At 60.7% G+C, this 45,822-nt stretch carries 41 protein-coding genes and 2 tRNA genes; 12 read left to right on the top strand and 31 right to left on the bottom strand.

From position 1 onward, the window contains the following. Positions 1-83 precede the first annotated feature (83 nt). The gene (gene rodA / locus HV675_RS26965; protein ID WP_175114511.1) at positions 84-1,232 is read left to right on the top strand and encodes a rod shape-determining protein RodA; all 1,149 of its coding nucleotides are present in this window, start codon (positions 84-86) and stop codon (positions 1,230-1,232) included. Between the two features lie 300 nt (positions 1,233-1,532). Here the strand turns inward: rodA and HV675_RS26960 are convergent, their stop codons facing one another. The 14 genes from HV675_RS26960 to def form a co-directional block, all read right to left on the bottom strand. Further along, on the bottom strand, positions 1,533-2,270 hold the full coding sequence (locus HV675_RS26960) for a tetratricopeptide repeat protein (RefSeq protein ID WP_175114510.1): 738 nt from the start codon (positions 2,268-2,270) through the stop codon (positions 1,533-1,535). After that, positions 2,267-3,049 carry an HpcH/HpaI aldolase family protein gene (locus tag HV675_RS26955; protein ID WP_175114509.1) on the bottom strand — a complete coding sequence of 261 codons (783 nt, stop codon included), beginning with the start codon at positions 3,047-3,049 and terminating at the stop codon, positions 2,267-2,269. The genes HV675_RS26960 and HV675_RS26955 overlap by 4 nt, the downstream gene beginning before the upstream one ends. Before the next feature lie 203 nt (positions 3,050-3,252). Further along, positions 3,253-3,699 (bottom strand): 6-carboxytetrahydropterin synthase QueD, encoded by a 447-nt coding sequence (gene queD, locus HV675_RS26950; RefSeq protein ID WP_175114508.1) that lies wholly within the window; start codon positions 3,697-3,699, stop codon positions 3,253-3,255. A gap of 5 nt (positions 3,700-3,704) precedes the next feature. Then, the gene (gene queE / locus HV675_RS26945; RefSeq protein ID WP_175114507.1) at positions 3,705-4,337 is read right to left on the bottom strand and encodes a 7-carboxy-7-deazaguanine synthase; all 633 of its coding nucleotides are present in this window, start codon (positions 4,335-4,337) and stop codon (positions 3,705-3,707) included. A gap of 67 nt (positions 4,338-4,404) precedes the next feature. Then, positions 4,405-5,136 carry a 7-cyano-7-deazaguanine synthase QueC gene (gene queC / locus HV675_RS26940; protein ID WP_175114506.1) on the bottom strand — a complete coding sequence of 244 codons (732 nt, stop codon included), beginning with the start codon at positions 5,134-5,136 and terminating at the stop codon, positions 4,405-4,407. A gap of 565 nt (positions 5,137-5,701) precedes the next feature. Then, a tRNA-Phe gene (locus HV675_RS26935) sits at positions 5,702-5,777 on the bottom strand. Between the two features lie 98 nt (positions 5,778-5,875). Continuing rightward, positions 5,876-6,565 carry a response regulator transcription factor EsaR gene (gene esaR / locus HV675_RS26930; RefSeq protein ID WP_175114505.1) on the bottom strand — a complete coding sequence of 230 codons (690 nt, stop codon included), beginning with the start codon at positions 6,563-6,565 and terminating at the stop codon, positions 5,876-5,878. After that, positions 6,566-9,004 (bottom strand): sensor histidine kinase, encoded by a 2,439-nt coding sequence (locus HV675_RS26925; protein ID WP_175114504.1) that lies wholly within the window; start codon positions 9,002-9,004, stop codon positions 6,566-6,568. Further along, complete coding sequence (locus tag HV675_RS26920; protein ID WP_175114503.1) at positions 8,994-9,584, bottom strand: DUF4390 domain-containing protein; 591 nt, start codon at positions 9,582-9,584, stop codon at positions 8,994-8,996. The genes HV675_RS26925 and HV675_RS26920 overlap by 11 nt, the downstream gene beginning before the upstream one ends. Continuing rightward, positions 9,581-11,008, bottom strand: coding sequence for a 16S rRNA (cytosine(967)-C(5))-methyltransferase RsmB (gene rsmB / locus HV675_RS26915; RefSeq protein WP_175114502.1), 1,428 nt, complete (start codon positions 11,006-11,008; stop codon positions 9,581-9,583). Before rsmB ends, HV675_RS26920 begins: the two co-directional genes overlap by 4 nt. A gap of 329 nt (positions 11,009-11,337) precedes the next feature. Beyond that, complete coding sequence (gene htpX / locus HV675_RS26910; protein WP_175114501.1) at positions 11,338-12,195, bottom strand: zinc metalloprotease HtpX; 858 nt, start codon at positions 12,193-12,195, stop codon at positions 11,338-11,340. 104 nt (positions 12,196-12,299) lie between these two features. Further along, positions 12,300-12,947 (bottom strand): LysE family translocator, encoded by a 648-nt coding sequence (locus HV675_RS26905; protein WP_175114500.1) that lies wholly within the window; start codon positions 12,945-12,947, stop codon positions 12,300-12,302. 102 nt (positions 12,948-13,049) lie between these two features. Next, a complete protein-coding gene (gene fmt, locus HV675_RS26900; protein WP_175114499.1) occupies positions 13,050-14,036 on the bottom strand; it encodes a methionyl-tRNA formyltransferase in 987 nt (328 codons plus the stop codon). A gap of 55 nt (positions 14,037-14,091) precedes the next feature. Continuing rightward, positions 14,092-14,595 (bottom strand): peptide deformylase, encoded by a 504-nt coding sequence (gene def / locus HV675_RS26895; protein ID WP_175114498.1) that lies wholly within the window; start codon positions 14,593-14,595, stop codon positions 14,092-14,094. A 272-nt stretch (positions 14,596-14,867) separates the two neighbouring features. Between def and dprA the strand changes: the two genes are divergently transcribed. The 3 genes from dprA to HV675_RS26880 all read left to right on the top strand — a co-directional run bounded on the left by dprA (position 14,868) and on the right by HV675_RS26880 (position 19,460). Continuing rightward, on the top strand, positions 14,868-16,040 hold the full coding sequence (gene dprA / locus HV675_RS26890; protein ID WP_175114497.1) for a DNA-processing protein DprA: 1,173 nt from the start codon (positions 14,868-14,870) through the stop codon (positions 16,038-16,040). 58 nt (positions 16,041-16,098) lie between these two features. Next, positions 16,099-16,476 carry a thioredoxin family protein gene (locus tag HV675_RS26885; protein WP_175114496.1) on the top strand — a complete coding sequence of 126 codons (378 nt, stop codon included), beginning with the start codon at positions 16,099-16,101 and terminating at the stop codon, positions 16,474-16,476. Positions 16,477-16,769: 293 nt separating this feature from the next. After that, complete coding sequence (locus tag HV675_RS26880) at positions 16,770-19,460, top strand: DNA topoisomerase III (protein ID WP_175114495.1); 2,691 nt, start codon at positions 16,770-16,772, stop codon at positions 19,458-19,460. Positions 19,461-19,697: 237 nt separating this feature from the next. On the opposite strand, the gene HV675_RS26875 is transcribed toward HV675_RS26880, so the two are convergent. Next, a complete protein-coding gene (locus HV675_RS26875) occupies positions 19,698-20,804 on the bottom strand; it encodes a LysR family transcriptional regulator (protein ID WP_175114494.1) in 1,107 nt (368 codons plus the stop codon). A gap of 119 nt (positions 20,805-20,923) precedes the next feature. Here HV675_RS26875 and HV675_RS26870 point away from each other — a divergent pair, with 119 nt between their 5' ends. Next, positions 20,924-21,133: a hypothetical protein gene (locus tag HV675_RS26870; RefSeq protein ID WP_175114493.1), complete on the top strand. Its 210-nt coding sequence runs from the start codon at positions 20,924-20,926 to the stop codon at positions 21,131-21,133. A 29-nt stretch (positions 21,134-21,162) separates the two neighbouring features. Here HV675_RS26870 and HV675_RS26865 read toward each other — a convergent pair whose 3' ends face one another. After that, positions 21,163-23,031, bottom strand: a complete 1,869-nt coding sequence (locus HV675_RS26865; protein WP_175114492.1) for a phosphoenolpyruvate carboxykinase (GTP) — start codon at positions 23,029-23,031, stop codon at positions 21,163-21,165. Between the two features lie 461 nt (positions 23,032-23,492). Here HV675_RS26865 and HV675_RS26860 point away from each other — a divergent pair, with 461 nt between their 5' ends. Further along, positions 23,493-24,506: a D-2-hydroxyacid dehydrogenase family protein gene (locus HV675_RS26860; RefSeq protein WP_175114491.1), complete on the top strand. Its 1,014-nt coding sequence runs from the start codon at positions 23,493-23,495 to the stop codon at positions 24,504-24,506. Between the two features lie 110 nt (positions 24,507-24,616). Here the strand turns inward: HV675_RS26860 and HV675_RS26855 are convergent, their stop codons facing one another. After that, positions 24,617-25,483 carry a patatin-like phospholipase family protein gene (locus HV675_RS26855; protein ID WP_175114490.1) on the bottom strand — a complete coding sequence of 289 codons (867 nt, stop codon included), beginning with the start codon at positions 25,481-25,483 and terminating at the stop codon, positions 24,617-24,619. Positions 25,484-25,594: 111 nt separating this feature from the next. Next, on the bottom strand, positions 25,595-25,999 hold the full coding sequence (locus HV675_RS26850; protein WP_175114489.1) for a PaaI family thioesterase: 405 nt from the start codon (positions 25,997-25,999) through the stop codon (positions 25,595-25,597). Between the two features lie 212 nt (positions 26,000-26,211). Between HV675_RS26850 and HV675_RS26845 the strand changes: the two genes are divergently transcribed. The 5 genes from HV675_RS26845 (at position 26,212) to HV675_RS26825 (ending at position 31,119) form a co-directional block, all read left to right on the top strand. Next, positions 26,212-26,287, top strand: a tRNA-Lys gene (locus tag HV675_RS26845). A 110-nt stretch (positions 26,288-26,397) separates the two neighbouring features. Continuing rightward, positions 26,398-27,513, top strand: a complete 1,116-nt coding sequence (locus HV675_RS26840) for a transcriptional regulator domain-containing protein (RefSeq protein ID WP_175114488.1) — start codon at positions 26,398-26,400, stop codon at positions 27,511-27,513. A gap of 116 nt (positions 27,514-27,629) precedes the next feature. Continuing rightward, on the top strand, positions 27,630-27,881 hold the full coding sequence (locus tag HV675_RS26835; protein ID WP_217478275.1) for a helix-turn-helix domain-containing protein: 252 nt from the start codon (positions 27,630-27,632) through the stop codon (positions 27,879-27,881). Between the two features lie 6 nt (positions 27,882-27,887). Next, positions 27,888-29,786 carry a DUF927 domain-containing protein gene (locus HV675_RS26830; RefSeq protein ID WP_246270566.1) on the top strand — a complete coding sequence of 633 codons (1,899 nt, stop codon included), beginning with the start codon at positions 27,888-27,890 and terminating at the stop codon, positions 29,784-29,786. Positions 29,787-30,024: 238 nt separating this feature from the next. After that, positions 30,025-31,119, top strand: coding sequence for a phage/plasmid replication protein, II/X family (locus HV675_RS26825; protein ID WP_175114487.1), 1,095 nt, complete (start codon positions 30,025-30,027; stop codon positions 31,117-31,119). 297 nt (positions 31,120-31,416) lie between these two features. Here HV675_RS26825 and HV675_RS26820 read toward each other — a convergent pair whose 3' ends face one another. The 4 genes from HV675_RS26820 to HV675_RS26805 all read right to left on the bottom strand — a co-directional run bounded on the left by HV675_RS26820 (position 31,417) and on the right by HV675_RS26805 (position 34,743). Beyond that, positions 31,417-32,316, bottom strand: a complete 900-nt coding sequence (locus HV675_RS26820) for a hypothetical protein (protein WP_175114486.1) — start codon at positions 32,314-32,316, stop codon at positions 31,417-31,419. 73 nt (positions 32,317-32,389) lie between these two features. Continuing rightward, positions 32,390-33,010, bottom strand: a complete 621-nt coding sequence (locus HV675_RS26815) for an FkbM family methyltransferase (RefSeq protein ID WP_175114485.1) — start codon at positions 33,008-33,010, stop codon at positions 32,390-32,392. 207 nt (positions 33,011-33,217) lie between these two features. Then, positions 33,218-33,787: a hypothetical protein gene (locus HV675_RS26810; RefSeq protein ID WP_175114484.1), complete on the bottom strand. Its 570-nt coding sequence runs from the start codon at positions 33,785-33,787 to the stop codon at positions 33,218-33,220. 74 nt (positions 33,788-33,861) lie between these two features. Then, complete coding sequence (locus HV675_RS26805) at positions 33,862-34,743, bottom strand: FtsZ/tubulin family protein (RefSeq protein WP_175114483.1); 882 nt, start codon at positions 34,741-34,743, stop codon at positions 33,862-33,864. 152 nt (positions 34,744-34,895) lie between these two features. On the opposite strand from HV675_RS26805, the gene HV675_RS26800 reads away from it, so the two are divergent. Beyond that, positions 34,896-35,216: a helix-turn-helix domain-containing protein gene (locus HV675_RS26800; protein WP_175114482.1), complete on the top strand. Its 321-nt coding sequence runs from the start codon at positions 34,896-34,898 to the stop codon at positions 35,214-35,216. On the opposite strand, the gene HV675_RS26795 is transcribed toward HV675_RS26800, so the two are convergent. The 9 genes from HV675_RS26795 to HV675_RS26755 form a co-directional block, all read right to left on the bottom strand. Continuing rightward, positions 35,194-35,880 (bottom strand): hypothetical protein, encoded by a 687-nt coding sequence (locus HV675_RS26795; protein WP_246270565.1) that lies wholly within the window; start codon positions 35,878-35,880, stop codon positions 35,194-35,196. The two genes, HV675_RS26800 and HV675_RS26795, sit on opposite strands and share 23 nt — an antisense overlap. A 2-nt stretch (positions 35,881-35,882) precedes the next feature. Then, the gene (locus HV675_RS26790) at positions 35,883-36,179 is read right to left on the bottom strand and encodes a hypothetical protein (protein ID WP_175114481.1); all 297 of its coding nucleotides are present in this window, start codon (positions 36,177-36,179) and stop codon (positions 35,883-35,885) included. Positions 36,180-36,988: 809 nt separating this feature from the next. Beyond that, positions 36,989-37,963 (bottom strand): hypothetical protein, encoded by a 975-nt coding sequence (locus HV675_RS26785; protein WP_175114480.1) that lies wholly within the window; start codon positions 37,961-37,963, stop codon positions 36,989-36,991. 63 nt (positions 37,964-38,026) lie between these two features. Next, positions 38,027-39,586 (bottom strand): LA2681 family HEPN domain-containing protein, encoded by a 1,560-nt coding sequence (locus HV675_RS26780; protein ID WP_175114479.1) that lies wholly within the window; start codon positions 39,584-39,586, stop codon positions 38,027-38,029. Between the two features lie 78 nt (positions 39,587-39,664). Beyond that, entirely contained in the window at positions 39,665-41,179 is a 1,515-nt protein-coding gene (locus HV675_RS26775) for an SIR2 family NAD-dependent protein deacylase (protein WP_175114478.1), read from the bottom strand. Between the two features lie 618 nt (positions 41,180-41,797). Beyond that, complete coding sequence (locus HV675_RS26770) at positions 41,798-42,730, bottom strand: hypothetical protein (RefSeq protein WP_175114477.1); 933 nt, start codon at positions 42,728-42,730, stop codon at positions 41,798-41,800. A gap of 792 nt (positions 42,731-43,522) precedes the next feature. Beyond that, the gene (locus tag HV675_RS26765; RefSeq protein ID WP_175114476.1) at positions 43,523-44,038 is read right to left on the bottom strand and encodes a hypothetical protein; all 516 of its coding nucleotides are present in this window, start codon (positions 44,036-44,038) and stop codon (positions 43,523-43,525) included. Positions 44,039-44,090: 52 nt separating this feature from the next. After that, positions 44,091-45,301, bottom strand: a protein-coding gene (locus HV675_RS26760; RefSeq protein ID WP_175114513.1) for an IS3 family transposase whose coding sequence is annotated in 2 segments (ribosomal slippage) — positions 44,091-44,983 and positions 44,983-45,301 — 1,212 coding nt in all. Because the reading frame shifts where the segments join, the coding sequence is not laid out codon by codon here. A 78-nt stretch (positions 45,302-45,379) separates the two neighbouring features. Continuing rightward, complete coding sequence (locus HV675_RS26755) at positions 45,380-45,676, bottom strand: AAA family ATPase (protein ID WP_246270564.1); 297 nt, start codon at positions 45,674-45,676, stop codon at positions 45,380-45,382. Positions 45,677-45,822: the final 146 nt, after the last annotated feature.

Here is a 45,822-nt window from a genome sequence, read left to right as displayed (position 1 = left end):
GCCGTCGCGCGACGACGGCGAGCCGCAACCCGCGCCGCCTGCCGCGCCGGCCGCCGGCGGCATCGACGAATAAGGAGAGAGGCATGCAATTCGACAAGCGCGCCTGGCTCGACCGCATCAAGCAGATGTTCGCGGGCTTCGACAAGCCGCTCGCACTGATCGTGTTTCTGCTGCTGTGCGTGGGCATCGTCACGCTTTACAGCGCGAGCCTCGACGTGCCGGGGCGCGTCGAGGACCAGTTGCGCAACATCATGCTGACCTTCGTGCTGATGTGGATTCTCGCGAATGTGCCGCCGAACACGCTGATGCGCTTCGCGGTTCCCGCTTATACATTCGGCGTCGCGCTGCTGGTTGCGGTCGCGCTATTCGGGCTCACGCGCAAGGGCGCGAAGCGCTGGATCAACGTCGGGGTGGTGATCCAGCCGTCCGAAATTCTGAAGATCGCCACGCCGTTGATGCTCGCGTGGTACTACCAGCGGCGCGAAGGCGTGATGCGCTGGTACGACTACCTCGTCGGCCTCGTGATCCTGCTGATCCCGGTCGGGCTGATCGCCAAGCAGCCGGACCTCGGCACCGCGGTGCTGGTGTTCGCGTCAGGGCTCTTCGTGATCTACTTCGCCGGCTTGAGCTTCAGGCTGATCGTGCCGGTGCTGATCGCCGCGGTGATCGCGGTCGCGTCGATCGCGACGTTCCAGAACAAGATCTGCCAGCCCGAAGTGCAATGGCCGCTGATGCACGACTATCAGAAGCACCGCATCTGCACGCTGCTCGACCCGACCTCCGACCCGCTCGGCAAGGGCTTCCACACCATTCAGGCGGTGATCGCGATCGGCTCCGGCGGCCCGCTCGGCAAAGGCTGGCTCAAGGGCACGCAGGCGCACCTCGAGTTCATTCCGGAGAAGCACACCGACTTTATCTTCGCGGTGTTCGCCGAGGAATTCGGTCTCGCCGGCGGACTCGTGCTGCTTACGCTCTACATGGCGCTGATCGCGCGCGGCCTCTATATCGCGGCAAACGGCGCGACGCTGTTCGCGCGCCTGCTTGCCGGCTCGCTGACCATGGCCTTCTTCACGTACGCGTTCGTGAACATCGGCATGGTGAGCGGGATCTTGCCGGTGGTCGGCGTGCCGCTGCCGTTCATGAGCTACGGCGGCACCGCGCTGACGACGCTCGGCGTCGCGATCGGACTGATCATGAGCGTGTCGCGGCAGAAGCGGTTGATGCAAAGCTAGCCGGGTGCCATCGCGCGATGGACGGCGATACAGCCGGCCGGGAAATGCAAAAGAGAGACGCTTGCGTCTCTCTTTTGCTTGATGGGCTGCCGTGCGCCTCCGACAGTACGCCTCACGCTGTGCTTGGGCTGCCGCGCGCCGCGACAGTGCACCTCACGCTTGCTTGACGGGCCGCCGTACGCCGGCGGTGCGGCCCGCACACGAGGTGTCTGCCGCGCCCAGCGGCCGCGTGAACAGCGGGCTACTGTGCGTTGGCCACAACCCATCGGCCGCACCCGTGGCCCTGACCCGACCGCGCGTCTATTGCGGCTTCGCCTCATGCGACTCGCGCAACTGCGTGCTCAACTGCTGGTACTTGAGCCGCGCCGCCGGATCGCCCTGTGCCGCCGCGGCCGCATAGTACGCGCGCGCGACGTTCAGATTCTGCGTGACGCCGTCGCCGCCGCGCTCATAGAACGAGCCGGTCACGTATTGCGCGGTCATATCGCCGCCTTCGGCGGCCTTCTTGTACCAGAGGAACGCCTGCTGGTTGTCGCGCGTGGTGCCGCGACCGTCGAGAAACTGATTCGCGAGCGCGAGTTCCGCCTGAACATGCCCTTGCTTCGCGGCCTTCAGAAACCACTGATGCGCTTCCACCGGATCGCGGCCGACGAACTCGCCGTCGTCGTACATCTTGCCGTACACGTACTGCGCATGCGACATGTTCGCGTCCGCGGCCTTGCGCAGCCACTTCTTCCCTTCATCGACATTCGCCGGGCCGCCCTCGCCGTTCAACAGCATCATCGCGTAGTTGAATTCGGCGAGGCGGTTGCCGCGCTGCGCGGCCTTGCGAAACTCGGCGAGCGCGGACGTCAGATTGCCCGCGTTGTAATCGGCGACCGCGGTCTGCGTCTCCGCATCCGCGGGCTTCGGGTTGAACGCCTGCACCCCGGTGGCCCGCGCATCGGCTGCCAGCATGCCCGCCGCCATCAGCGATGCCGATAGCGTCAGTGCAAGCACCGCGCTCGCGCGCGCCCGCCGCAGCGAACTCTTCTTCATGACCTGACCTCCTGCAACGACTGACGTGTCACGCGCAGCAGCCACATGACGTCGGCAGCGAGCGAGATAAAACGAAAACCCGCATCGCGGTACTGCCGGGCGTTCGGCACATCCGTTGCAAAGATGCCGGCGGCAATATGCGCGTTCTTTGCGACTTGCACGATATGTGCCATTGCCTGCTGCACTTCCGGATGCTTCGAATCGCCGAGATGGCCGAGGCTGGCCGCGAGATCCGCCGGCCCGACAAACAGGCAATCGATACCCGGTGTCGCCGCTATCTGCTCGACCTGCGCGAGCGCGCGTGCCGATTCGATCTGGACGATCGTCGCGATCTGCGCATTCGCATTCTGCAGATAATCGCGGCGCATGCCGTACGCGGCCGCGCGCACCGCGCCGGCGACGCCGCGCAATCCGTCGGACGCGTCCGCGCTCGGGTATTGCGTGAGGCGCACCGCATACGCGGCTTCATCGGCGGATTCGATATTCGGGAACATCAGCGTGCGCGCGCCGGCGTCGAGCACGCGCTTCACGATCCACGGCTCGGCGGCCGGCAAGCGCACGACGGGCTCGCTCGGCAGATGCGCGGCGGCAATCGCGCGCAGTTGATCCGTCACGTCGACGCTGTCGTTCGGCGCGTGTTCCATGTCGATCAGCAGCCAGTCGAAACCGGCATGCGCGAGCGCCTCGGCGGCGCTCGCGCTGGAGAGCGACAGCCATAGTCCGTACAGCGGATCAGGATCTTTCAGACGCAGCTTCAGCGGATTCGTGAACGTGCTCATCGCCGCGCCTCCGCACGATACGTTGCGCCGCAAGATGGCCGGGAAAGCGCGCCGTGCTGGCACGCGTGGTGCGCGGCGCATGAATTCTGCTGCGCCTGAATGGAAGTGACGGGCGTGGTGAAGGCCGGCATGGTCTCGCTCCGGGTGGTTATCGGAACGATCATACCGTGACAATAACGGCGCGACCGGCTATCCGGCACATGTTACTCGCGCACGAAATCGGCCCAGCAATTCGGCGTTTCGTACAGGCGCACGCGCTGCAGCCGCAGGTTCACGCCATAGTGCGCGTCATAGACGTTCGCGAGAATGCCGAACGCGACGGCCGCGAGGTTCTCGACGGTCGGGATGCGGTCGAGCACCACCGTTTTGTGGCCGGGCATCGAATCGAGAAAGCGGCACAGCTGTGTATCGCCTTCATAGACGATAAACGCGTGATCCCATTTGTCGACGAGATGCTCCATCGCGAGCGACTTCACGTCGGCGAAATCCATCACCATGCCGCGATCCGGCGCGCCCTCGGTTTCGACCACGTCGCCCTGCAGCGTGAGCTCGAGCACATAGCGATGGCCGTGCAGATTGCGGCACTGGCTGCGGTGGTCGGGAATGCGGTGGCCCGCATCGAATTCGAGTTTTCGGGTAATGGTTAGCACGGCGATCAGGGGATGTTCAGGTACTTGTGAGTTTGCATCGACAGACGCCAACGCGGATGACGTTTGCACCAGTCGATCGCGAGCTTCGTGTTGATATCGCGCGACGGACCGTCCATCGGCTGGACGAGGAAGTATTCGAAGTCGAGCTTTTCGTAGTCGGACAGACGCTGATTATGCTGCGGGATCACCACCTTCAGCTCGTTGCCCTTCGTCACGACGAGCGGCGCATCCGCCTTCGGGCTCACGCAGATCCAGTCGATCGTATCGAGCACCGGCAGCGAGCCGTTCGTTTCGATCGCAATCTCGAAGCCTGCCGCGTGCAGCGCATCGACGAACGGCGGGTCGATCTGCAGCATCGGCTCGCCGCCGGTGCAGACGACGAAGCGCTCGTCTTCGCCCGCGGGCCACAACGACGCGATCTTCGCGACGAGTTCATCGGCGCTGCGGTACTTGCCGCCGTTTTCGCCATCGGTGCCGACGAAGTCGGTGTCGCAGAAACGGCATACCGCATCGGCGCGGTCTTCTTCACGGCCGGACCACAGGTTGCAACCGGCGAACCGGCAGAACACCGCCGGGCGTCCGGCGTTCGCGCCTTCGCCTTGCAGCGTGTAGAAGATTTCCTTGACCGCGTACGTCATGCTGGTTCTGCCTGATGCGCTGGGTTCGCTGGGTTAATTGTGTCGAATGATTCGTCGTGTCGGCGTCTCACACCGGCTCGGTGACCTGCTCGCCCGCGAGATACGCTTCGTAGCCGCGCTTGCGCAGACGGCATGCCGGGCACTCGCCGCAACCGAAGCCCCACGGATGCAGGACCGCGCGCTCGCCGACGTAGCAGGTATGCGTTTCGACGCGCACCTGCTCGACCAGCGCGTCGCCGCCCAGCTGATACGCGAGACGCCATGTGTCGGCCTTGTCGAGCCACATCAACGGCGTCTCGACGACGAGGCGGCTGTCCATGCCGAGATTCAGCGCGACTTGCAGCGCCTTGAGCGTGTCGTCGCGGCAATCGGGGTAGCCGGAGAAATCCGTCTCGCACATGCCGCCGACAAGCACCTGCAAGCCGCGCCGATAGGCGATCGCCGCGGCGATCGTCATGAACATCAGATTGCGGCCGGGCACGAACGTGTTCGGCAGGCCGCTCGCGGCGGTCTCGATTTCGATTTCGCGCGTCATCGCGGTGTCGCTGATGGCGCCGAGCACCGACAGATCGACCGTGTGATCGTCGCCGAGACGCGCGCCCCATTCGGGAAACGTATCGCTGATCGCCTTGCGAAAGCCGTCGCGACATTCGAGTTCGACGCGGTGCCGCTGGCCGTAGTCGAAACCGAGCGTCTCGACCGTCTCGTAGCGGTCGAGCGCCCAGGCGAGGCACGTGGCCGAGTCCTGGCCGCCGGAAAACAGCACCAGCGCGCTGCGCTTCGCGTCTTTGCGGATCACCGTGATACTCCGTGATGGCTCAATGGGTTACATTCGCGCCGGCGCCGATGCCAGCTCAAGCAGTATAGGCACGAGCCTCGCTGCCCGAAGCGGGCGGCACTGATGCCGATGATCTAATTGCCGATGACCGGCGCGGCGCGCGGCTGCATCTCGCGAGGTTCGGCCGCATGCGGGTTGCCACACCGGTTGCCGCCGTTCAGTTGCCGCACTCGATTCGCCGCCGTTCAGTTGCCGCGGTTGAGTGCCATCTGCCCGCCGTTGCCCTGCGCTTCGTGCTGGCCGTTTGCTCCGCACGCCGCGAGCTGACCGGGCTGGCTGCGCCGTGCCGCAGCCGAGGCCATTCGAAACAAGCGCGAATCAAGCGCGAAACAAACGCAAAACACAAACACGAAACAAAAAAGGACTTGCGACCGGACAGTGCAAGCCCTTGAATTGTTGCGATTTTATCATGCGGCCCCGTGCACTGCCGGCGGCGCCTACATCGCGCATCGACGCGCGGACCGCGCTGCGCCCGGCGCATATGGCAAAAGCCCCAGGAATCTTGCGATGTCCTGGGGCCGAATTCTGGTGGCCTGGGGCGGAATCGAACCACCGACACGCGGATTTTCAATCCGCTGCTCTACCAACTGAGCTACCGGGCCAACGAAGAAGCGAGAGTATAGCAAAGCCTGACGGCCGTCTCAAGCCCCTTCCTGAAATTTGCCGGGCAAGCCGCGTCGCGCCCGAAACGCGGCGACAGTCACTCGCCCTTGTTCTTGCCGAGATCCACGCCGAGCTGCTTGAGCTTGCGATACAGGTGCGTGCGCTCGAGCCCGGTCTTCTCTGCGACGCGCGTCATGCTGCCGTTCTCACGCGCCAGGTGATATTCGAAGTACGCGCGCTCGAACGCATCGCGCGCATCGCGCAACGGGATGTCGAACGAAATGGACGTGGTTTGCGCGGGCAATGTGGCGCCGCTCGTGCTGTCCGTGGCAAGCATCGGCAATGCCGCAGCCGACGCGACGGCCGACGCGTTCGCCGGCGACGCGGGCTTTGCCGCCGCACCGCCCGCCGCGGGCGCCGCGCTGCCGCGCGCCAGTCCCTGCTCGACCGCCTTCAGCAGCTTCTGCAGCGCAATCGGCTTCTCGAGGAAATTCAGCGCGCCGATCTTCGTCGCTTCGACGGCCGTATCGATGGTCGCGTGGCCCGACATCATGATGACCGGCATCGTCAGTTGCCCTTGTGCGGCCCATTCTTTCAGCAATGTGACGCCGTCGGTGTCGGGCATCCAGATGTCGAGCAGCACCAGGTCGGGCGCCGCGCGCAAGCGTGACTCGCGCGCTTCCTGCGCGTTCTCCGCGGCTTCGACGACGTGCCCTTCGTCGCTGAGGATCTCCGAGAGCAATTCCCGGATGCCCATTTCATCATCTACCACCAGGATGGTTGCCATTTACGCTGCCCTTGTCTGCACTGTTGCTTTTGTCGTTCCCTGCGACGCGCTACTGCGCGCCGTCTGCGACCCGGTCGGTACTCCCTGAGACCCACTGCCGGGCGCCGCATTGTCTGCGAGTTGAAGGAAGAGAATCGAGATCTGGGCGCCCTCGATCACATCGCCTGCCTTGAGGCGGTTGCGGATATCGATACGCGCGCCGTGTTCGTCGACGATCTTCTTGACCATCGCCAGCCCAAGCCCTGTTCCTTTGGCTTTAGTCGTCACATAAGGTTCGAACGCGCGCGTCAGGATGCGCGCCGGAAAGCCCGGCCCATTGTCCGATATCGCGAGGCGCACGGCGATGCGGGTTTTGCCTTCCGCATCGGCATCGCCATATTCTACTGTCCGCGTCTCGAGCAGCACACGCGGATGCGGGACTTCGGCAACCGCGTCCTGCGCATTCTGCAGCAGGTTGTGGATCACCTGCCGAAGTTGCGTCGCATCGCCGCGAATCACCGGCAGCTCGCCCATCTCCACATTGATTGCGCTCTTGCCTTCCTCGATGCCGTACAGCGTCAGCACTTCGCTTACGAGTTCATTAAGCTGCAAATTCGCGAGCACTGCGGGCGGCGTGCGCGCGTAGTCACGGAAATCATCGACCATCTGCTTCATCGCCGCCACCTGATTCACGATCGTGGTCGCGCCGCGCTTCAGCACATCGGCATCATGCGGCGCGAGTTTGTCGGCAAGCTTCATCTGCAGACGCTCGGCCGAAAGCTGGATCGGCGTGAGCGGGTTCTTGATCTCATGCGCAAGACGCCGCGCGACTTCGCCCCATGCGATCGAACGCTGCGCCGAGATCACATCGGAGATATCGTCGAACACCACGACGTAGCCGGCCGTCTGCGGGTCTTCGGCGTCGTCCGCCGGCTTCGTCACGGCGAGCAGCCGCGCGCCGCGCACGAGCAGCGTGAGCGGATCCGATTCGCCTTGCGCCTGCATCGAGAACTGCTGCTGCCAGTGGCCATCGTCTTGCCGGTCGTCACTGCCCGTGGCCTCGCGATCGGCAAACGCCTTGCGGATCAGCGCGCCGAACTCGGCCAGCACCACGATCCGGTCGAGCGGCAAACCGAGCGCGGCCTGGAACGGCTGGCCGAAAATGCGCTCGGCGCCGCGATTCGCGGTGGTGAGCCTGAACTGCCGGTCGAACACGAACACGCCCGCGGTCAGGTTCGCGAGAATGCTCTCGAGATACGTCTTCGAATGTTCGAGCGCGATGCGGTTGTTCTCGACCGCCGCGCGCGCTTCGGAAAGCTGCCGCGTCATCGCGTTGAACGACTGCGTGAGGAAGCCGAGTTCGTCACGCGACTTGATCTCGCGCTTGGGCGTGTAGTCGCCTTCGGTCACTTCCTTCGTACCCTGCGCAAGCAGGAACAGCGGCCGCGCGAGCTGATTGCCGAGCGCGAGCGCAAGCATCATCGCGATGAAGGTGGCGAGGAACAGCGCCAGCGTCAGCGTGCCGATGTACATCTTGCGCAAGCCGGTGCGGCCCAGCGCCTTCTCCTGATACTCGCGGTATGCGCGCTGCACCGCGTCGGCATTGCGCGCAAGCGACGCGGACACCGGCTGCGTCAGTTGCAGGAAGCGGTCGGTCGGCTGCAACTGCGTGGCGTTCGTGTCCGGAATGCGCTGCACGATGCGCAACCGCAGCACGCCCTTGTTGCCCACCGCGCGCGGGTCGCCGTCCACTTCGCCTTCGATCGCCGCGAAACCGCGGCCGCGCGCCTGCTCGATCATCAAAGGCGTCGGCAGGTCGGTCGGCACGAGCGACGCGTAATTGCCGGTGGCCTGCGCCACCACGTGCATCTCCGGCGACGCGCCCGACATGCTGCGCGCCGGCTCGACGATGGTCGCGTCCTGCACGCCGAACTGATCGCGCAAGCGCAGCAGCGTGAGCGTGGTGCCCGCCGAATCCGAGTTCGCGAGCTGCTCGGCCATCAGGCGGCCCTTGGTCTGCAAGTCGGACAGCGACGCATCGAGCATGCCGCGCCCGAGGCTCAAGCCCGACGTGAGCGCGGTTTCGACGTTCACGTCGAACCACGACTCGATGCTGCGCGACACGAACTGATACGACACGATGTAGATGATGCCGCCCGGCACCACGCCAACCAGCGCGAAGAAGAAAGCGAGCTTCGCGAGCAGCCGGGTGCCGAACTTGCCCTTGCGCAAGCGCGAGATGATCACGACGACGAGCACCGCCACGATCACCATGAAGATCAGCGCGACCGCGATATTGGCCGTGTAGAGCCACTGGTAATAGCGGTCGAAGAATTCGGTATTCGCGCTCGCGGCTGCCAGCAGCACGAGCAGCAGGACGGCCGTGACCGCCACCGTCGACACCAGCAAACGCACGACGACGCTGCTGACACTGGTGTCGCGGCGCACTTTATTTAGCACGATCGCTCACCGTGAAAGTGAAACGCTTCCAGTCGGAAGCAAGGTTCCAGTCGCGGTTGTTGACTGCGTCGATCTGGAACGGCTTGGGCATCAGTGCGATATCGAGCTGCATGCGCACCGACGCGGTGTAGGTCTCCCCGGGGTGAACCTGATTGCGGTCGATCACATGCCACGACGTGACGTGCTTGATCACCGATAGCGCCTCATTCAGCGAACTGAAACCGAACTGCAGGCCGCCGGTCGAGACGCGATATTCGCGTGTGAGCGGCTGGAACGACAGGCGGATGCTCTGCGATACGCTGACCGGCTGCTCGTCGAACCAGTACCAGCGCGGACGGCTCAGCTCGAAGTCGGTCGTGAAGTAAAGCGGAATGCCTTTATTGACTGCGTCCTCGAGGTTGCTGTTCAGATCGAAATCGAACCGCGCATCGAGACTCCATCCGCTGCCGTCCGATTGCAGCGATGCTCGCTGAACCGCGATCGAATCGGCGCGCGCCGGCCCGGCTGCGGTCAGGCAAAGGGCCAGCGCCATCCAGAGCGCGACCGCGAGCCGTAGCGGAAGAAGGTGTTTGATGGTCACCGTTTCTGAAAGCGCGCGTAGAAGAATCCGTCGTGGTCTGGGTTCGAGCCGGTGGTCCATCCGGCGCGGGAACCAGCCGATGGGTCGGCGGGCGCGCGAGCCACTGCGGGCAGCAGTTGCCCCGGCGCGTCCAATCGTACCGCATCCTGATGGTTGTTTCCAAACCACACTGCCTGCAACTCACCTTCATCGGGCAGGATCGAGCATGTGACGTACAGCAACTCGCCGCCCGTCTTCACGAGCGGCCATAGCGCGGCGAGGATGCGCCGCTGCTCGACGACCAGCGACGCGATGTCGGCCGCGCGGCGCAGCCAGCGAATGTCCGGATGGCGGCGCACGATGCCCGATGCGGAGCACGGCACGTCGGCGAGAACACGGTCGAAGCGCGGCTCGGACGGGTCATGCCACGCGGACGGATTGCCCGCGTCGCCGATCCGAATGTCCGCTGCAAGGCTAAGACGCCGCAAATTTTCGCCGATGCGTTGCGCGCGGGACCGGTCGCTTTCGAGCGCAACGAGGTCGATGTCGGCGAGTTCGAGCAGGTGGCCGGTCTTGCCGCCGGGCGCGGCGCACGCGTCGAGCACGCGCATGCCGTTTGCCACGCCGAGCAGTTGCGCGGCGCGCTGCGCGCCGGCGTCCTGCACCGAGACGACGCCGTCGCGAAAGCCCGGAATGCGGTCGACGGGCAGCGGGGCCTCCAGGCGAATGGCCTGCAGGCCGACCTGCGTCGCGGCGATCTGATGGTCGTGCAACGTTTGCAGGTAAGCGTCGACGCTCGAGCGGCGCGCGTTGACGCGCAACGTCAACGGACCTTGCGTGTTGCCGGCCTCGAGCATGTCCTGCCACGCGTCGGGCCACGCGTTTCGCACGGCCTCGATCCACCAGCGCGGGTAGTTCCAGCGCGCGACGTCGTCGCGTTGCGATTCGCTGATGAGCGCACTGCGTTCGCGCAGGAAGTTGCGCAGCACCGCGTTGGTCAGCCCCTTCGCGAACGCGAACTCGCGGCGCGCGCCGATCGCGCCGACCGCCTGGTCAACCACGGTGAACGGCGTATAGGCGGCGGACGCTTCGTCGTCGACCAATAGCGCGAACGCGCAGGCGAGCACGTGAGCGACGTGTGGCGGCGGCGGTTTGCGGACCAGCCTCGCGACCAGCCACTCCGCGACGCCCAAGCGCCGCATCGTCCGGTATGCGATGTCCTGGACTGCGCCGTGCGACGCGGCCGCGCTGCCTTCGGGCAGCGACGCGAATACGGTGCTGAGGGCCGCGGGCAGCGCGGCGCCAAGACGCACGGCGCCGACCGCTTGCGCCGCGCAATCGAGCGCGAAGCCAAGCGACTCCGGTGCAAGATGCAGCGTGGAAAGGCGGGGCTCGTGAGGACGCGCTGCCGGCGGAACCGCGCGCGAGGACGGCTTTCGGGTCATGAACAGGGATGAGGCGGGCACGGGGAGTGCGGGCGGTCTAAACGGCACATTGTAGCGTGGTGCGGTAATGAGACAGACCGGTGGCGGCGCACGTGTGCGTGATCAGCAACAGCGAGGCCGCAGCAGCATTGCGTCTGCGCCGCCGCTGCGTTACGGCGGAGAAAGCGTGCGCAAGCAAATCTGGCGGCGCCCTGCCGCGATGATTCCGACGCGCATTCGCACGTTATGGGCGTTCGGCAAGGGCCAGGCGGGGATCAGGCGAGCCTCGCCTGGCTCGCCCGGTTTTCGCACCGGCATGGCCGCCGGTGCGGTCAGAAGAGTACGCGGACTTAGTCGAAGCGCCCCGTGCGCGCCATTTCCATCAGGCGCGCGATGCGCTCTTCTGTGGACGGATGAGTTGAAAACAGATTGGCGATGCCGCCGCCCGACAACGGATTCATGATCATCATCTGCGCGGTGGAAGGATGCGCCTCCGCCGTTGGGAACGGAATGCCGCTCGCATAACGGTGAATCTTGTCGAGCGCCGCCGCGAGCGCTTGCGGGTCGCCGGAAATCTGCGCACCGCCGCGGTCCGCCTCGAATTCGCGAGCGCGCGAGATGGCCATCTGAATCAGCGCGCCGGCGATCGGTGCGAGCAGCGCGACCGCAATGCTCGCGATCGGGTTGCCCGGACGGCCATTTTCGTCACGGCCGCCAAAGAACATCGCGAAGTTCGCGAGTGCGGAAATCGCGCCCGCCATCGTCGCCGAGATGGTCGAGATCAGAATGTCGCGATGCTTCACATGCGCCAGCTCATGCGCCATCACGCCGCGCATCTCGCGCTCGGACAACACGCGCAGGATGCCCGTGGTCGCAGCCACGGCGGCGTGTTCGGGATTACGGCCGGTTGCGAATGCGTTCGGTTGATCTTCGTCGATCAGGTAGACGCGCGGCATCGGCAGGTTCGCGCGAGTGGAGAGCTCGCGGATCATCCGGTAGAACTGCGGCGCGGTGGTCTCGTCCACTTCGTGCGCGTTGTACATGCGCAGCACCATCTTGTCCGAGAACCAATAGGAAAAGAAGTTCATGCCGAGCGCGAGCAGCAGCGCGATCATCATGCCGCGTTGGCCGCCGATCATGCCGCCGATCACGATAAAGAGGGCCGTGATCGCGGCCATCAGCATCGCGGTTTTAACCCAGTTGAACATACCCAGTACTCCTTGCCCGGAACGCGGGACCGTATCTCATGCCGTCGATGACGGCGAACAATTGTAAGCGAATTGTTAGATACGGGCGAGCCGGAAAAATTCAATCAGCGTGACGCGGTTGCCAGCTTGACGCCAAGTCCGACGAATGCACTGCCGACGACGCGGTCGAGCCACTTGCGGATGGCGGGTTTGCCGGAGAAGCGGCGCGTAACGCTGCCCGCAACCCATGCGACGAAGCTGTTCCACGCCGTACTCATCAGCACGAAGACGACGCCGAGCACGAGAAACGCGAGCGCCTTGTGGTCGCTGCCGGTGCTGACGAATTGCGGGAAGAACGACACGAAGAACAGCACGACCTTCGGGTTCAACACGTTCGTCCAGAAGCCTTGCAGAAACAGCTGGCGCATCGACTTCGGCGCCACCGCGGTGCGCTGCGCGCCTGCATGTTCTGGCGCGTCGGCCGCCGGTTTGGCGAACACCAGCCGCACACCGAGATAGATCAGATACATCGCGCCAACGAACTTGATGACCGTGAACGCGGTGGCCGATGCGGCAAGCAGCGCCGTCAGCCCGAACGCGCAGGCGAGCGAATGCACGCAGCAGCCGGCGGAGATGCCAAGCGCGGACATCAGGCCCGCCGCGCGGCCCTGTGCGACGCTGCGGCCGACGATGTATGCGGTGTCGGGCCCCGGCGTGACATTCAGCAGAAAAACGGCGGCGAGGAAGAATCCGAAATGGGTGATGCCGAACATGAAAGCCTCATAAGTTGGCGCATTGCATCGAAGATTCTAACGCGCGGCAAAGCGTCCGCGCGAGTCGGCCGAACGGACGATGGCGACGTGAATCACCGCCTGTTAATGTTCGTGAGGCTGAGCGAAGCGCTGGCCGACAGCGAGCGTGGAGCCCGTTAGAAATTCGCGGGCGGGCAGGCGCTTGCCGCCCGGCTTTTGCAGTTGCGTCACGCGCAGTGCGCCGTTGCCGCACGCGATCACCACGCCCTCTGCCGAAATCTCGACAATCGTGCCGGGCTGCGCGCCGGCGTGCGGCAAAGCCACTGCGGTCGCGGACCAGATCTTGAGCGGCGTGCCGTCGAGCGTGGCCGCGCCGCCGGGGAACGGATCGAACGCGCGCACCTGGCGCGCGAGCTCGACGGCAGTGCGCCGCCAATCGAGTGCGGCTTCGTGCTTGCCGATTTTTTCGGCGTAGGTCGTGCCGTCTTCGGGCTGGGGCGTCGCAGGCAACCGGCCGTCGCGTTCGAGCGTCGCGAGCGCATCGACAATCAGTTGCGCGCCCGCGTCGGCCAGCCGGTCGTGCAGGGTTGCAGTCGTGTCGTCGTCGCGAATCTCGGTGCGCGTTTCCGCAATCATCGCGCCGGTGTCGAGACCCGCGTCCATTTGCATCAGCGTGATGCCGGTCGCCGGGTCGCCGGCTTCGATCGCGCGGTGAATCGGCGCGGCGCCGCGCCAGCGCGGCAACAGCGACGCATGAATGTTGATGCAGCCGTGCGGCGGGATGTCGAGCACTTCCTGCGGCAACAGCAGGCCGTACGCGGCGACCACCATCACGTCGTGCGGCGTTGCGCGCAGCAGATCGATCGCCGCTGCGGCCTCGGCCGGAAACTTGCCGTTCCGCCGCAGCGACGGCGGCTGTGCGACGGCGAGGCCGTGCTCCTGCGCATAGCGCTTGACCGCGCTCGCCTGCAGTTTCATGCCGCGTCCGGCGGGCCGATCGGGTTGCGTCAACACGAGCGGTACCGGAAACCCGGCTCGGTGAATCGCGGCCAGCGCCGCCGCCGCGAACTCGGGCGTGCCGGCAAAAATAACGCGCAACGAATGGCTCATGTGCAAAAGCGTCTGAAACGAAACGGCAATGAGGCGGGAACGGATCGCACGCGCGTCACATCGCGTGCGCGAGCTTCTTCATCTTGCTCTTGATGCGTGTCTGCTTCAGCGGCGACAGATATTCGACGAACACGCGGCCCATCAGGTGATCCATCTCGTGCTGGATGCACACGGCGAGCAGACCTTCGCAGTCAATCTCGTAAGTCTCGCCCTTTTCGTTGAGCGCACGCACGCGCACTTTTTCGGCACGTTCGACGTTGTCGTAAATGCCCGGCACCGACAGGCAGCCTTCCTCGGAAAGCTTCCGCTCGTCGCTCGACCAGACGATTTCCGGGTTGATGAACACACGCAGCTCATCGTGCGCTTCGGACACGTCGATCACGATCACACGCTCGTGCACGTCGACCTGCGTCGCCGCGAGGCCGACGCCGGGCGCGGCGTACATCGTTTCGGCCATATTGGCGACCAGCTTGCGGATCCGGTCGTCGACGGCCGCAACGGGCTTGGCGACCTTGTGCAGACGCTTGTCCGGGTAATTGAGGATGTTCAGTAAAGCCATGGTCATCAGGTTCAGTGAAGCGCCGCCACGGACGCGTAAGTCGCGCAATAGGCCGATTGGCCAGCTTGTCAGCGCGGCGCCATGCGCACAGGATAGATAGCGACAGAAGCCTTTCGATTCAACGCGCAATGTGGCCGGACAACGGGCCGAAGCGATGCATTCGTGCGCGAAAACGCGGCGTCACCGTGTGTTTTGGGTTGAATTATTTCGGATCATGAAAATTTTAGCATGGCGACCGCTTGCGGTGGCCCGGCTGGGGGTTTGACGTTTCAATGCAATCCATAGCAAAAACCGATCAGGAAGTCGCCGCGTGGCTGCGGCTGACCATGGCGCCAGGCCTGAAACCGGCCGTACTGCGCATCTTGCTCACGCGCTTCGGTCTACCGGAGGCCGTGCTCGGCCAGCCGTTCGAGTCGCTTGCCCGCGTGACGGACGAGACGTCCGCGCGCGCCGCGCTTGGCGCGCCGGGCGCGGATTTCGCCGCGCAGCTGGACGGCGTGCTCGCATGGCGTGACGCGCCCGGCAACACATTGCTGGCACTCGATGACCCCGCCTACCCGCCCGCGCTGCTGACGATGCCGGACCCGCCGCCTCTGCTATATGTAAAGGGACATCCCGCGCTGCTGCATACGCGCAGCGTCGCCGTGGTCGGCAGCCGCAGCGCGACGCCGCAAGGCGCGGAAGACGCGCGGCGCTTTGCGCATGCGTTTTCGGATGCGGGCCTTGTCGTCGTATCGGGCCTCGCGCTGGGCATCGATGCCGCCGCGCATCGCGGCGCGCTGGCCGGCCTCGCAGGGACTGTCGCAGTGGTCGGAACGGGCGCGGACGTCGTCTATCCGCCCGCTCACCACGGGCTTGCGCAGGAAATCGCCGCAAGCGGCGCGATTCTTTCCGAATGGCCGCTCGGCACGCCGGCACGCCCCGCGCACTTCCCGCAGCGCAATCGTCTGATCGCAGGGCTCGTCAACGGCGTGCTGATCGTTGAAGCGGCGATGCGCTCCGGTTCGCTAATCACCGCGCGGCTCGCCAACGAAATGGGGCGGGATGTGTTCGCACTACCCGGCTCGATCCACGCGCCGTTGTCGCGTGGCTGCCATCGGATGATCAAACAGGGCGCGAAGCTCGTCGAAACACCGGAGGACGTGCTCGAGGAACTGGGCGTCTCAATGGCGCCGCCGGCCGGGCGCAACGCCGCTTCCGGCCAGCGCAGCCTGCCGCTGCCGCTATCGGCGCCGCCTGTCGACGCGGCGCAAAGCTCGTTGGTTCCCGACGCGCAGCGGCTGCTCGACGCGCTGGGCCACGCGCCGGCTACGCTTGAAATTCTCGCCGCACGCACCGAAATGGACGGCTCCGCGCTTCAGAGCACGCTGCTGCAGCTCGAGTTGTCCGGCCATCTGAGCGCGCTGCCCGGCGGACGGTACGTGCGCGCCAGTCACAGCCGGTGACGCGCCATGCTACATTCGCGCGAAATCACTGACGAAAAACGAGCCTCAAGGAATCACCATGCCCGCGCTGAACCTCGATACCGACTCGGACCGGATCGCAGAGCGTGTCAACGACCGCGATACGCTGTTCGTTGCGTGTCTATGCGCGCAATGGTGCGGAACGTGCCGCGAGTACCAGGCGGCGTTCGACGCGCTCGCGGACAAACATCCCGACATCTGTTTCGCATGGATCGACATCGAAACGCATGCGGACCGCTTCGACGACCTTGACGTGGAGAATTTCCCGACCATCCTGATCGAAGATGCGGTGACGACGCGCTTCTTCGGCACGGTGCTGCCGCAGCCGGGCATAGTCGAGCGCATGCTGGTCGATCTGACGACGCTGCCGGGCGTGACCGGTGCGCCGAAACTGAGGCCTGCGCTCGCCACCGCGTGACGTTGCGTGACACTTGCATCACCGGTGTCCGCGTCGCCGGGCGGCTGCGGTTCGCATGATTCGCGCGGCGCGGCATGCGAATTGCGAAAAGCGCGAGACACGATTATGCGACGCTTGCCCGGAGCACCGGCACGCAATTAAGATGGGCCGCTTTTTTCCGCGCATGGGTTGCCACGATGGCGGCGTGTGCTATAAAGCGGTCGTTAATAGGTACGCAACCGGAAAAGCGAACGAGCGTCAAATAAGGGCGGTGTCCGCCCGGCTGCACCCGAATTCACCCACACACAATAGTCATGTCCAAAGCACTGATCATCGCCGAAAAGCCATCCGTCGCGAACGACATCGCGCGCGCTTTGGGCGGCTTTACCAAGCATGACGAGTATTTCGAAAGCGACGAGTACGTCATCTCGTCGGCTGTCGGCCACCTGGTGGAAATCGCCGCGCCCGAAGAATACGAAGTGAAGCGAGGCAAGTGGAGCTTTGCTCATCTGCCGGTCATTCCGCCGCATTTCGATCTCAACCCGATCGTCAAAAGCGAGTCGCGGCTCAAGGTGCTGACGCGGCTGCTCAAGCGCAAAGACATCGAGCGGTTGATCAACGCATGCGACGCGGGGCGCGAAGGCGAACTGATTTTCCGTCTGATCACGCAGTACGCGAAAGCGAAGCAGCCGGTCCAGCGGCTGTGGCTGCAGTCGATGACGCCCGCCGCGATTCGCGAAGGCTTCGCGCATCTGCGCAGCGACCACGACATGCAGCCGCTCGCCGATGCCGCGCGCTGCCGCTCGGAAGCCGACTGGCTGGTCGGCATCAACGGCACGCGCGCGATGACCGCGTTCAACAGCAAGGGCGGCGGGTTCTTCCTGACCACCGTCGGCCGCGTGCAAACGCCGACCTTGTCGATCGTCGTCGAGCGCGAGGAGAAGATTCGCCGCTTCGTGCCGCGCGACTATTGGGAAGTGAAGGCCGAGTTCGTCTGCGCGGCGGGCTTCTACGAAGGCCGCTGGTTCGATCCGAAGTTCAAGCGCGACGAGTTCGACCCCGAAAAGCGCGATTCGCGGCTGTGGAGCCTGCCCGCGGCGGAAACCATCGTCGCCGCGTGCCGCGGGCAGATCGGCACGGTCAACGAGGAATCGAAACCGTCGACGCAGCTTTCGCCGGCGCTCTTCGACCTGACCAGCCTGCAGCGCGAAGCCAACGGCCGCTTCGGCTTCTCGGCGAAAAACACGCTTGCGCTCGCGCAGGCGCTGTACGAACGCCACAAGGTGCTGACCTACCCGCGTACCGACGCGCGCGCGCTGCCCGAAGACTATCTGGAGACGGTCAGCAGCACGCTCGAGATGCTCAAGGAGAGCAACAACTATCTGCCGTTCGCGAAGCAGGTGCTCGACAAGGGCTGGGTGAAACCGAACAAGCGCATCTTCGACAACTCGAAGATCAGCGACCACTTCGCAATCATCCCGACGCTGCAAGCGCCGAAGTCGCTGTCGGAGCCCGAGCAGAAGCTGTATGACCTCGTCGTCAAGCGCTTCCTCGCGGTGTTCTTCCCGGCCGCTGAGTACAAGGTCACGACGCGCATCACCGAAGTCGTCGGTCATCACTTCAAGACCGAAGGCAAAGTGCTCGTCGAACCGGGCTGGCTGCAAATCTACGGCCGCGAATCCGCGGGCGACGACGCGAATCTCGTTCCGGTGCAGAAAGACGAGAAGGTGAAGACCGACAAGATCGCCGCGCAGCAACTCGTGACGAAACCGCCCGCACGCTATAACGAAGCGACGCTGTTGTCGGCGATGGAAGGCGCGGGCAAGCTGGTCGAAGACGACGAGCTGCGCGAGGCAATGGCCGCGAAGGGGCTCGGCACGCCGGCCACGCGCGCCGCGATCATCGAAGGTTTGCTCGGCGAGAAGTATCTGGTCCGCGAAGGCCGCGAGCTGATTCCGACCGCGAAAGCGTTCCAGTTGATGACCCTGCTGCGCGGTCTCGACGTCAAGGAACTGACCGCGCCGGAGCTGACCGGCGAATGGGAATACAAGCTGTCGCAGATGGAACGCGGCAACTTGCAGCGCGACGCGTTCATGCAGGAAATCGCGCGCATGACGCAGACCATCGTCAAGCGTGCGAAGGAATACGACTCGGACACCATCCCGGGCGACTACGCGACACTCGAAACGCCGTGTCCGAACTGCGGCGGCCAGGTGAAGGAGAACTACCGCCGCTTCGCATGCACGAAATGCGAGTTTTCGATCTCGAAAATTCCAGGCGGCCGGCAATTCGAAATTCCGGAAGTCGAAGAACTGCTGCAGAAAAAGGAAATCGGACCGTTGTCCGGGTTCCGCAGCAAGATGGGGCGTCCGTTCTCGGCCATTCTGAAGCTTTCGTTCGATGACGAGATCAAGAACTACAAGCTCGAGTTCGACTTCGGCCAGGACCAGGGCGGCGAAGACGGCGAGGCGCCGGACTTCTCCGCGCAGGAACCGGTCGGCGCGTGTCCGAAGTGCCACGCGCGCGTGTACGAACACGGGATGAGCTACGTCTGCGAAAACTCGGTCGCGAATCCGAAGACCTGCGACTTCCGTTCGGGCAAGGTGATCCTGCAGCAGGAAATCGCGCGCGAGCAGATGGCGAAGCTGCTCGAAGGGGGCCGCACGGATCTGCTGACCAACTTCAAGTCGTCGCGTACCGGCCGCAACTTCAAGGCGTTCCTCGTCAAGCAGAGCGACGGCAAGATCGGCTTCGAGTTCGAGAAGAAGGAGCCGTCGGCGAAGACGGCGGCCAAATCGGCCGCTGGCGCAAAGTCGGCTGCAGCGGCAAAGGCGGGCCGCGCCGAAGCGGCGAACGACGAGGGCGCGGATACCGATGTCCTGACGGTGGAAAAACCGCCGGCCAAGTCGGCGACGAAGGGCACGACGGTCAAGGCCGCCGCGGCGAAGAAAGCGCCGGCAAAGAAAAGCGCCGCGAAGTCGACCGCACGGAAGACCGGATCGTAGCGAGGTTTGGGGGCCCCCGGAAGTGGGCCCTCCGGGCGGAGTCACGCCCGACCGCGACACACACGTGCGGGGTGCACGCATCATTACCGCGCACGCGTCCGCGTTGAACACTCGCACTGCAACAAAAAAGCGCAGCCGTTAATCCGGCTGCGCTTTCATATCCAACAGACCCCTTACGTTTATTCGTCTGCAGAGTGCGTCAACATGTCGCACCCTGCGGCACGCCTTTACGCCCGATTAGCGCACGATCCGCGACGGCAGCGCTCCGCGCGCGCGGTGATGCACGCCCGGCGGCTGCTTGGTCGGCGCGAGTTCACTGTCGAGCAGCGCCGACAACGGCTCGGCGCCATCGAACGCTTCCGGCGGCATCACCGTCGCGCCCACGTCATGCATCGACCCTAGCGGCACCGGCTCGAGCCCGTCCTTGATCCATTGCTCGCCAAGCAGGCTGTTCGGCGTCTGGCTGAAGTGCTCGACGAGGTGGTCGATAAACGTCCGCACCTTGGCCGGCAGGTGACGGCGGCTCGGGTAAGCGATATTGATCTCGACCTGCGGCAACCGGTAGTCGCTGAGCAGCCGCACCAGCTTGCCGCGCGTCGTGTCGCGGCCGATCAGGTAGCTCGGCAGGATCGCGATGCCCATGCCGAGCAGCGCGAACTGGCGCAGCATTTCGGTGTTGTTCGCGACGATCACATTGGTCGGCCGCACGCGCACTTCGCCGTCCGGGCCGGTGAACACGCGCTCGTCACCCCAGTACTCGGACGGCAGCGACAGGCACGGATGCTCGAGCAGCTGCTCCGGACGCGTCGGTGTGCCGTGCTTTTCGAGATACGCAGGCGTCGCACACACCGTCATACAACCGGTGGTGAGCCGCCGCGTCACAATGCTGGCGCTGCGCATATGCCGCGCGATCACGACACCGACATCGAACCCTTCTTCGACCAGATCGACCTGGCGGTCGACCAGCGTCACATCGGGAATGACTTTCGGATACCGTTCCGCATAGGTTTGCAGCACCGGCGCGAGATTGTGCAGCCCGAACACGACCGGCGCGACGATGCGGAGCGTGCCGACCGGCTCGTGGTTACGCGCGACGACCATCTGCTCGACGTCTTCGAGCTCGTCCAGAATCTGGCGGGCGCGCTCCAGATACACCTGACCGGACTCGGTCAGCGACAGGCTGCGCGTGGTGCGATTCAGCAGCCGGGTGCCGAGACGGCCTTCGAGATCCGCGACGTGACGGGTGGCGACTGCGTTCGAAATATCCATCGCGCTAGCCGCGCGGGCAAAACTGCCGAGATCCGCCACTCTGACGAATACTCTCATCGACTGCAAATGATCCATTGACGACTCTCCTGCTGCTGTGTTGCCGCTTCCATCCGAAAGTGAGGCCGGAAGCACATTTGGAATTCTCCTACGACTAGGGAAAACGTGCAGAAGTTGCCCAACTTCGAGCATTTTTAATGAAAATTCGCACCATCTTATTCGTAAGCGGAATGCAGGCCAAGCAATTGTTCCCGAAACCGAAACAATGTGCTGCGCCGCACCCAAATGCGCTGTATACAGGTGAACACCGAAAGCAGACGCTTTGTTCCACGAAAGCGCAAAGAAAACAGACGACGCTTCGCCGGGCAAAAAGAAGCCGCCCGCAGGCGGCTTCACTTTCCGGCTGACGCCGGCATGCACCGAAACCGGTCGCGGACTACGCGGCGAGCTTGCGCTCGAGCGCGGCTCGCGCGTCCTTCAATGCCGCCGGCAAGCCATGTTGCAGCGTATCGAACAGGTCCGCGTGCAGTGCGAGCTCGGCTTTCCAGGCCGCATCGTCGACGGAAATCACCTGCTCGAACTGCTCGCGGGTGAAATCGAGGCCGCTCCAGTCGATATCCTCGTAGCGCGGCGACACACCGAACGCGTGTTCAATTCCCTCGGCATCGCCCTGGATGCGGCCGACCATCCACTGCAGCACACGCATGTTTTCGCCGAAGCCAGGCCACACGAACTTGCCATCCGGCCCTTTGCGGAACCAGTTCACACAGAAGATTTTCGGCATCGGCGTGTTCAGCTTCGCGAGACGCGCGCCGGTTTTCAGCCAGTGGCCGAAGTAGTCGCTCATGTTGTAGCCGCAGAACGGCAGCATCGCGAACGGATCGCGCCGCACGACGCCCTGCTCGCCCGCCGCGGCTGCGGTGGTCTCCGAGCCCATCGTCGCGGCCATATAGACGCCTTCGACCCAGTCGCGCGCCTCGGTGACGAGCGGCACGGTCGTCGAGCGGCGGCCGCCGAAAACAAACGCATCGATCGGCACTCCCGCCGGGTTCTCCCAATCCGCATCGACCGACGGACACTGCGCGGCCGGCGCGGTAAAGCGCGCATTCGGGTGCGCGGCCTTGCGTCCGGTTTGCTGCGCGGCGGCCGGCGTCCAGTCCTTGCCCTGCCAGTCGATCAGATGCGCGGGCGGCGCGTCGGTCATGCCTTCCCACCACACATCGCCGTCGTCGGTCAGCGCGACGTTCGTGAAAATGACGTTCTCTTTTAACGTCGCCATCGCGTTGTAGTTGGTTTTCTCGCTCGTGCCAGGCGCGACGCCGAAATAGCCCGCTTCGGGGTTGATCGCGTACAGCCGCCCATCGCCGCCCGGCTTGATCCATGCGATGTCGTCGCCGATCGTCGAGATCTTCCAGCCGTCGAGTCCTTCCGGCGGAATCAGCATCGCGAAGTTCGTCTTGCCGCACGCCGATGGAAACGCCGCGGCGACATAATGCTTGCGCCCTTGCGGCGACGTCACGCCGAGAATCAGCATGTGCTCGGCCAGCCAGCCTTCGTCGCGGCCCATCGTCGAAGCGATGCGCAATGCGAAACATTTCTTGCCGAGCAGCGCGTTGCCGCCGTAACCCGAGCCATAGCTCCAGATCTCGCGCGCTTCCGGGAAATGGACGATGTACTTGGTGTCGTTGCACGGCCAGCGCGCATCTTTTTCGCCGTTCGCGAGCGGCGCGCCGACCGAGTGCACGCACGGCACGAACTCGCCGTCTTCGCCCAATACGTCATACACCTTGCGTCCCATGCGCGTCATGATGCGCATATTGGTCACCACGTACGGGCTATCGCTCAACTCGACACCGATGTGCGCGATCGGCGAACCCAGCGGCCCCATCGAAAACGGCACGACGTACATCGTGCGTCCGCGCATCGCGCCGTCGAACAGACCGTCGAGCGTCACGCGCATCTCGTCGGGCGCAACCCAATTGTTGGTCGGGCCGGCGTCTTCGCGGCGCTTCGAACAGATAAACGTGCGGTCTTCGACACGCGCGACATCGGACGGATCGGACCACGCGAGATACGAGTTCGGACGCTTCGCAGGATTGAGCTTGCGCAACATGCCCGCATCGACCATCTGCGCACACAGCCGGTCGTATTCCTCCTGCGAGCCATCGCACCATACGATGCGCGCGGGCTTCGTCAACGCAGCGATGCGCTGCACCCAATCGATCAGTTTGCGATTTTTGACCCAGCCGGGCGCGTGGACATCGACGTCGGTGGACTGGGCTGTTGCGAACGCGAGATGATTCATCGAGCTGTCTCCGTTTTAGAAAAGTTATTGAAAACGGTACAAGCCCTGCGACACTGCATTCGCCGTGTCCCATCACGTACGCGAGACCGAAGCATCGGCGGCGCGTAAGCGGCGTCATGCGCACCGCACGCGCGGCATGCGATCTCGCAGGTCGCAAAGGCTGTCAGCCTGTTGCGCCGCGCGCGTTTTGCGGTTTCACCCGCCGCTTCACCGCGACGTACGCCACGGTGCAACGGTATGTAAAGCGGCTTGCGCGGACATGCAACAAACTGTTAAAAACGAGGTCAGTTGTGTTTTCCGTCGTGTGCCGCCGCGATGCGGACATGTCCGCGTTTTCGCAAGGACGGCACCTGTACGGTAAAGCATCTATCAAGCCCGGCGTGTTCCCTACATCACATGTGGACACGCAAGCCCAGGTTTCCGTTCCGCGCCCCGATGGTGCGCCGCAAAACACTCACGCCATGAAGATTGCCATCCTCGACGATTACCAGGACGCCGTCCGCAAACTCGATTGTTTCCAATTGCTCGCCGACCACGATGTCAAGGTCTTCAACAACACCGTGCGCGGCCTCGGTCAACTCGCCAGTCGGCTCGCGGAAACCGACGCGCTGGTGCTGATCCGCGAACGCACGCGCATCAACTCGCAACTGCTCGACAAGCTGCCGCATCTACGCATGATCAGCCAGACGGGCAAGGCATCGAGCCATATCGATCTCGATGCATGTACCGAACGCGGCATCGCGGTGCTCGAAGGCGTCGGCTCGCCGATTGCGCCGGCGGAACTGACGTGGGCGCTGATCATGGCGGCACAGCGGCGCATTCCGCAATACGTCGCGAATCTGAAGCAGGGTGCGTGGCAGCAATCGGGGCTGAAGACGTCGGCGATGCCGCCGAACTTCGGTTTGGGTCAGGTGCTGCGCGGCCAGACGCTCGGCATCTGGGGCTACGGCAAGATCGGACGGCTGGTCGCCGGTTACGGCAAGGCGTTCGGGATGAACGTGCTGATCTGGGGTCGCGAGCACACCCGCGAAGCGGCGCAAGCGGACGGCTACCAGGTTGCCGAAAGCCGCGACGCGTTATTCGAGCAGAGCGACGTGCTGTCGCTGCATCTGCGTCTGCATGACGACACGCGCGGCATCGTCAAGCAGGCCGATCTGATGCGGATGAAGCCGACGTCGCTGCTCGTCAACACGAGCCGCACTGAATTGCTCGAGGAGAATGCGCTGGTGGGCGCGCTTGCGCACAACCGGCCCGGCATGGTCGCGATCGATGTGTACGAAAGCGAGCCGATTCTGCAGGGCTATAGCCTGCTGCGCATGGAAAACGTCATTTGCACGCCGCATATCGGCTACGTCGAACGCGAAAGCTATGAGCTGTACTTCAGTGCGGCTTTCAAAAACATTCTGGCATTCGATCAGGGCGACACGTCGAGTGTCGCGAATCCCGAAGCATTGCAGCGCGGGCGACGCAAATAAGCGACGCAAACAGGCGACTCGACTAAGCGCGACGCGCGCGATTGATTGCACATCGTGCGCGACCGACGTCGCACAGAAGCAGTACCGCGCGCGGTGCGAATGCCAGTCAATCAATCGTGCGCGGCGGCTGCGAACAGTTCCGGCGCGCGTTGCAGGAACTGCTCGCCGTCCGCGCGTCCGAGGTTGTACGCGTGCTGCATCTGCGATGGACTCGTGTAATCCCAACTCGAAATCGGCACCTTGCGCGACGGCTGCACATAAAGCCGCCGCTGATTGCCGTGCGGCACGACGAACATCTGCGGCCGCGGATACAGGCGCGTGACCATTACGAGCACGTCGCCGGGCGTCGGGTCGAGGGCGCCGACCGGCACGTTGTCGACCATCCCGCCATCGAGCACCGGGCGGCCATTACGCCGCAGAACCGGCGTGAACGGCGGCGTGCATGAAGACTGCAGGATCAGGTCCGCCAGATCGTCAACCGTCGCGCAGTCTTGCGCACGCACGAATTCCGGATGAAAGCCCAGTGTCTGACCGAGCGTCGGATGCAGCGTTTTGCGCAGGTACTTTTCGATGTTGTACGCGATAAGCCCCGCAGCGACGGCGCTGCGCGCGCCGAGCCAACGCGGCAGATGCGACACGCCGATGCGAATTTCGGGCGCGTGCGCGAGCTTGCCGAACCTGTCGCCGTAGATGTCGAGCAGCGCCTGCCGATAGATGCGGTAGTGCGGGAACACCGATTCGCCGCGCAGCAGATTGCCCCAGTAGGCGTTCTTCGTGTTGTTGCGCAGCGCCTGCGCGTAATAGCGCATGACCCACTCCGCGTCGCGCGTGTAGAGCATGCAGGCCGTGGCCGCACCGGCTGAAATGCCCGCGATGACACGCGGCCGGATATTCAGTCCAGGCTGGACGATGTCCCAGAACCCGGCTTGCCACCAGCAACGGTTGCCGCCGCCTGCGAATACGACTTGATCGAACATCGGTGTGTTTTGTATTGGGTGAAGCGTGTGTGTTTGTGATGCCGCTGTAAATACTCGCTGTCCCGCCGAAGCACTGAGCGTTTCATCTTTCGCTGCAGCTGAATCGAGGCGTTAGTCGAGCAGTGCGTGGGTCGTCGTTGCATGGACGGCCATTTTGCCGTCTGCATCGGCGAGTTCGACTTCGCCGAACGCGAGATTGCGGCCGAGCCTGAGCACGCGCGCGGTGACGAGCACATCTCCGTTGCGGACTGCGCGCATGAAGCTGATATTCAGCGACACCGTCGACATCGGCTTGAAGCCGCCGAGCGCCGCCGAAATCGCGACGACCATCGCGGTGTCGGCGGCCGCCATGAAAACCTGCCCGCAGATAACGCCGCCGCTGTGACGCAATTCGCCGGAAAACGGCAAGCGCAGCGTCGCGCTTTCGTCGTCGGCCTTGACCGGCGTGAGTCCGAGCCCGCGTACCCACGGCGCGAGCACGCGGTTGAGCAAATCCTGAACGGCGCTTTCGTCCATCTTCTGTCCTTGTTCGGGCCGCGTGATGCGTGCGTCGCGGCGCAGTGGGAACCATGATACCGGGACGATTTCGGGGCCGCGTTTTTAAGCGCTGAGTCGGCATGGGACGGGGCTGAGACGGCCAAATAGGACTTTCCGGGCGTTCTTTCAGTTGAAAACGCGAAAGGGGCTAGGCAAGTCCGAAAAAATGTTGGATAATTTCGCTCTTCGTTGGGGCGTTAGCTCAGTTGGTAGAGCAGCGGACTCTTAATCCGTAGGTCGAGTGTTCGAGTCACTCACGCCCCACCAGTGAATTCAAGGGCTTAGCGCATGCTAGGCCCTTTTTTTTGCGTGCCGGAAACGGTGTTGCTACTCCTTTGCTACCATCTGCAACGTTTTCCATAGAGGAATCGTGAAAGATGGCAGACGCTACGATCCCGGCTCAAAACCCGCTGTTTATCTCTCGCGCCGACTGGCGCGATGAAAATCAGTACCCACGCCCCGATCTACTGGACCCGTCCATCTGGTCTTGGGAGTTCTTGCGCCGCAGCAACGAATACGCACAGGAATTTGACGCGCTGCAGTCACTATGTGCGGACGTCCCTGCAACACCCTTCCCTATGGACTCGCTACTCCATTATGCGTGCGACCCGGTTCCGGAAAAGCGCGATGTGAACTACAAAATCTATCGTGAACGGCACCCGAGGCACTTCGTCTTTCCTATCAAGGATTACGTCCGGAGAGAGTGGGGTATCAATATCTTGGCTGACCCAAACGACAGATTCGCCGAGATCATCGACCGCTCTCGAATCTACGACAAGAACAACAAATTGGCATGGCTATTCGCATGCAACACAGTCGAAGCTCTCAACTCTCCTGCGACGCTGCTGGTGAATGAACACGGCCTCTCAAAAGCCACTGGCTTCACCACACGAGACGAAGTTGTGTTTCGAATGAGTCTGACCGGGAACCTCGACGAGCAAGTAGAATCGATGCGCCGCCAAATCGCCGCGTTCTTTGAAGGCGGAAACCGCAACGGCGCTTTCGTCTTCACCGAGTACATCGATGTTTCAAGCAGCCCTACGGCTAGATATTCCCAGGAACATCGACGACCGATCGATGACGACGATGCGTCGTCATCCCGCGCGCAAGGTCTCCTAGCATCCCAAGGCTCGTGGAAATGGGCGCCTGTGAGACTCAAATCCCTTCATTACGTGTTACGCATGGCCGACGCCATTGCGTCGCTGGAGCAAGGTACGTTCATACATCAACTTGAAGATGACGGGGTCAATTGCGAGGATGTCCTCTCCATCGTTGAACATAGTACGGATTCTCCATATATTTCGTACGACGACGTTTATGAACCGATGAGCCGCTTGCTCGCCAAATATTTCCGCCGAAATCCTCTCACACGTGAAGCACGAGACGCTGACGCAAAGACAATCCTTCGGTGGCTAGAAATGGCTGACGCGCTCGTCTCGGAGCGTGCCTATTTACACGTGGCACGAACGAACGCCCGCGATCCCTCTTCATGAGCTAAGCGGCCCGCTTGTTCAGCCCGGGGATTTTGTCCCCCCTCCCAATTTCTTGGTTTCTCGCCAACTCACTCTATACATTGGTCACGTTCATTCAACCTCAACCGGAGCCGAACGTGACCACGAAGACTGTCCAGACTTCCAGCCTGCAAAGCAAGGCGCTCAACAATTTCCTTGACGACCGAGCGCTTGCAGACCTGCTGAATATCTCTAAGAAGACGCCAGCCCAGTGGCGCTTCACAGGTAAGTTTTCAAAGGAACTGCCCTTCTACAAATTCGGCCGCTCCGTACGGTATCGTCGCGAAGACGTCGAGGCGTTCATTGCCAGCATGCGCGTTGATGGCCATCCCGGTGAGACGGAGGAGTAAATGCCCATGTTATCGCCAACCAAACGAGCCACGAAACAAACCGTTCCCAACAAGCGGGGCCGCGCGCACGCACTTCCCTTAGAGATGCATTCGGGGGGCCGACCCACGTCGCGCAAACGCAAGACTGCGTCGATTATCGCGCAAAACAGCCACGTAACTAACGAGCGTGGCAACACTCCCTCGAGTCGCCGCGCCAAGGGTAGCGAGCGATCGCATGGCGTCGCGAGCAGCACGAACTCCACTCAATTCAAGGACGGAAAAGACGGACTCTACGAATGGACTGGTGGAGCGTATCGGCGCGTCTGTTCCGGCGTGCAATGGCTCGCGAACACAGTTGACGCCGATGGCAGTAGACCCGCACACGTACTCCATATCTGGACGCTCAATGCCGCATGCAGAAAAATAGAGGTGCCTCGCGAAATTGCCGAGCAGCCTCAAGAACTCGCGCGTCTTGTTACCATGCAAGGCGTGCGGCTCGAACGCGGCAAGTCAGCGGCGCGACAACTCAGCGACTACCTTGCTAGTCGACCGAGCTACCCAACTTATACACGCGTTCTTCGTGACGGCTGGCAAATAATCGGCGACCGCGAAGCATACGTGTTTGGCGACACAGCGTTCGCAACGGCAAAGCGAAACCTCCCTATTGCGCGAATTCCGTCAGCTGCGCAACGCATCCGACAAGGTTCGCTCGAAAAATGGAACGAGATTGCACTACTTTGCCGAGGCAATCCCTTGCTAATCACGTCGCTATGCGCAGCGTTCGCGTCAGCGCTATTGCAACCACTCGGACGTAACAGCTTCGGCGTCTCGTTTGTTGGCAAGTCGAGCACAGGCAAAACGACAGCGTTGCGACTTGCCCTCGCGACAATCGACTCTCCAACCGCACTTGCCACATGGGCAAGCACAGCAAATGGTCTAGAGGCGCTCGCGATGCAATACCCGCACATGCCTCTGGTTCTGGATGAGATAGGTCTTGCTTCGCACGACGTCGCCTCCGATGCAGCGTATCGATTGACCGGCTCAGGCAAGCTGCGTGCGGTTCGTGACGGAAGTCTTGCGCCAATGCAACGTATTACTTCGGTCACGATTTCCGCTGGAGAGGAGAGTATTACTGCACGCATCGAGCAACGAGGCGATCACGCGAAATCCGGACAATTCGCCCGTTTCATCTCCTTGCCTAGCGATGATGCGCATGGTGTGTTCGCGGCGCTTCATGGAAGCATGAACGGCGCTGCATTCGCAGAGAAGCTGAACCGATTGCTGAACGCGACACACGGTGTCGCGTGGGAACCCTTCGTGAAATACCTCGCTTCGAACACTGACGCCATTAAAAAACTGCACACGGCCAACTTGCAAGGAGTTGCTTTTCATCTCACGAAAGAAATCGAATTCGATGCCAGCGACGGCGTCTGCGCTCGAGTGCTCGAAAACTTCGCATTGATGTTTCGCGCCGGGAATATTGCACGGAAAGCCAAAGTTTTCCCGATCAGCGACACAGAAATTGTTGGTGCGCTTCGTCACTGCCTGCGCAAATGGGCCGAACAATATCGCCAGCGCCTCGTGACACCGACGCAAGCTATTCTGGATGACGTGAGTTATTTCTTGCAGAGACATCGCCACAACCTGCCGCGCTGGGCCGACTATTTCAATGCAGATTGCAACACAAGCATTGGCTTCACATGCTCGCTCCGCAGCGGTGACGAAGCGTACTTGATCTTTCCCGGCTCCTTGGATGGGCTGAAAAAGAAGCACGGTCGTGAAACGTTTCATCGTGCACTCATCGATTCCGCCTGGCTGCTTCCTGGTACCGATGACCGTCCTACGCAACAGCGCCGATTCCCCCCGCCGAATACTGGTCGCACTGCAATGTATGTGTTCAGCAAGTCGGCCATCTTTTGTGACTGACAGAACGGCCTCGTTCGCGCAGATGCTCGCGAAGTCTACATATCTACGTAGACTTCGCCGGAAAGATATGCAAAGCAGGCGTTCAGATTTGCGGCGTACGATTGCTTCGGCGCAATACTAGTCTATATACCCTCATATCCTCCTCTCGATACCCCTTCCGAAGAAAACTGTAAAGGCGAAGTGCAGTTGTCCGCTGCGGTACGCAGCTCGTCATGCACTTCAACAGGAAGGGAGTTAAATGATCGATTTCATTGACGTCACCATTCACTTGCAACATACGCCGTTCGGTAACGAACGTACGAAGTTGATCGAGAATTCCACGTCGCCCGCGACATACAAGCGGTTTAGTAAGAAAGTGGTATTGCAGCCAGGCGGATCGCCTATCGACGCCTGCTCGGTCGAAAACGGATCGGGAATTAATATCCGTTGCTGTCCACTGAAGCCGTTGCAAGGACATAACGTGTTCGGCACAAACGACGTTTGTATGCTTGCCTCGACGATCATTTGCGGCGTCTTGCACAAGTTGAGAATACCGTACACGGACAATCAAAAGATCGCGTGGCAAAGAGGTGACTTCGAGCTCAGCGAGTTGCACATCACACATCGCTATCGCCTCCCCGAGAACATTACGCTAAAGCAGTTGTTCGGACACATGCTTCGGAACACCACTTTGCAATTCCGACCTAGGTGGCTGGAAGCTGGTGATGGCTTGCGCATGGAGGTGTCGCGCAGCAATGCAGCATGGATTTTCTATGACAAGGCGCTTGAACTCGACGAGAAACGCAAGAGACAATTCAAGCACCTGTGCGCGGTTGTGGGCGACGGAGACGTGGATGAAGTCTGGGAACGGCTGCGAACTCGCGCGAGGAATAGTATTCGCGCCGAAGTTAAGCTTTCCGACCGGTACCTTCAAGCGCGGAACCTCGACCGCGGTTCTGCGTGGACGGTTGAAACGGCCAAGGAAATCTATCGTATCGAGATGGAGAGGCTCCGGTTTGGATCGGTGAAACCACTTGAACAGTTACGCAGTTCGATTTTCGGCCTGACAAACGATTACTTGAAAAGAACGGTTGAGCTATGGGTTCGCGGCGCTGACCTGGTCAATTTGTTTCCTGAATCAACGCTGGAGACCCATCGTACGCGTATCCGCAAAGAGACTGGCATCGATATCGTGCTCGATGTACCGGACGTCGCGCCGCTTCTGCTGTCGGAAGTGTTCTCTGACGGTAATCTGTTACCGACGTTTCCGCGATGGCCAACTCGTTATAGCCTCGCAGTTGCGAATGCGCCGGACGATCGCAGGACTGGACGGGCAGGGGTGAGTTCTTTGTAAGTAGCTCACAAACGCTCGCGCGCAATGAGCGCTCACCTTATTGCGTAGTAGCGCGGACAGGATTGCTGTAACCGGAGGCGTTCACATTTAGCGGTGGCATCGTTTCATGCGATAGCCCGTCGGACTGACCCGGCGTTCACAAACCTTGCCGCTGCGCATTTTGCGGCCTACTGTGAGTGTGTGCGTTGATGACGCACGAACGCATTTTTGTCCTTACGCCTCGCGCCACTTCGGCGCGAGGGCTTTTCCGCCCCGAAGCCGACAGTGTCGAGCTTAGGAGAACGTTTGTAGCTATTCCTATTTCCTCTGCTTTCCAAGCGCCGCCTTTCGGCGAGCTGCGCGGTTCGGTTGTTTAACATCCTGAACAAGCTCTTTCCCCGCTTCACGCTCGCGCTTAACCGTTCCGGCCAGTAGATTGCGCTCAACATCGAATACCTTGACGTACTCCTCCCTGCCTGTTCCGAGCGCAGCGTACTTCAACGCGTCGAGCATGATGAGGAGATTGGTGTGCGGCACCCAGTCCGGAGTCGACAGGGTTGTGCGCTCGATCTCCATGGTTCGCGACCTGAATGCCCTGATCGAAAGAAGGAGCGAGGCCATGCGCTCAATGATGAAGATTTTCGCGGGAAGCTGCATGTCGCCGTACGGTACCAGGGCGTTCAGCAATGGACCCAGCATGCCAGAGTTGGCCTCGGCAATGTCGAACAATATCTCGCAAGCTGCGAGCCATTCGCGCCAGAATCGCGGCGTGGCGATGATGTAGTTGCAGTACACAACCTGCTCGGAGCTTTGCACGAGGTGACGCATGTCGCAGGTCGGGGCGATTCTCCTGCACGCCATTTCGAGCGCCTGCGCAATGCCAGCGTGATGATGCACGGCCTGCTCGAAAACGTTCAGAAAGATTGCGTTCTGCTCGAAGAACGGCGAGAAGATCACAACTTCGACGTCGTCGGGCTGCCTGGCGAGGTACACAAAGACGTCACCAGACGTTAGTTTCGTTTTCGTTCCGAACTTCGGTGACAGGAAGCCGTACCGCGCGTTCTCTTCGAGCGTATTGCTGAGCAGGAACCGCCTCATCGGCCAGTATTCGCGCCAGTCGGGACGCTGCCCAGTGTTGTCGAGCGGGAGGAAGCCGGGATCGAGCGCGCGTCGGCTCTCATCATCGTAGAAAATCTGATAGACGCAATTCTTCAGCATGACAATGTTCCGGACGGAGGACGGCGACGTGCGCCGCCGTGAATTCAGTTGATGACCGCGATGGATGCGCGCTTCACGCAACCGAAGTTCGCTTTTCGTAGATGAGCGTGCGATTACGCAGGTCGATCAGTTCGAAACCGGCCGCATGGAGAATGTCCGACGCACCCGATATCTCCTTGCGACCATGGGTTTCGAAGATGACAAATCTTGTTTTCCGTAGCGTTTGCGGCGCGCCTTTAAGGGCCTCCGCGCCGCTACCTTCGATGTCCATCTTCAACACGTCGATGCGCTCGAGACCGTACTCCGCAAGAGATGCGTCCAGCGTCGCTGTTGCCACTGTCCTGGTGTGCGTGCGCTGCCTTGTTGCCACGCTGTTTTCACCGGACAGAGGGTCATCGAAACTGATACTAAGTGCCTTGCCATCAGAAGCTGAAAGTGCGCACGTGATCGGGATGTACCAGTCGTTGGGCTCACCAATGCGTTTGCAGGTGAATGCGTGGGCTTCGGCCATCATGTCGATGCCAAAGACCGTGGCGTTGTGATTCAGGTAATGCCACCAGCGGATCGTGATGCCGACGTTCACGCCGCAATCCACGACGACAGGATGTTCCGGGTGTTCCAGTTGATGTTCGATGACATCGTGCCTGATCTCACCCTTGGCGAAGTTGTCGTGGATGTTCAGGACTTCGGCCATCGTCGATATCCTGCCGAAGACGGGAAGTCGAATGGGGAACGGAACAGCACGTATCGTTCGACAGAACGACAAGTAGTAGCCCGTTGGCCCGACCAGCCTTCTGAGTATTTTTGTCATGTTGGTGGTAGGTGGCGGACCCGGCGATCGCAGTGGACGCATGTCGGACACGCGGATCTTTCCGCTGGACACCGGGCCGTGGTGGCCATGTCAGTTAAAGTTTTTCGTCTGCTGCCGGGGCGTGTCGACAGTTCGAACGGTGAAGCTGTGATCCGGGTATAGATCGACTTCCCATCCACCGTCGGCATCGCGGTAGGTCAGAAAGCGCTGGTCACTCGAAGGGGCAAGTCGCGGAATGCCGTAGGCGTTAACGAATGCCTTCGCGAAATCGGCCAGCGGCATGCCGCCTGCGTTGAAGATTGCATTCGCGAACTCCGCGCCGACCGTGTAGCGCGTCATCTGGTTGTCGCGAAACTCGAAAAATGCGACGTACTGAGGCTGCCCGACCGCGCCGCAATTGAGCGCCATCCCGTAGGCAGTGTGTATCGTCAGATTCAGATACGGGTTTGATGTGTCCTTCTTCTCGTCGATATGGCACGAGCTTCCGTTCCTTGTCAGTGCAGTAGCCGCATTCCGTACCGTGACAGGTGGATCACCGAGGGCGAGTCCTTTTATACGCGGGCCTTCATGTGCTGATGCGATGAGTGGGGCAACAAGCGCAAGCGACAGCGCGAGCGCATGCCAGAACTTACGGCTTTGCAAACCGCCGTTTGCATTCATATACGAATCCTTTTGCGAGATGGGTAGATAGCGGATTTCTGACGAAAACTTGTGATCGGAGGCGTCGTGTCTGGTCAGACGCCGGTGTCCCCGGCAGCCGCGCGTGCCGCGATCAAGGTCACGCGAAGAACGTCGCCCAGTCGTGCGTCGTAGTGCACGGCAAGACATGTCCGGCATTTGGGCGCGACTGATGCCTGTATGCAGTCTGCGACGGCCCCAATCTCCCGCAGGCGCAGGGAGCGCGATCCGGCGACGAGGACCAGAACGCCATCCGCCTGCTGCATGCATGTCGAGCCGAGGTCTTCAATCGCCACGGTCACTGCATGACGGGGGCGGTCCACACCTTGCGCCGTGCCGATTCCGATATGTGCCTTCTCTGTACCGGCGAACGTTGCGCGGACATCGAGGTAATCGGCTCCCACCGGCGCTGTTATCTGGAAACCGCAGGCCAGACCCTCCGTCGCGGCGATGACGTATGCTCCGAGAAGCTTCGCGATCATCGACTCGTGTGGCGCTGCAGGCAGCACAATGAGCGAATCGAAGCTGTCTCTGTATGCGGCGAGAAGCGGCCCCGCGTCGGCATGGTCCCTAACGTCCGGAGTCAACATGCCAATCACCAGTGCACCGGACAGGCGGGCCATCGTCGCAATCACTTTCACCGCGCGCTGCGCGTCCTGCTCGATGGTGCTGACCAGAAGCAGCACGAGGTCGGCGTCGCGAATCCGGTTTATGACTGGAGCCTGAGGGGTATTCACCACGATCTGTTCAACGTCTCGCGGCAGCGCCGCATCACGCAACAGACCAAGCAGACGCGAACCGGTGTCGCCCACCCCAACAATTCGGGTCACGGGTGCCGGGACTCCGTCTGACGTCGGCATGACCAGCAATGGATCGAAAAGCGCCGTCAGCGCAATGCAGTCGGGCATGACGCGCTTTTCCTCTTCATGTTTGTCCATAGGTTTTTTCCGTTGTGCCCCATCAACCGCAGCGGTATGGAACAAAAGTGTAGCGTAAACACATCAAGTGTAAATACATCAGGTGTAAACACATCATGAAATGACGTGTGTATTCCGTTGAGAATTTGTCTTCATGTCTGGATCATCAAGGCATGAGCACCAAAGCGAAAACTTCTGATAAACGCAGTCCGATCGCAACCGCCGTTGGGAAGCGGGTCAAGGCATGCCGGATTGAGGCTGGGAAATCTCAGGAAGAGCTTGCGCATGACGCGATGGTTGACCGCACCTATATTTCAACGATCGAACGCGGCAAAGGGAACCCGAGCGTTGAAACACTGGCGAATCTCGCGTACTGCATGAACCTGACGCTCGCGCAGCTGTTCGAGCCGTTGAATATCAACCTGAAACCCACGGGTACGCGCCGCACCAACGTTGGGGAACCCGCCCCGGTCAGGCAGCGGCGGCTGCGGTAGCTTTGCGCGCTGCTCGCTTGTCGCGAGGCAGCTGGATTGACAGTGCTCCCGTAACGACAGCGGATTGTCTGGAGTAGGCGGTCACGTAAGTGCCATACATCGCGTACTTACCTGACGTTTCTGTGCGGTAGCTTAATCGTGCATTGCTCGATGCAAGCCATGGTTCGTTCTCCGCGGGATCAAGCAGCAGTAAGGTGCTCGGCTGAAATGTGCGACCGGACTGGCGACCTTCGAATCCGATGGCAAGCACCGCATGCAAATGTGTACTCCGCGCGGGTCGCCAGCTCAGGATCACAAGGTGGCCGCGCTGCAATTGCTCTTCACAGAACGCCACCACTTTCCGGTGTGTACCCTCGACGACCTTCGGGCGAAGCCCCCATCCGAGTGCGAACACCAGTTCCGCAAGCTCGTCCATCGTCGCACCGGACAAATAGAACGGCCAGACCCTATCCCAGAAGGCCGCACCCGCCCCACGCCGCTGCCACGAGACAAGCCTCGTATCGGGCAAGCGGCCGAGCAATGCACCGGCCATCGCAAGGCAATGTAGCGTGCAGCCGGAGTCCCATTGACCCTGTGCCGAATGGAGTACCTTCCGGGTGGCCGCGACTTCAAGTCGCTGATCGGGATGCAGCGCGGCGTGAAGTTTTTGCACGATGAATTCCACGATCAATATTCCGTTGGAAGCAGCAATGTTGTCGCGTGCCGTCCGGCCTCGGTGATGATCCACAATACTTCAGACGGCGTACCGAGCAGGTAGACCGACAGCAGGCGGGAACCTTGTTCGACGGCCAGCCGGTTTGCGATCGCATCCGCCTCACTCACGGTGCCCCAGTCGCCGCGCATGTGACGCAGCAGCAGGTCGAGCGGGTGCGTGTCAGTGCGCTCGAGAAGCGAGACGGCTCCTGGAGTGGCAACGATGTCGCCTAGCCGGAACAGAGGGGTTCGATGCTTGTGAGATATCATGAGTAGGTATCCTTATTAATAAGGGCATGCGAAGGCCACCGCGATGACGTAACGGCTTTAGGCGCGGGGCAAACGAAGTGGGGGAAAGCAGGCTCTACGGAGGCTGGCCAGCGAACGGCCGACGGTAGCGGACAACGTCAAGGTCCGTGACCAATCCCAGGCCGGTCATGGAAGGATTACCGATTGTTTTCCGGGCGCCTCGCTCCGACAATAAGGGCGCGATGCAGGCGGTCCTTCTTGCGACAAAAAACTATCAATTCGGCTCAAAACGAATCGAAATCACTGCATTTTCGGCAATCGTAGCACGAATGTTTCGCAATTATCCCCGAAAAGTTGCCCAAAAAATGGGAGTCACATGGTTTTGTAGTAAAAGTGTAATATTTGGGTGCCATCGTCTATAGGAATGGCGGCTCGGCGGTGGCAAACCAGCCCCGGCAACCCCTTAAATGGCCCCAGGACGGCTCGGCGGGCGTGAGCGAATACCAGAAGAAGAACCGGAAGCGCGAGCAAGCCGCCGTTGAACATGACAAGCACCGGCCGGAAACGAAAGTTTATTGTAATAGTCCGGTGTCCGGATACGTTTATTCCAGGGACGCGACTGGGGGCACGGCTTGTGAAAGAAGCGCTGCCCCGAATGGTGGAAACGCCGACGCGAGATTTTGCCGCATAAGCACGTCAATTCCGGGAGAGGTCTTCCTGCTCGACAATGTGGCTGTAAAGGGCAGCAAAGTGCGCAGTTCGCCTCTTTGCAGACATTGGACCGGATTTTGTTCTACGTCAGAAATGACGAGGATCGCTGACGAGCACCATCAACCGGACGCTAGGCTATTGAGGTCGACGACCGGCGGTGCATTGTCGATTCCCGACAAAACAGACCTGGCTTGCTCAAGCGCGCCTGCCGGGACGATGACGCGCCTAACCATCTCGATCACGCGCTTGCCATTGAGACCGGGCAAGATCAGTGATTTGCTAAGTCTCTCTACAGCGCCAAAGTCACTGTCGATTGTTCGGGTGAAGAATTCCGAATCGATTTGGAGGATTTGTTCTCTTTCGGCGGGTGCAACCTCGCGAATCACCTGCTTGCCGAGAATACTGAATTCGCACGCAATGCGCCACTCGCGCTGGCGATAGTAGTCAAGCAGGCGATCTGCTTTCCGATTGTCCGCGGGATAGAAAAAATTTAGTAGCGCACCTAATCCGCTGTTCAGCCCGCCTAGTGGTGTCAATCCATGACCGAGCGCGGCGATCAAATGTTTCGCTTCGGCCGTGTCGAGTGTGACATTTTGCTTGAGATCCGGATTGCCCGTGAAAGAAGTGTTGAATCGCAGTTTCTCGGATACTGGAGTTGTACCTTCGAAAATTTCTTGCAAGCATGCCATTCGGGCAATAACGGATCTTGCGTCCAGTGCCATTGCTATGAGCGCTGCACCGACGCCACTTCCATCCGCAACTTGTGCGGTTGGATCAGGGACGTAGAAAACAGGAAGCGCTCCCAAACTGCGAACGACGTCAATATCGAACTCTAGTGCAAACGCACCGAATTTCTCGGCGTGTTCGGATAATTCGTGCGGAGCGAGCTCTGTGAAGCAGACACGTCGCTGCAAGATGCGTAGAACTCGAGGTGGCGAATCGTTTGCATGGGGTTGCTTCCACTCGATTTGCTCGGGAACCATGAGAAGCCCCAGATCACGTATCGAGGTTAAGATCTGGCAGCCTTTTTCGATTACCGTTTGGTCGGCTTTCCCGCGCCGAGGAAAGCTGTGATAGAAGAATCGTGCATCCATAAATTGATGGAGGGTGAAGTGAGATGTCAATTCCCGTAAAGCGAAATAAGTAAACGTTGCGTTTTAACCCTCGTTATCGCGTCCACGTATCCGATCGTGGTCAGGAACGATCAGGGATCCAACAACGCCGGAGGCCCGCTGTGCCAAACCTCGTTCGTGTTGCGAAATCGAGAATGCGAGCATCTGAATGGCCGACCTGGCGACACGTAGTGCGCGCAGTGCCTCTTGGGTAAATTGCTCCCGTCGATGACGTTCAATTTCAGGTGCCTGTCTGCTGTGTGCTGGTTCTCCGAAGTCGTGCAGTACTACAAATCGATGCGTGCCTGCGTTGCGCAGTTCCTTTTGCGGACGCAGGATACCCTCACTGTTATCGTAGTCCTCAGCCAACTCCAAAAGGCCATAGAGAGCACTGACGCCCCCACGAATCACTTGCTCGACCTTTTCGGTAAGTGGGCGCACGCCGGTTACTTTGTCAACATTTCCTCGCCATAGCTTGCCAAAGTAGACCCTATCCGGCGACTGTCCAAGCTCGAAATAATGGTTCGCCGTTACGGCGATCTTGTCGAGCAGATCGAGGGCTGCACGGTGCGCCAAGATAAGCGCAGACGCATCAGGGCCGTAAGTGGCGTAATCGAGGGTATCTCCAAATCGCCCCGTCGCTGGCCACACGTTTTCGTCGATAGCCCGCCATGCAAGGTCACGCGCAAGGATGAAGTCGCCCTTGAGCACATTGAACATGGCAAACACGGGCGGCGGCATCCCGCTTGCGCCCGATTCACGCTCCAAAATTCCAGGAAGCATGAGCCAGTCCAGTTTACCCACGACGGGATCGATGCGTTCGACAGCGGGTGCGAGCGTCAGGCGCTCGCGCTCCACCCACGCAATGAATGGATCTTTGTGTGGTGATCGCTGCGGCGGATCTTCCAATTCACTGGCGAACGCAGCGATCTCTTCCGCAGCCTGCGCACCAGCATAATGGATAACCCGATCCGGATACCGATGCGCAATCTTGGCCAACATGATCGCCTCAATGCGCGTAAGATCTGAACAGCATCCTCGGTTATAAAGCCATAACAAGTTACGAGCTGCGGAGCTTGCTGCAACTCCGTTTTCCGGATCAAGCTCCAGCGCAGCAAGCCATCCATCATGAGCTTCGCCAAATCGATAGCTATTGCTGAACTGGTTGGCAAGGTTCGTCCAGGCTTGGGTTTTCAGCTCATAATCGGCATCCTTACTATGGGCTACTTTCCAGAAGCATCGGCGTGCTTCGGCGCGATAATCCTTGGTACGCTCCTGATGATCCAGCCAACTGGGGTCACGAGGCGGGTTGCCCACCGCCGCGACCAACCCATTTGCCAGGTTGTAGGCGATGTTGGTTGTTGGGAACCGATCATGCAGTGCACGAAATAGCGCGAGCCCTTCTTCGATTGCACCCTTCTGTTGCACCAAGACGCCGCCATCCACCAAAGTACTGGCCCTCAGCAGCATCAGGTTGAAGCGCTCGGGCTCCGGTGTATCAAGATTGATCTCTCGAGCCTGCTTTACCGCCTCGGCAGGATCGCTATTCAGCAAAGTAGTCAGATGAGCTGACCGCTCGTAAAACCGGTCCTGCATTGACGGCATAAGCTAGGCTCCTTGCCTTGTTTGATCGGTGAGAGGCCTATGGGTGGTTGTTGGGTAGCACTTCGCTTCCTCGAAAATCTATTCCGTGGGATTGTCCAGCCGCTTGGGAAGCTTTTCCTGAAGGCCCTCGAGTATTTCATGGAAACTCTTGCCGTGGGCAACCGAAGGAAACGATCGGTGAAGCGGCGATTGCCGTTCCTTGTCACCAGGCCATGCCGTCTTGATCATCGCAATCACCTGCTCCTTCACACTCTCGGGAACGTTTTCATATCCCCGAAACCAGGAAGATGCTAGACCTCGGAAATTATCCGTGATGACTTCGCCTCGCTCGCCGAGCATGGCCACTGCCGCGGCGGCCGCGACGGGCTGCAAGCCATCGGGTAGCGCAGGACATACCAGACTGGCGTAGCTGTCGTAACCACGTGTCGCCGGGCGACCGTTACAGGCCGCCATGACCGCAGCTGTCGCTGTCAACGCGGATGCGGGTGGCAAACGGAAGTTGAACAATGCAGCGCTCAGTGCGTCCATGTCCTTGGCGTTGGCAGGCTCGGCGCGCGCTACCAGCGAGACGAAGAGTTCAGTTACTTTCTGCTGAAGATGCTCGGGTACATGCGTCTGGTCGAATGTCACGCGGAACGCATCGAGTGCCGTATCGAAGGGTTCGCTCTCGATCGCATGAGCGACAGCCTGAGTTTCGTAGTCTGTGGCGATATGCGGGTTGATCACCCCGATGGAGAAAAGGTCTGCAGTGCCCCGTTCCACCTGTCGTTTGCGCGTTTCATCGCACAGCACCTGCAGGAAGTGTTCGAAGGCCTCCGCATTGCTAGGCTGTACCGGGAAAAGACGCGACGGAACGATTACCTTCACTTGGTATTCGCGGGCTGTTGCCATGAGAGATGCGTCGTCGTCAAAAGCAACGAGATAAGAACTGGGCAATGTTCCCTTGAATGCCCGCTTCACGGTATCGAAAATCTTGGCGACATTTTCGTCCCTTAGGCTGTATCCAAGAAAGAGCAGCCGTTTTCCAAGCAAATCCGCGCGGAGCTTGATGTCGAGAGGATGATCTTCGGCCTCCATGCGTTTTTTATACGACCGCGCGCCAAACACCAGTGAATCCGGCACTGACGTGTCACCGTGAAACTTGATCAGCAACGGTTCCCCAGGCGCAGATTCGCTCAAGTCATCGACGGTGAGAACCGTTCGATAATGTCTGCCATATCGACTCGCGGTCAGCTCAAACAGGTTGTCTTGGTTGGTGGTGTAGAGCAGATTCTGCATCAGACTCACGAGCAACCGATGCGAAGGGGTTTTGCGTTCGTCCAACTCTGCCACGACGAGTTTCTCGTTTAGAAAGGCGATGAACGCCGCTTGGCCGCGCTCGTCAGCGAAGACATCAGCGATCTCGGCAAGCGGTGTATCGGATGCGCGACCGATCTCCGCCGCCATCTCGCCCGCTAACTCGGCGGCGGCCACCCCTAGATGCTGCCGGGAGAGCCCAGCTCCAAAAAATGGCACGAGCTTGTGCCTTGCAAGAAGGTCGGCCATTTCATCGATCAGGGAAAATGGATCGATTTCGGAATGATTGTCGGTCAACGTGCTCTCCATCTTCCATAAAGATTGCCGGGGATTAACCGTGAACGCATTTGCTTTCCGTCGGAGTGCGTCGTGTGTATTGATTACGCGGACCTAAAACCCGATTCCGCCGGATTTTCGCATTGCGAACTGCTCAGGTGCTTTGGAAAGGCCACCACATCGAGTACGGCGGCAGGCATCGGCTCACTGTCCGGACCCACACCCCATTTTCACCCGCATTTCCCGGATGGCGTAGCACAACGAAACACCACGTGCTCGCAGCGAGTCAATCCCAACTGCGTACGCAAGCGTCACGATCACATGACCCACGAATCTCTCAGCGAGCATATGATCAAAAGCTAAAGGTCGATGTCTCGACGCGAGATCGGTGGGAATAGAGGTCTAGCGTTAGAACACTTTTCCATAGCCGCTCCGTCTTCGCTTCGACCTCAGGTGGATGAGTGCGATCTGCTGTTTGCAGCCGCATCCAAGTATGCGCGAAAGAATGAGGCCAATACGAGCGTTGCGGTATTATCAGCATCGACGTATCCGTCTCAACCATCCCGGTCAGATGCCTACGGAAGCGAAACGACTAGTTGTTCCGCTGAGGTGGCAGTACGGAAATCCGAGGTGGGTACGTCACTCATCCTTTTTACCCCACCACGATACCAGTGTGGCGACCTGCTGGATGTCACCTGTGCTCAGCGGACGGGATTGCCACCTCGTCGGATAGCTGATTTCTTCTCGTATGCGAACCAAGAGGGAATAGCTGTCGCCGTTGATCGACAGCGCTTGACGATACCAACACATCAAGTATCGCGTTTCTATTGTGCGCGAACCAAACTCCGCGACTCCGGCAAAGTTGCAAGCGTAGCGATCTGGCGGAGTGGCCAGGAAGGCCTTCAGATAAGGTACGATCCGTAAAGATGCCATCCGACGCGTAATTGACTTAGAACGTCGCGTAATGTGCCGCCACGCAAGCCGGGTGACTTTTAGCTCGCCGACAAGCGGATTGGCCCATATCTGACGCTTGAGCACTCCGTACGCCTCTTTTGCTTTTCGCATAACCTGATCATCCGGTATTGCGGCGACGGTTTGCCTCGCGTGGCGTCGCGACCATGATGCGTAATCGTACAGACGGCAAAGGTCGTACCGGATAGATGGCCGCAGGTATTGCGACCTACGAATCTTAGCTGGTGTTTTCAATAGACTCCGTGGATCGGTGGCATACCAGTACAGTCTATCCATGGGTGGAGGCGGAACCCAGATTACCAAACCGGGCATCCCCGTTCCTGACAGGGCGTTGATCGTATCCTTGTCAATGCCGAGCGTAATGAAATACTCGTTCGACGACTCCTTTCGATAAGACGGGCCGGCTTTGATCTGAGCATGTGCTGTAATGAGCTTCTTGGGCACCACTACGTGGCGAAAGGAGAATTTGACATCGACCTTCGCTGCGTCTTCGGTCATTGTCGTAGCCGAGGTTTCCGCGCATGTAGCAATGCCGAGCACGCCAGCGGCGAATCGAGCCGCAGCAGCGCCGTCGGTTTTTGTTTGTGTAGCGGATGTCATATGTCTAGAATCGTAGGAATGCTTTTAATTGTCCAAAGCGCGATATTTCGCCCTTACCAAGTGGACCGTGACACCGCGATGTCCCAAGAATCAAGGGCGATTGCGCGTTTGAAATTTTGTAGGCGGCGAGACGCAAGTCGCTCACCGAATACGTCTTGTCCGCCGTCGCATCGCCAACCGCTCTTCGACCGTCCAATCCGCTCGAGATGCGAGGCCCGTAGCATGTCCCTGAGTGCCCTGTGCCTAGGAGGCGGCCAAGCGTCAGATGTCTCGCGGAGGCGGGTCAAGCCCCACGGCCTATTGGCAGTGATGTCAGCAAGAGCAAGCATTATGACGGCATCGACCTCGAATTTTCCGAGGCATCGGGAGAGCCACCGTCATCTCGCAGGCCCACTCGAGGAGGGCGAGAGCTTCGACGTGTTCCACATCAGAATATGAATCAAGCACGAATCGACTTCGCCCACGGTACATGCGTCGTGCGAGGTTTGGCGCAACACTTCTCAATTCTGGGCCTTCGGCGTCCATTAACAGAAAGCGGTTAAACGTGACGATATCGCCACGCCGACCTCTGTTGTCCGAGCTGCGTTGAGGACTAACGCCGATCCAAGTCAATTTCCCCGCGATTCCTAAACTCATTGGTTCGGCACCGATGCCCCCCACACCGATCACGGCATCAAAGTGAAGGTTTCGAATCGTTCCCATGCAGTCGTTGATGCCAAATCGCCCAGAACGATCTGGATCGCCCGTGTGCGTTCGCTTGTACGTCAGTATCCGCATTTGCCTATCTCTGATCTACGCCGCAGCGCGTTTATCAAACTCCCCGATCCAATCGATCATAAGTTTGAGATCATCGGCAAGCTCGTCAACGCCCGGAAGGTCCGCGTCGATCTCATCTGATTGCGAATGTTCAAACCGTGAATATTTCGTCATCATTTGATCGACTAGCACGCAGTCGTCCGGCGTAATCTTCGCCAGCGATCGAATCTGCTGTGTCTGGACGGACCGGCGAAACCGCTCGATTAAGCCACTCAGCATGACTTTCTCGACAGATCGCTCGACGAGTATTCGGAAATCGGAGCAAACCGCCTTCATCTCATTGTCGTAACCCACATCGCCCGCGTCGAGCAGCTTGCGTAAAGCGGATAACCGATGGTCGCGCAGCTTCGCGAAGCCCTTATCGGGCCGTTCTCGCCTTACATCAAGCGTATCGACGACGCCCACCAGCGTGCCCAGCCGTCGCAGTGATATCAAGGCCCGTGTCGGAGAAGCTCCGCCCATGGTCGCCGCATTCTTGTTGGCCTTATCCAACGCATCTTCTAGAAGGGCCAGTGGATTTGCCCCCGTACTACCGGACACCATCTCACACTAAGGTTGATGAATCGGTTCTACGTCGGAACTCGCGTGGCGAGCGGTATTTCAGCGCGCTATGCGGGTGCCTGTCGTTGTAGTGTTCGAACGCGACAGCCAGGTTGCGTACAGCGGTCGGCGCGTCAGGCTTCGGCATAAACGCAACGTAATCGCGCTTCATCGTCTTCACGAAGCTTTCTGCCATACCGTTGCTCTGCGGACTACACACGGGCGTCGTCAGCGGCTTGAGACCGATGTCCGAGGCGAACGCCCGAGTCTTTTCGGCAATGTAGCCCGAGCCGTTATCGCTGAGCCATTCAATTTGCGCAGGCGCTTTCCGAACGTTCCCGAAACGATGCTCGACAGCAGCTAGCATGACGTCGCGCACAACGTCACCGCTGTGACCGCCGGTCGTCGCGGCCCAGCTCATGGCCTCGCGATCGCAGCAGTCAAGTGCGAAGGTCACGCGCAGCGGCTCGCCGTTGTCGCAACGAAACTCGAAGCCGTCAGAGCACCATCGCTGATTGCTTCTGGATACCGCCACCTTGCCGTCATGCCGACGCTCGATGCGCGGCCGCGCAGGCCGTCTGTGGAGCAGCAAATCGTGCACACGCATCACGCGATAAATGCGTTTGACGTTTACCGGCGCTGCGCACCGCAATTCCCTCTCGCTTCGCAACAGGCCCCAGACGCGTCGATAGCCGTAGCTCGGCAAGTCAGCAACGAGCAACCGGATTTCGTCGACCAGGTCCGCATCATCCGCTTTCCGTGCGCTACGGCCATCCTTCCAGTCGGCTGGCCGCGCGAGCTTTTCCGCCACATTCGAGCGCGCTACACCGAGAACGTCGCAGACCTGCTTCACTGCTCGTCCCCCGGCAATGAGGGTGAGCGCGCAATCCATTTTCGCGACTTCATCACCTCCACGGCTTCACGGAGAATCTCGTTCTCCATGGTCTTCTTGCCCAGCAGGCGTTGCAGTTCCTTGATCTGCCTGAGTGCATCGCCCAGCTCAGAGGCCGGCACAACTTCTTCTCCGGCGCTCACCGCCGACAGACTGCCGTCCTGATGCAGCTTGCGCCACTGAAATAGCTGATTCGGGTTGATGCCATGCAGCCGCGCCACCATCGAAACTGTCTTGCCGGGCTCGAACGTCTCCCGAACCATCGCCAGCTTCTCATCCGCCGACCAGCGCCGCCGGCGCTCAGGTCCCGTTAACACTTCCATCACTTGTCGTTTGTTGTTAGTCATGTACACAGTCTTATGCCTACCCGCTATTGTAAGTGGGAGACTGTGTCCGGACTTTCAGGGGGCTGTTCCAGCCAGCAATGAAAGTCTATGTGTGAAAACGATCACCTGCCGTGTTCGGGACAGCTCAACCAGCCGATCAGCAACGCGCTCCTCAAACTCCTGGTCGAGAGATGAAATCGGATCGTCAAAAACGAACGGCGTCGATTGCCCCGAGCCAGTGATATCGGCGAGGAAGGCTGCCAGCGCAACAATTCGGCTTTCTCCCTCACTCAGAACGGCATGGGCCGCGGCGTTCTGCTTCGTGTCGCGTAGCTTAAGCGCAAACGAAATTCGGCCCTTGCCCTCTTGCAAAGGCTCAGGACTGACGAGCAGACGCTTTCCGCCGAGTGAATCGCCCCGGGAATCGTGGAGGCTGGTTGGTTTAAGTTAATGCGGGTTCGGCGACCGGTGTTTCAAGTTGCCGATAGTAGTTTGCCTCAGCTTCTGCGGGCGGGATG

Origin of the sequence: Paraburkholderia solisilvae (genome assembly GCF_902859875.1) — a bacterium.
GTDB classification, from domain to species: domain Bacteria; phylum Pseudomonadota; class Gammaproteobacteria; order Burkholderiales; family Burkholderiaceae; genus Paraburkholderia; species Paraburkholderia solisilvae.
The sequence above is the reverse complement of the archived record's forward strand: the minus strand, read 5'-3'. Positions and strand labels throughout refer to the sequence as shown.

Excerpts from the sequence above, each read along its gene's own strand:
- rodA (WP_175114511.1), top strand. The coding sequence starts at position 84 with ATGCAATTCGACAAGCGCGCCTGGCTCGACCGCATCAAGCAGATGTTC.
- HV675_RS26960 (WP_175114510.1), bottom strand. The coding sequence starts at position 2,270 with ATGAAGAAGAGTTCGCTGCGGCGGGCGCGCGCGAGCGCGGTGCTTGCA.
- HV675_RS26955 (WP_175114509.1), bottom strand. The coding sequence starts at position 3,049 with ATGAGCACGTTCACGAATCCGCTGAAGCTGCGTCTGAAAGATCCTGAT.
- queE (WP_175114507.1), bottom strand. The coding sequence starts at position 4,337 with ATGACGTACGCGGTCAAGGAAATCTTCTACACGCTGCAAGGCGAAGGC.
- esaR (WP_175114505.1), bottom strand. The coding sequence starts at position 6,565 with ATGGCAACCATCCTGGTGGTAGATGATGAAATGGGCATCCGGGAATTG.
- rsmB (WP_175114502.1), bottom strand. The coding sequence starts at position 11,008 with ATGACCCGAAAGCCGTCCTCGCGCGCGGTTCCGCCGGCAGCGCGTCCT.
- htpX (WP_175114501.1), bottom strand. The coding sequence starts at position 12,195 with ATGTTCAACTGGGTTAAAACCGCGATGCTGATGGCCGCGATCACGGCC.
- HV675_RS26905 (WP_175114500.1), bottom strand. The coding sequence starts at position 12,947 with ATGTTCGGCATCACCCATTTCGGATTCTTCCTCGCCGCCGTTTTTCTG.
- fmt (WP_175114499.1), bottom strand. The coding sequence starts at position 14,036 with ATGAGCCATTCGTTGCGCGTTATTTTTGCCGGCACGCCCGAGTTCGCG.
- def (WP_175114498.1), bottom strand. The coding sequence starts at position 14,595 with ATGGCTTTACTGAACATCCTCAATTACCCGGACAAGCGTCTGCACAAG.
- dprA (WP_175114497.1), top strand. The coding sequence starts at position 14,868 with ATGCAATCCATAGCAAAAACCGATCAGGAAGTCGCCGCGTGGCTGCGG.
- HV675_RS26885 (WP_175114496.1), top strand. The coding sequence starts at position 16,099 with ATGCCCGCGCTGAACCTCGATACCGACTCGGACCGGATCGCAGAGCGT.
- HV675_RS26880 (WP_175114495.1), top strand. The coding sequence starts at position 16,770 with ATGTCCAAAGCACTGATCATCGCCGAAAAGCCATCCGTCGCGAACGAC.
- HV675_RS26875 (WP_175114494.1), bottom strand. The coding sequence starts at position 20,804 with ATGGATCATTTGCAGTCGATGAGAGTATTCGTCAGAGTGGCGGATCTC.
- HV675_RS26870 (WP_175114493.1), top strand. The coding sequence starts at position 20,924 with ATGAAAATTCGCACCATCTTATTCGTAAGCGGAATGCAGGCCAAGCAA.
- HV675_RS26865 (WP_175114492.1), bottom strand. The coding sequence starts at position 23,031 with ATGAATCATCTCGCGTTCGCAACAGCCCAGTCCACCGACGTCGATGTC.
- HV675_RS26860 (WP_175114491.1), top strand. The coding sequence starts at position 23,493 with ATGAAGATTGCCATCCTCGACGATTACCAGGACGCCGTCCGCAAACTC.
- HV675_RS26855 (WP_175114490.1), bottom strand. The coding sequence starts at position 25,483 with ATGTTCGATCAAGTCGTATTCGCAGGCGGCGGCAACCGTTGCTGGTGG.
- HV675_RS26850 (WP_175114489.1), bottom strand. The coding sequence starts at position 25,999 with ATGGACGAAAGCGCCGTTCAGGATTTGCTCAACCGCGTGCTCGCGCCG.
- HV675_RS26840 (WP_175114488.1), top strand. The coding sequence starts at position 26,398 with ATGGCAGACGCTACGATCCCGGCTCAAAACCCGCTGTTTATCTCTCGC.
- HV675_RS26830 (WP_246270566.1), top strand. The coding sequence starts at position 27,888 with ATGTTATCGCCAACCAAACGAGCCACGAAACAAACCGTTCCCAACAAG.
- HV675_RS26825 (WP_175114487.1), top strand. The coding sequence starts at position 30,025 with ATGATCGATTTCATTGACGTCACCATTCACTTGCAACATACGCCGTTC.
- HV675_RS26820 (WP_175114486.1), bottom strand. The coding sequence starts at position 32,316 with ATGCTGAAGAATTGCGTCTATCAGATTTTCTACGATGATGAGAGCCGA.
- HV675_RS26815 (WP_175114485.1), bottom strand. The coding sequence starts at position 33,010 with ATGGCCGAAGTCCTGAACATCCACGACAACTTCGCCAAGGGTGAGATC.
- HV675_RS26810 (WP_175114484.1), bottom strand. The coding sequence starts at position 33,787 with ATGAATGCAAACGGCGGTTTGCAAAGCCGTAAGTTCTGGCATGCGCTC.
- HV675_RS26805 (WP_175114483.1), bottom strand. The coding sequence starts at position 34,743 with ATGGACAAACATGAAGAGGAAAAGCGCGTCATGCCCGACTGCATTGCG.
- HV675_RS26800 (WP_175114482.1), top strand. The coding sequence starts at position 34,896 with ATGAGCACCAAAGCGAAAACTTCTGATAAACGCAGTCCGATCGCAACC.
- HV675_RS26790 (WP_175114481.1), bottom strand. The coding sequence starts at position 36,179 with ATGATATCTCACAAGCATCGAACCCCTCTGTTCCGGCTAGGCGACATC.
- HV675_RS26785 (WP_175114480.1), bottom strand. The coding sequence starts at position 37,963 with ATGGATGCACGATTCTTCTATCACAGCTTTCCTCGGCGCGGGAAAGCC.
- HV675_RS26780 (WP_175114479.1), bottom strand. The coding sequence starts at position 39,586 with ATGCCGTCAATGCAGGACCGGTTTTACGAGCGGTCAGCTCATCTGACT.
- HV675_RS26770 (WP_175114477.1), bottom strand. The coding sequence starts at position 42,730 with ATGACATCCGCTACACAAACAAAAACCGACGGCGCTGCTGCGGCTCGA.